This is a genomic window from Novipirellula caenicola, from assembly GCF_039545035.1.
GTDB lineage: Bacteria > Planctomycetota > Planctomycetia > Pirellulales > Pirellulaceae > Novipirellula > Novipirellula caenicola.
Window position 1 is genome coordinate 1 of record NZ_BAABRO010000019.1, and the last position, 57671, is coordinate 57671.

The 57671-nt window shown below is 55.8% G+C and carries 39 protein-coding genes (1 of these 39 running past the window's edge); 16 read left to right on the plus strand and 23 right to left on the minus strand.

Annotation, left to right across the window (positions count from 1 at the left end; all coding sequences use genetic code 11):
* Positions 1–270: 270 nt before the first annotated feature.
* Entirely contained in the window at positions 271–1437 is a 1167-nt protein-coding gene (locus ABEA92_RS25760; protein ID WP_345687708.1) for a sialidase family protein, read from the minus strand.
* A gap of 222 nt (positions 1438–1659) precedes the next feature.
* Here ABEA92_RS25760 and ABEA92_RS25765 point away from each other — a divergent pair, with 222 nt between their 5' ends.
* From ABEA92_RS25765 to ABEA92_RS25775, 3 genes are all read left to right on the plus strand, one after another.
* Complete coding sequence (locus ABEA92_RS25765; protein ID WP_345687709.1) at positions 1660–2646, plus strand: nitrilase family protein; 987 nt, start codon at positions 1660–1662, stop codon at positions 2644–2646.
* Between the two features lie 527 nt (positions 2647–3173).
* Positions 3174–4166: a hypothetical protein gene (locus ABEA92_RS25770; RefSeq protein ID WP_345687711.1), complete on the plus strand. Its 993-nt coding sequence runs from the start codon at positions 3174–3176 to the stop codon at positions 4164–4166.
* Between the two features lie 188 nt (positions 4167–4354).
* On the plus strand, positions 4355–5368 hold the full coding sequence (locus ABEA92_RS25775; protein WP_345687713.1) for a hypothetical protein: 1014 nt from the start codon (positions 4355–4357) through the stop codon (positions 5366–5368).
* A 405-nt stretch (positions 5369–5773) separates the two neighbouring features.
* Here ABEA92_RS25775 and hrpA read toward each other — a convergent pair whose 3' ends face one another.
* The 8 genes from hrpA to ABEA92_RS25815 all read right to left on the minus strand — a co-directional run bounded on the left by hrpA (position 5774) and on the right by ABEA92_RS25815 (position 20843).
* Positions 5774–9868, minus strand: a complete 4095-nt coding sequence (gene hrpA, locus ABEA92_RS25780) for an ATP-dependent RNA helicase HrpA (RefSeq protein ID WP_345687715.1) — start codon at positions 9866–9868, stop codon at positions 5774–5776.
* 129 nt (positions 9869–9997) lie between these two features.
* The gene (locus tag ABEA92_RS25785) at positions 9998–13354 is read right to left on the minus strand and encodes an efflux RND transporter permease subunit (RefSeq protein ID WP_345687717.1); all 3357 of its coding nucleotides are present in this window, start codon (positions 13352–13354) and stop codon (positions 9998–10000) included.
* Positions 13354–15123: an efflux RND transporter periplasmic adaptor subunit gene (locus tag ABEA92_RS25790; RefSeq protein ID WP_345687719.1), complete on the minus strand. Its 1770-nt coding sequence runs from the start codon at positions 15121–15123 to the stop codon at positions 13354–13356. The genes ABEA92_RS25785 and ABEA92_RS25790 overlap by 1 nt, the downstream gene beginning before the upstream one ends.
* Entirely contained in the window at positions 15113–15772 is a 660-nt protein-coding gene (locus tag ABEA92_RS25795; protein WP_345687721.1) for a TetR/AcrR family transcriptional regulator, read from the minus strand. The genes ABEA92_RS25790 and ABEA92_RS25795 overlap by 11 nt, the downstream gene beginning before the upstream one ends.
* Before the next feature lie 361 nt (positions 15773–16133).
* Positions 16134–17945 carry an SLC13 family permease gene (locus ABEA92_RS25800; protein WP_345687723.1) on the minus strand — a complete coding sequence of 604 codons (1812 nt, stop codon included), beginning with the start codon at positions 17943–17945 and terminating at the stop codon, positions 16134–16136.
* Positions 17946–17954: 9 nt separating this feature from the next.
* On the minus strand, positions 17955–19640 hold the full coding sequence (locus ABEA92_RS25805; protein WP_345687725.1) for a sodium:solute symporter family protein: 1686 nt from the start codon (positions 19638–19640) through the stop codon (positions 17955–17957).
* Positions 19637–19870, minus strand: coding sequence for a DUF3311 domain-containing protein (locus ABEA92_RS25810; protein WP_345687727.1), 234 nt, complete (start codon positions 19868–19870; stop codon positions 19637–19639). The genes ABEA92_RS25805 and ABEA92_RS25810 overlap by 4 nt, the downstream gene beginning before the upstream one ends.
* A 112-nt stretch (positions 19871–19982) precedes the next feature.
* Complete coding sequence (locus ABEA92_RS25815; RefSeq protein ID WP_345687729.1) at positions 19983–20843, minus strand: hypothetical protein; 861 nt, start codon at positions 20841–20843, stop codon at positions 19983–19985.
* A gap of 241 nt (positions 20844–21084) precedes the next feature.
* Between ABEA92_RS25815 and ABEA92_RS25820 the strand changes: the two genes are divergently transcribed.
* The gene (locus ABEA92_RS25820) at positions 21085–22608 is read left to right on the plus strand and encodes a sulfatase family protein (RefSeq protein ID WP_345687731.1); all 1524 of its coding nucleotides are present in this window, start codon (positions 21085–21087) and stop codon (positions 22606–22608) included.
* A gap of 637 nt (positions 22609–23245) precedes the next feature.
* On the opposite strand, the gene gyrA is transcribed toward ABEA92_RS25820, so the two are convergent.
* The 3 genes from gyrA to ABEA92_RS25835 form a co-directional block, all read right to left on the minus strand.
* Positions 23246–25942, minus strand: coding sequence for a DNA gyrase subunit A (gene gyrA, locus ABEA92_RS25825; protein ID WP_425572498.1), 2697 nt, complete (start codon positions 25940–25942; stop codon positions 23246–23248).
* A 566-nt stretch (positions 25943–26508) separates the two neighbouring features.
* Positions 26509–26967 (minus strand): hypothetical protein, encoded by a 459-nt coding sequence (locus tag ABEA92_RS25830; protein WP_345687735.1) that lies wholly within the window; start codon positions 26965–26967, stop codon positions 26509–26511.
* Positions 26968–27084: 117 nt separating this feature from the next.
* Positions 27085–27516, minus strand: a complete 432-nt coding sequence (locus ABEA92_RS25835; protein ID WP_345687737.1) for an acyl-CoA thioesterase — start codon at positions 27514–27516, stop codon at positions 27085–27087.
* A 279-nt stretch (positions 27517–27795) separates the two neighbouring features.
* On the opposite strand from ABEA92_RS25835, the gene msrA reads away from it, so the two are divergent.
* Both msrA and ABEA92_RS25845 read left to right on the plus strand, forming a co-directional pair.
* Complete coding sequence (gene msrA / locus ABEA92_RS25840; protein WP_345687739.1) at positions 27796–28491, plus strand: peptide-methionine (S)-S-oxide reductase MsrA; 696 nt, start codon at positions 27796–27798, stop codon at positions 28489–28491.
* Positions 28492–28513: 22 nt separating this feature from the next.
* Positions 28514–29083 (plus strand): hypothetical protein, encoded by a 570-nt coding sequence (locus tag ABEA92_RS25845; RefSeq protein WP_345687741.1) that lies wholly within the window; start codon positions 28514–28516, stop codon positions 29081–29083.
* 162 nt (positions 29084–29245) lie between these two features.
* On the opposite strand, the gene ABEA92_RS25850 is transcribed toward ABEA92_RS25845, so the two are convergent.
* The 3 genes from ABEA92_RS25850 to ABEA92_RS25860 form a co-directional block, all read right to left on the minus strand.
* On the minus strand, positions 29246–31987 hold the full coding sequence (locus tag ABEA92_RS25850; protein ID WP_345687743.1) for an MMPL family transporter: 2742 nt from the start codon (positions 31985–31987) through the stop codon (positions 29246–29248).
* A gap of 280 nt (positions 31988–32267) precedes the next feature.
* Entirely contained in the window at positions 32268–34937 is a 2670-nt protein-coding gene (locus tag ABEA92_RS25855) for a secretin N-terminal domain-containing protein (RefSeq protein WP_345687883.1), read from the minus strand.
* A gap of 356 nt (positions 34938–35293) precedes the next feature.
* A complete protein-coding gene (locus ABEA92_RS25860; protein WP_345687745.1) occupies positions 35294–36340 on the minus strand; it encodes a cytochrome c family protein in 1047 nt (348 codons plus the stop codon).
* Positions 36341–36706: 366 nt separating this feature from the next.
* On the opposite strand from ABEA92_RS25860, the gene ABEA92_RS25865 reads away from it, so the two are divergent.
* Entirely contained in the window at positions 36707–37768 is a 1062-nt protein-coding gene (locus ABEA92_RS25865; protein ID WP_345687747.1) for a hypothetical protein, read from the plus strand.
* Positions 37769–38047: 279 nt separating this feature from the next.
* Here ABEA92_RS25865 and ABEA92_RS25870 read toward each other — a convergent pair whose 3' ends face one another.
* The 3 genes from ABEA92_RS25870 to ABEA92_RS25880 all read right to left on the minus strand — a co-directional run bounded on the left by ABEA92_RS25870 (position 38048) and on the right by ABEA92_RS25880 (position 40609).
* Positions 38048–39106: a hypothetical protein gene (locus ABEA92_RS25870; RefSeq protein ID WP_345687749.1), complete on the minus strand. Its 1059-nt coding sequence runs from the start codon at positions 39104–39106 to the stop codon at positions 38048–38050.
* A 193-nt stretch (positions 39107–39299) separates the two neighbouring features.
* Positions 39300–40115: a biotin--[acetyl-CoA-carboxylase] ligase gene (locus ABEA92_RS25875; RefSeq protein ID WP_345687751.1), complete on the minus strand. Its 816-nt coding sequence runs from the start codon at positions 40113–40115 to the stop codon at positions 39300–39302.
* Positions 40112–40609, minus strand: a complete 498-nt coding sequence (locus ABEA92_RS25880) for a zinc ribbon domain-containing protein (protein ID WP_345687753.1) — start codon at positions 40607–40609, stop codon at positions 40112–40114. The genes ABEA92_RS25875 and ABEA92_RS25880 overlap by 4 nt, the downstream gene beginning before the upstream one ends.
* Between ABEA92_RS25880 and moaA the strand changes: the two genes are divergently transcribed.
* The 3 genes from moaA (at position 40591) to ABEA92_RS25895 (ending at position 43881) form a co-directional block, all read left to right on the plus strand.
* The gene (gene moaA / locus ABEA92_RS25885; protein WP_345687755.1) at positions 40591–41634 is read left to right on the plus strand and encodes a GTP 3',8-cyclase MoaA; all 1044 of its coding nucleotides are present in this window, start codon (positions 40591–40593) and stop codon (positions 41632–41634) included. The genes ABEA92_RS25880 and moaA overlap by 19 nt on opposite strands.
* A gap of 201 nt (positions 41635–41835) precedes the next feature.
* Complete coding sequence (locus ABEA92_RS25890; RefSeq protein ID WP_345687757.1) at positions 41836–42651, plus strand: SDR family oxidoreductase; 816 nt, start codon at positions 41836–41838, stop codon at positions 42649–42651.
* Between the two features lie 153 nt (positions 42652–42804).
* Entirely contained in the window at positions 42805–43881 is a 1077-nt protein-coding gene (locus tag ABEA92_RS25895; protein WP_345687759.1) for a sugar kinase, read from the plus strand.
* A gap of 94 nt (positions 43882–43975) precedes the next feature.
* Here ABEA92_RS25895 and ABEA92_RS25900 read toward each other — a convergent pair whose 3' ends face one another.
* The gene (locus tag ABEA92_RS25900) at positions 43976–45766 is read right to left on the minus strand and encodes an AAA family ATPase (RefSeq protein WP_345687761.1); all 1791 of its coding nucleotides are present in this window, start codon (positions 45764–45766) and stop codon (positions 43976–43978) included.
* A gap of 224 nt (positions 45767–45990) precedes the next feature.
* Entirely contained in the window at positions 45991–47016 is a 1026-nt protein-coding gene (locus ABEA92_RS25905) for a glutamine synthetase beta-grasp domain-containing protein (protein WP_345687763.1), read from the minus strand.
* A gap of 756 nt (positions 47017–47772) precedes the next feature.
* Between ABEA92_RS25905 and ABEA92_RS25910 the strand changes: the two genes are divergently transcribed.
* From ABEA92_RS25910 to ABEA92_RS25930, 5 genes are all read left to right on the plus strand, one after another.
* Positions 47773–48321 (plus strand): cytochrome c oxidase assembly factor Coa1 family protein, encoded by a 549-nt coding sequence (locus tag ABEA92_RS25910; protein ID WP_345687765.1) that lies wholly within the window; start codon positions 47773–47775, stop codon positions 48319–48321.
* Positions 48322–48396: 75 nt separating this feature from the next.
* Positions 48397–48828: a peptidylprolyl isomerase gene (locus ABEA92_RS25915; RefSeq protein ID WP_345687767.1), complete on the plus strand. Its 432-nt coding sequence runs from the start codon at positions 48397–48399 to the stop codon at positions 48826–48828.
* A gap of 14 nt (positions 48829–48842) precedes the next feature.
* Positions 48843–49892, plus strand: a complete 1050-nt coding sequence (locus tag ABEA92_RS25920; RefSeq protein ID WP_345687769.1) for an SGNH/GDSL hydrolase family protein — start codon at positions 48843–48845, stop codon at positions 49890–49892.
* Between the two features lie 17 nt (positions 49893–49909).
* Positions 49910–51292: an MBOAT family O-acyltransferase gene (locus tag ABEA92_RS25925; protein WP_345687771.1), complete on the plus strand. Its 1383-nt coding sequence runs from the start codon at positions 49910–49912 to the stop codon at positions 51290–51292.
* Positions 51293–51310: 18 nt separating this feature from the next.
* Positions 51311–52648, plus strand: coding sequence for a hypothetical protein (locus ABEA92_RS25930; protein ID WP_345687773.1), 1338 nt, complete (start codon positions 51311–51313; stop codon positions 52646–52648).
* Positions 52649–52658: 10 nt separating this feature from the next.
* Here ABEA92_RS25930 and hrpB read toward each other — a convergent pair whose 3' ends face one another.
* The 3 genes from hrpB to ABEA92_RS25945 form a co-directional block, all read right to left on the minus strand.
* Positions 52659–55211 carry an ATP-dependent helicase HrpB gene (gene hrpB / locus ABEA92_RS25935; protein WP_345687775.1) on the minus strand — a complete coding sequence of 851 codons (2553 nt, stop codon included), beginning with the start codon at positions 55209–55211 and terminating at the stop codon, positions 52659–52661.
* 39 nt (positions 55212–55250) lie between these two features.
* Positions 55251–55772 (minus strand): DinB family protein, encoded by a 522-nt coding sequence (locus ABEA92_RS25940; protein ID WP_345687778.1) that lies wholly within the window; start codon positions 55770–55772, stop codon positions 55251–55253.
* Positions 55773–55917: 145 nt separating this feature from the next.
* Complete coding sequence (locus tag ABEA92_RS25945) at positions 55918–56748, minus strand: sugar phosphate isomerase/epimerase family protein (RefSeq protein WP_425572499.1); 831 nt, start codon at positions 56746–56748, stop codon at positions 55918–55920.
* Positions 56749–57209: 461 nt separating this feature from the next.
* Here ABEA92_RS25945 and ABEA92_RS25950 point away from each other — a divergent pair, with 461 nt between their 5' ends.
* On the plus strand, positions 57210–57671 hold the beginning of the coding sequence (locus ABEA92_RS25950) for a hypothetical protein (protein ID WP_345687782.1). 1644 nt of this gene lie beyond the right edge of the window; 462 of the gene's 2106 nt are visible here — the first part of the coding sequence; its start codon is at positions 57210–57212; its stop codon lies beyond the right edge, outside the window.

Genomic DNA, 57671 nt, shown 5'->3' on the forward strand with positions numbered 1-57671 from the left:
TACACAGAACGACGCTGACACAGGAGCCCCCCTGCGTCCTTCAGTACTGCGCATCGGGGGCTTCCATCGAATCAAAATTTAACTTTTTGATAAGCGGCTATTGCCGAATTCTAACACGGTCGCTCCCAGCTGCGCTCGGGAGAGGTGACTCGTATCGGTCACCTCTTGCCGAATACAGAAAACCAGAGGCTTTGCCCCACGCTAGATTCTGTCGTGCCTTCGGCTCTTCAAACGAACGCAACTTCAAAACTAACGTGCGAGCTACGAAGCTCACTGACCCTTGGTCAGCTCGTCCAACTCAATCCGAGTGACTTGCGATTCGGCGAGGCCGTTGTTTTTCTTGCGGTCGCCAGCGCAGTGGCCTAGTAGCATCGCGTCTGCGGTGAACTCGATCGCGGTGTAACAGTACCAGCCGTTGGGATTGTTAAATAGAGTGATCGATGGTCCCCATGTCTTGCCTTCGTCGTTGCTGACGGCGAGTGACAATGGAGTGCGTTTCCCTCGTAATTCTGCTGCAATGTTGGTGTGATCATTCCAGACGCAAACCAAGCTATCCGTTCCAGGAATTCGCTCGATCGTGGCGGGCGACGTGGGGGAATGCAGAGTAGAGGGCACCAGCGGCGACCAGGTTTCGCCGCCATCGGATGAATGACTGATGAGCTGGCTGCCAGCGTCTGAGCGTACGAACATCATCACGCGACCACCTCGAAGCTGGACCACGCCAGGCTCTTGCGTGAAATGCCGCTTGCCGCTGCTTGAATCGTGAGCTTGCAAGACGGTTTTACTCGGACGCCACGTACTGCCTGCGTCGTCGCTGAGGTGACACAGCACACGGCCAGCCCAATCAGGCTTGTCCCATTTTGGCGAATGGTGCAGCGCCACCGGCATCACCAACCGGCCACTCTGCAGCTGTATCACGCGATCGTTGTTCAATACATAGTAGCCAACCTCGGAATCGGGAATGATCGTCTGTGGCAGAGTCCACGTCGCGGCCTCATCGCTGCTAAATCGGACGACGGGGCGACAATCTGCAAGTGATTGCTTGCTCAGATAGAACATCGCAATGCGTCCGTCGGCCAGTCGCAGTAGCGATACCGACATGATGTTGAACCCCGCCTCGTTCTCCAAAATCCGCGTGTCCGTCGCGTCCCACGTTTTACCGCCGTCCGCTGAATACCGACCGGCAAGGTGGGCAGAGGCATGGTCGCCGCCACCGCCCGTGAAATGCGTATAGACAAATAGCATGCGGCCATCAGCGAGCTGGATGAAGTCACCTTCGCTGTTTCGCGGATTCTCGGAGGTCGGCGGCAGACGTAGCGTGACCTCCAGATCAATCGCCGCATCGTTTGCGAACGTTGGCAGGGCGAGCAGCACCCAAGCCCAAAGTGAGATAAGCAGAGGGGAAAGCGAAGAGACAGCCGGGTGGGAATATTGCATATTGGGAGACCTTGTTCAAAAAGAAACTTTGGTGAGATGGGGCAGGTGACGCAGGTCGCAGTCGTTGAGGCGGGGGCGGGACGGGGATCATCATACTGTTTTTCCCATCACATCGGGTAAAATGCCGAAAAACCGCTTCCCCCACTCCGCTGACGAGCCGAAACGTTGCTACGCTCCGGCTCCCATCCCCCCGCCCTTGTCTCCCATCCCCCCAACAATCAAATGCAAACATCGGATACGAAACCAGCAGCCTCTCGCACCATCCGTGTTGCCTCGGTTCAGTTCGAAGCATCACCCGCGGACAAGGAGGCGAACTTTGCAAAGATCGAAGCGTTCGCTGGCCAAGCCGCCAACCAAGATGTGCGACTGGTGGTGTTTCCGGAATGCTGTGTCACCGGGTATTGGTTCATTCGCAATCTGTCGCTTGAGCAACTTGGCCAACTTGCAGAATCGATCCCGGATGGCCCCAGCACTCAACGATTGATCAGGTTGGCACGACAATACGGAATCAGCATCGGTGCGGGGCTCGTCGAAGTCAGCGAGCGTGGCGAGTTCTACAATAGCTATGTCGTCGCCTTGCCCGATGGAACGGTCCACTGCCACCGCAAACTGCAGGCGTTCGAGCACACCGCGATCCGCAGCGGCACGGAGTACACGGTGTTCGATCTGCCCGATGGCTTTCGTGTCGGCGTCCTGATTTGCTACGACTGCAACTTGATCGAAAACGTACGCATCACCGCTCTTCGTGGTGCAGAAATCTTGTTGGCTCCGCATCAAACCGGAGCAGTACGCAGCAAGAACCCGAACTTGATGGGGATCATTGACCGGCAACTGTGGGACAACCGGCACGCGGACCCTGAGACGATCGAAAAAGAATTTCGAAGCGATAAAGGACGAGGCTGGCTAATGCGTTGGTTGCCAAGCCGGGCTCACGACAACGGCATTTTCTTGATCTTCAGTAATGGTGTGGGAGTCGATGATGACGAGATCCGCACCGGCAACGCAATGATCCTGGATCCTTACGGCCGTGTGATCACGGAAACTTGGAAAGCAGACGACGCGATGGTGATCGCCGACCTGGACGCTGGTCTGATGACCGATGCCACCGGCCGCAGCTGGATCCGCGCTCGCCGCCCCGAACTCTATACGCCGCTAACGGTGCCAACGGGGATGGAACGGGATACGCGGGAGATGAAGTTTGAGGAGTGAAGGGGAAGTGAGGAGTGAGGAGAGGGGAGAGGGGGAGACACGGAGACATGGAGACATGGAGACATGGAGACATGGAGACATGGAGCGGGATAAGGGGGTGGCGATAGATTTGCCACGGCGTTGGGGCGCGATTGTGATTCGATTGAGGCGGCAGAAAGGCCCCTGCTTAGCTCCACCTTGGCTTGCTCGAGCGACAGCAGCCATCTCACCTGAGTCCGCTACTCTCTCTTCGGTGTCAGGGGAAATTGGGTGCCGGAAATTAGGTGCCTGGCACCGATCGCTCCCCTTTTCGGCGAACATGCACGAGACAACGGGCAATTCCCCTCCCTTGTCTTCCATGCTGAGCTCCAGAAATTCACCACGCAAATTTCTCCGATGCACTGTATAGAATTCCGTTGCATTGAACTTTGATGATGATAGGTTCATCGGTGCCAGGTACAGCATAAATTTTTTTCGGGTGCAGCAATCGAGGATCAGCCATGTTTGATCGAAGGACCGTCACACTTGCACTTCCTATCATCTTAGCGATGACCATCACACCAAGTTCTTCGATTGCTGAAGCCGCTTCGGATGCGCCGGATTCGATTGAGATTGAAGTTTTCGGGCAACGCGACGATCGAGTCCCAATCGTCGACCTGGGCGAATACCGTCCCGAACAGACAATTAGTTTCAAAGTGACCGTGCACAACCGGACGCCTGATGCTTTAGGTTTTGATGGGCTGGATATGACTTGCGGATGCACGAAAGTGACCCCCGTGCGGGGCCGTATCCCAGAAGGCGGCAGTCAAGACTTTCAGGTGTCCATTTCGACCAAGCGTCAGCCAACCTCACAAAATCAACAAGTGGCATTCCGAGGCTTGCTGGACGGCAAGTCTCAGTTTTTCGTGAAGCTGAAAATTGCGTACGGTGGATTTGTGAGCTTCCGCCCAAGGATAGTGCATGTAGCACACTCAAAGGGGGAACAGCACTCGATACCGATTACGGCAGGCAAGCGTGCTTCTTCTGATAGCGTCGACATCCGGTTTAGCGAACCATTAAAAGGCTTAAAAGGAGCGTTGAATCTCGAAACAGGAATGATCACCCTCTCAATACCCGATGACTTCGATCTATCAAAATCAAAAACGGGTCTGATAACCGTTGAATCGATGGAGACAGGGTACGAGGACAGCATTCCCGTTATTGTCACTGCAGCTAAATCGTTTGACGTCTACCCAAGACTGGTTCGCTTTCATCCGATCGACGAAAGTGACCGGGTTACTGCGAGCGTCATGCTAAGACTAAACAAAGATAGCCGCACTAAAGTTAGCGACCGAGTAAAAAACTCATTAGATATCCGTGCTGGCGAAATGCAACTGGACACTGAAATCGCGACGGTCGCCCCCAATATTTTTCGACTGGAAATGTTTTGCGGGAAAGACGAGATTGCCACCAAATCCAGCGTCGAACTATCTTTCCTTGACCCTGTGTCTGGAAAACGAGTTTCGGAATCCATGCGGATCTTCATGCCTAGCCGTCATTAACGCTTTAAGGAATGAATCATGTTAGTAAACCATTCGACTGGCTGTGCAAAATGGCATGACGTGCATTGTTCATTGGAACGAGGCTGCACTGGTTACACCGAATGTCCGCCGAGCGAGACAAGTGGCGATAACACGGCCCCCTTTGACTGGGGTGTCAAAAAGGAGGCGTATTCCGCAGATGGAGCCCCATGCCCGGAACTCACACCACCACCGTTGTAAAAAAAGATGGAGTCCTTCACTACACCACGCCTGACGACGGCTTTTTAATGAATAAAGCAGCCTATTTCACGACCATCCTTCTGCTTCTTTCTGGGATTGGGTTTGGCCAGAATCCTACCGAGCGTGAAGATGCGTTGAGCTATGTTTCGGGTCATCTAGCGACGTGGAATTCAATTCCAAGATACGATGTGCGAATTCGTCTGACGGAAACAGAAAGCACGTTCTCTGGAAAGAATTGCTTGCTTGCAACCACCAACCTGAGAATCCAGATGGACCGGGACAAGGAACGCTGCTTGTACGCCTATCATCGAGTGAAGGTTCCGTTTGAATTGGCGTTGGCCAATCAAACGGAACGAAAAGACCTCGACGTCGTTGTCTGCGAGGTGAATGCGAACGGTTGTCGATTTAAGCGGATAGGTGACCGATCAGCCAGCTTTCAAGCAACTTCATTCGATCAGGCGTTAACAAAATCCCCGATTCCAAATCTTGCTCTGGTCGGGTTGGAGCAATTTCCGACGGCATTTGAGGGAACCGAACGCTCGGTTGCTGAGTTGACCACTGCCATCGGATCGGGCTCTTATCTGTCGATTGATGAGAGTGATAAAATACTCACAATCACGGCAATATACAAAATCAAATCAAAGGGACGACGACGTCTGCGATTTGACAAAAAGCTTTTAGTTCCTGTTGGATTTAAAAGCGAGGTGGATCACGGTTACGGAGATGAAGGATTCGTCGACCATACAGATCAAGATGTCATCTATTCGCACTTCGAGGGCATGCCGCGGCCCGAAATGGTCACAACGAACTCGGCAAGAGTTCGTCAAATTGATGGGCAACTTCAAGCCACGAAGGGAAGAATTGACGCCGAGTTCCAATGGCTTGGAATTGACGCAGCAAACGATGCATTTCCTAAAGCCATGCAGGACTTATCCAAAATGACCGAATTGGAAGAATTTGTCGGTCTATCCGATTCCAATTGAAACAGCAGGGTGCCCGGTACGAACGGTACGGCCGGAAACGTTGGTGTACAGGCTTTTGCTGCCCCTTCGGCACTCTTAAAAACGACTCGAGGCCAGACATCGATAATTGTTTGCGTATTGCCAGTTTCATTCGCACCTGAGAGTTTGTCGCATCTAGCACCTCCGAGTCTCGGAGAGACGTCGGCTACGTGCCACGTACGTCGGTCTTTCCAAGACCGACATCCAGATCGCTCAGCGATGCGATACGGATGAAGTCCCTTGCAACGCAAGTCTTGACGGACTGTTGATTTAGTCGTACGACGGACTTCCTAGTCCGTCCAATACACCATTGACGGACTAGGAAGTCCATCATACACCCTTGCCGCAGGAAACTTCACGAAATCAACAAGCCGCCCGCGACTTTCGCTACGGTTTGGCGATGGCTTTTTCGCAGCGTTGGGGCGAGATTTTGATTGCGGTGCCGAGCGGCTGAGCAAACAGGCTGACTCGCAATTCTTCGATCATCCAGCGGACTTCGGTTGCCGATTGATCACGCGGATTTCGCTCGCTCTCTGGCAGCGTCGCCATCCACCGCTGACGCAGATTCTCGACCGTTTCGGTTCCCTCGCGATCACGTGGCGCCGAGCCGCTGGTCAATTTATCCAATCGATAGGCAATTGCGTTGAAGTACCGCGGATAGTGCTTGAGCCATTCCCAGGGGGTGGCGGCAAGAAATTGATCGTGAATCAACCAATCCATCTGCTGCCGGACATCCCGCATCGCTTGATCGAAACGGATTCCCGTGGTCGATTCGATCTGACGTCGTGCAGCAAAATAGGCGTCCGCCATTGCCGACAACCACGTGGCAACCTCTTGCGTCGCTTCGGCGATCCGTCGTGCTCGTTCGCCACGTCGCTGATCGAATGCCGCTTTGTTGCGAACGACCGGTTCGTTTTCGACGAAGGCAATGCGGGCTAACAGGTCGATCAACTGTGATTCGACTGAGGCGGCCGACACGACTCCGCTCAGCTTTACCTTCGCTTGCTCGAGTGACGGCAGCCATCGCACCTGAGTCCGCAACTCTTTCTTCTCCGTCAATGCAAACAGTCGCGTCAATCCTTGACGCGACATCGCTTCGGCGGTCGCTAAATCCGAGACGAGTCGGATCGCCACTCCATCGCCCTTGTCAAAGAACGCCGGGTATTGTGCGACTTTCACTCCGCCTCGCGTCCTCACCACCTCTTTGGGCAACGATTCGATACCAAAGGTGGTCATCGACTCACGAGCCCACGACTCATCGGAATCATCTGCTTCAGCGGCCTCGGGTTGGTCCTTCGCCGAGCCTAATTTTTCTTTTAGCGGTTGAACTTCACGGCCGCTGGCGATCGTTTTGCCATCGTCATCGACCACGGTGACCAGGAACTGCAGATAGTCATCCAGTTTTTCAGACTGAAAATCATCCGCCGTCACTGGCATTTCAGCATGCCGCGAAAACGCGGCACACACCGACGGCATGAATGGCACTTGGCCGTATTCGGGAGCCAGTTCTTGGGCGACTTTCGCGGCAACGTCAGCCGCAGGCACAAGGTTTCGCCGGATACGCTTGGGCAGCGATTTGATCATCGCGACCAGCTTGGTCTGCAGCAATCCAGGAACCAGCCACCCCAGTCGCTCGTCACTGACTTGCGGCAACGCGGCTTGATGAATTTTCAACTGGATGCCGTCCTCGACGCCGCCCGGTTCAAAACGATACTGCAACGGCAACCGCGAACTGCCGATTTGCAGTTCGTCCGGAAACGCTTCTTTGGTGATCGCTTCGCTGGCGGCTTCGATCAAATCGCCAGGCTGCATGTACGGCGTCGCGTTTTCTTCGAGTGTTGGCGGCGATTGCAACCACGCGGACAAGTCGGCGGCATCGCGAAGCTGCTTGGTCCACGCGGGGGCTTCGACCGAGCGATCGAATTTCTCTAAGCGGCCACGATCACACACATCCTCGGGCAGGTGCGTTTGATAGAAACGTTCCACCGAATAGGGATCGACAACCAAATCGCGGCGGCGTGTCTTGGCCGCCAACGATGCGATCGATTCTTGCAATTTTTGGTTGAACCGTACAAACCGAGCGGTTGTCTTCATCTGCTGCTCGACCAAGCCGTGCTCGATCAATAAATCGCGAGCGGTCGAAGGATCAATCGGAGGCAACGGAACCCGGCGGCGGACCACCACGGGCAATCCAAACAACGATTGGCGTTCATAACAAAACGCACCACTCGACTTGGAACTCCAGTGCGGCTCGCTATACGAATGCTTGATCAGATGGGCGCCGATGGTTTCGACCCATTCGGGCTTGATGCGAGCCACGGTGCGTGCGTACTGCTTGGCGGTTTCAACAAGCTCGGCAGCAACGATCCACTTCGGCTTGCTTGCCGCCACACCGCTGCCGGGCCACAGATACAAACTTAATCCACCGGCACCGGTGTACTCGCTCTTTTCTTTGATCATTGCGACACTCGACAACAGCCCGGTCAAAAGGGCTTGGTGTAGCGAGTCGTCCAGGTTGGCGTCGAGCAAGCGTTCGGGATCATCGGCAAAGCGAATCGCACCGATCTTTTTGCGGGCTCCTTTGCGTTCGCCCAGCGACGTTGCGACCATTTCTTTGAGCTGACGATAGACATCGGACCATTCACGCATGCGATTGGGCGACAGAAATTGCTGACGCAGCACCCGCGTCAACTTGCTGCGTGAATGCTTTTCACGAGCTTCTTCGTAGTGCCGCCATAATTTCAAGTACGACAAGAAATCGCTGTTGGGATCCTTGAACATCGCGTGCGCTTCGTCGGCCGCCTGCTGTTTTTCTTGCGGTCGATCTCGGGGATCTTGGATTTCGAGCGCCGCGGCAATCGGCAGAATCTCGGGCAACACCCCGAACTCGTCTGCCGCCAAAATCATGCGTCCCACACGCGGATCGACGGGCAACCGGCCGAGCTTCTTGCCGATTTCGGTCAATTCATGCTTGTCATCGATCGCGCGTAGTTCCATCAAGGTCCGAATCCCTTCGCGGATCGACTCAGGACGTGGCGGATCGAGTAGCGGAAACTCTTCCAATCGTCCCAGCCGCAGCGTTTTGGTTTGCAAGATGACCGAGGCCAAATTGGTACGCCGAATTTCGGGCGTCGTGAACGCGTCACGCGACTCGTAATCCTCGAGCGAATACAAACGAACACAGACCCCAGGTCCGATACGACCACAACGACCGGCGCGTTGATTGGCACTCGCTTGGCTGACCGGTTCAATCGGCAATCGTTGCAGTTTGCTGCGCGGACTGTAGCGGCTGATCCGCGCGGTCCCGGTATCGATCACCGAGTGAATCCCCGGGACCGTCAGCGAGCTTTCGGCCACATTGGTAGCGAAGATGATCCGCCGTTTGCCTGCGTCGGGATGAAAGATTCGCTGTTGTTCCTTTTGCGGCAGCCGGGCGTACAGCGGCAACAGGTCCACTCGACTGGGCATCCCTAACCGCTTGTAGTGGCCAGCGACCCGGTGGGTGACTTCACGAATATCTCGTTCGGTGGGCAAGAAGACCAACGTGTCACCGGCACTGCCGCCTCGCGACAACGATTCGATCCCCGCGATCACATGACGCGCCAGGTCGTAGCCGCGATCTTCGTCATCGACGACCTCTTCCCAAGGCAGATAGCGGAGCTCGACCGGATAGCCGCGGCCTTCGACATTGATGATCGGAGCGGGGCCGGATTCATCCGCAAAGTGTTCGGCAAACCGCTCGGCGTCGATGGTTGCCGAGGTGATGATGATCTTCAGATCGGGTCGCTTCGATTGCAGCCGTCGCAGGTAACCCAACAAAAAATCGATGTTCAGCGATCGCTCGTGCGCCTCGTCGATAATGATCGCATCGTAGGCATCGAGGAAGCGATCGGATTGTGTTTCCGCGAGCAGAATCCCGTCGGTCATCAGTTTGATCAACGTCTCGGGACCGGTTTGATCGCCGAAACGAACGTGGTAGCCGACGGTTTTGCCGAGCGTGGTATCGAGTTCCTCAGCCAATCGGGTGGCGATGCTGCGGGCGGCCAAGCGACGCGGCTGGGTGTGCCCGATCATCGCCTCGCGGCCAAGGCCGGCTTCCAGACAAATTTTGGGCAGCTGGGTACTTTTGCCGCTGCCGGTTTCACCACAGACCACGATGACTTGGCGATCGCGGATCAATTGGATCAACTCGTCGCGATGCGACGTGATTGGCAGCTCGTCGGAGTACTCGATCCTTGGCGTCGCGGCCCGGCGTGCATCACACTGCTGGACCGATTCGGCCAACCGTTTTGCGTACGCTTCGGGGCTGAGTCGTTTTTTATCACGGCGCAAGCGAAAACGATCGATCCGCATCGCGGCATCAAGCGACGGAGTCGTCTGACGGTTGGATTCCGCAGGCTCTTCCGACGCTCGCGAATCGCTAGCGGGGGTGGATGGAATCGGTTCGAATGTCAGTTTCGGACTGCTTGGTTTTGCATTCATCGATACCATCTTACTGAGAACGCGAAATGTGTCGATCCGAACCAATTGCGGGCAAAACAACCTTCCCGTTTATTTGACCGCGTTGCCCACGCGGTTTGCCGCGAGATGGAAAAACACTCGATGCCAAAGTCAGCTCATTTCGTCCGTCGGAATCGCAATCGGCTTGACACCAAAAGTCTCGACCAGGATCGCGTAGAACGCTGGGACCACGATCAGCGTCAGGAATGTCGTCAAAAGCAATCCGACAATCATGCACCATGCGAGCCCTTCCCACAGCGCTCCGCCACTGAGTCCCAGCGGGATCAAACCGCCCACGGTGGTCGCGGTTGTCAAGAAGATCGGCAGCATCCGCTGCTTTCCAGCCTCGATCAAACACTGCCGAAACTCAGCGACGCTGAGACCGACGATCGGACCGTCGACCGTTCCCGCACTCGCTTTTTCGCTCACCCGTTGGGTGATCAAGATGTCAGCGAATTCGACGAAGATGATCGCGGTATTCAGAACGATCCCAAACAACGCCAAGATTCCAAGCTGGGGCATGAAGCCGAGTGATTCGTCAAACAAAAACAATCCCAACCACGCTCCCGCCAAGGCCAACGGCAGCGTCGACAAAATGATCAGCGGCTTGGACCAACCGTTGTACTGGAAAATCAAACACAACACGATCAGCACAAACGAGATCGCAAAGGACATCATCATTTGCCCGCCCGCTTCTTGGCTCTCCTCAAACGCTCCGCCAGGTTCGATCCAATAACCGACCGGCAAACTCGCTTGCAGCGTCTTCATCGAATCACTTTTTAGCAACCGCGAAACGACGTCGTTACCGGTCACCCCCGGTTCCATCCGCGAACTGACCTCGATCGTTCGATTCATGTTTCGGCGGGCGATCTTGGCCAAGACAAACGTGGTTTCCAGGTTGGCGATCGACGTCAACGGCACCTTGCCAAGATCCCCTTCGACGAACGATTCTTGCAGCCCACGAATCGATTCACGTTGGTTGGGTTTCAGCCGGAAATAAACGGGAACTTCGTGATCGCCTTCGCGAAATGTGGTCAATTGCAGCCCCGAGTAGTACGAATTCAACGTCCGTGCGACCTGCGAGTTTGTCACTCCGGCGAGCACCGCGCGATCTTGGTCCACGTTGACGCGGACCTGGTAACCGTCGACGCCCCACGAATCGTTGACGTCCCATGTTTCGGGCTGGGCTTCAACCAGTTCCTTCAAACGATTGGCGGCGGAACGAAGAACCGTGGGATCGGCGAATCCGTTCCCGGCAATCCGAAACACCAACGGATCCGCCGGCGGGCCCAATGCCAATTGCACCGGAACGACACGTGCGCCGACGATCGGATCGATCCCCAGCTCGGCATCGCCACGTTCGGCGATCTCACGCACGCGTTGGGCATAATCGGGCGTCACCGAGGCATCCGTCGTGCGAACCAAAATCTCAGCATACGACCGCGTCTTCGGCTCGGGGCTCCAACCAAGATGCCAACGCGATCCGCCACCGCCGACCATCGTGCGAAAGGCACGCAGTCGAGCGGGATGTTCATCGCTGGCGGCCCCCAATGTTTGAATAATCGTCTCGACTTGCCGGGCCACTGCATCGGTTTGTTTGATCGTGGCCGTTTCGGGCAAGATGATTTTCACGGCGAACTGAGTGCCATCGGCCTCGGGAAAAAACTCGGAACTAACGGGCAACGTCATGATCCCAACGATCAACAGCAATGTGGCTAACGCCGTCCCCCATTTCGCTCGCACCGCCAACCCTCCGATTCCCGCATAGATGCGGTAAGCCCAATTCTCCGAGACGGTCTTGGACGCAGTGTTATCGGTGGAACGCGCGTTATCCGATTTTCCTGATCGGGGGCGAATGCGTGAGATCAAACGACCGCTTGCCGCAAACGCATTGACCACCGGTGAACCCGACTTATCCCCCCGAGGCGGACGGATAAACAGCCCGGCCAAGATCACACAAAACGTCATCGCCAACAACCAACTCAGTGCCAAGGTCGTGGAAACCGTGACCGGCAAACTGTAGACGTATTCTTTGCCGCCTCCTTCGAGCGAGAACAACATCGGTATAAACGCCGCCATCGTCGTCAACGTCCCGACCAACATCGGAATCGCCAACGTATTGGCTCCGTCAATCGCTGCTGGAAATGGCCTCATTCCCGCGATCTGATTCGTGCGAGCTTGATCACAAACCTGGACCGCATTGTCGACCAACAAACCGAGTGAGATGATCAACGCAGCAAGCGAGATTTGCTCTAACTGGACTCCAAATGGAGCGATCACTCCGACCGCGATCACCACCACGAAGGGGATGTTGGCGGCCATCACAAACGAAGTGCGAAAACCAACAACCAAATAAACCACGGCCACGACGATCAAAACGGCCTCGATCACATTGATGATCACATCGCGAATTTTCTTCGCCACGCTTTCAGATTGATCCGAGACCGGGGTGACCGCGATATCAGGCGGCAGTCGCTGCTCTGCATCTGCCAGCATTCGCACCCGAGCCTTGGCTGCGTTACAAACGTCGATAATATTCGATCCCGACTTCATCGTGATCCCCAACATCACTGCGGGAGTCACCTCGGACGCATCACCAAAACGACAAAGGTAATCAGCGGGATCCTCGAGACCTCGTGTTACCGTCAACCCAAGCTCGGCAAGCGGGACACTGTTGTCGCCACCATTGGTGCGAACGGTGCTGGCGATCTGTTGGATCTCTTGCACCGCATTGAATTGGCCGCCCGTCTTGACGGCGTAGTGGCCCGATTCGGTATCCAGTTCGCCGCCGGCTTCGATGATGTTTCGTTCGCTGGCCAACGTTTCAAGCTGTGCCGTGGTCAAACCAAGCTGCGACCAATTGGCGAGATCGGTTTCGATATAGATCGCTTCCTCTTGCTCGCCAAACATCTCGACTTTGGCGACCCCTGGTAACAATCGCACCGCGTCTTGGACCTCTTCGGCATAGATCTCTAATTGACGAGGCGAATAGAGATCCTGCGGGCGAACGTGATCACGCTCATGCGAGGGCGTTTGATGCACCGCCAATAACAACACCGCAGTATCGCCAAATTCATCGTTCACCACGGGCGTGATATCAGGTTCAGGCATCGGCACGGTTTGCACACGTGCACGCACCTTGTCCCAGACATTCTGAATATCAGCGGGTGCGACATTGTCTTCCAATTCGACAAAGATCGTCGACTGCCCCGTCAATGTCGTCGACCGAGTAAAATCCACCTCCTCGATACTAATCAAACTTTGTTCGATCTTGTCCGTGATCAGTTCCTCGACCGTTTCCGCGGACGCGCCGGGCCACACGGTCGAAACGACACAGACGCGAATCGTAAACTCGGGATCTTCGCGGCGAGGAATGGTGACATAGGTCACCGCGCCACACACCATCGCAAGCATCACGACCGAGATCACGATGGGGCGATACTTGACCGCCAATGCAGGAAGCGACATTACAAAGACTCCGATTCATTGACATTCGCTTCGGACACGTGCGAACGGGCACCGCCGGTTGGGGTTTCCGCTAACGCGGACTGCACGATTCGCACCGCTTCCCCGTCACGCAAATAATGCACGCCGTTGACGATGACCTGCATCCCATCGGTCAACGCCGGTGACTGGATCTCGACTAACGAGCCCACATCCAAATTGCCGGCTTGCGTCAGCTGAACCGCTAACTTTTTCGCATGACCGTCCTGAGCGACAAACAAAAACGTTTCGCCCGATTCCTCGTAAATCGCCTCGATTGGCACGTAGAAACCCGAATCCACGTCATCATTGGACAGATCCACCATCACTAAATCTCCAGGACGCAACATCCATTGGGCCCCCGCGTCCAACACGACCGATTCGCCGTCCCAGCCGGATGCCGAGACCGAGTCGTCGACCAGTTCGCCGACATAGATCGTTTCCTGGGGAAGCGTTTGCCGACCGCCATCGTCGTCCACGAACGAAACCGAACGAAAAACCCAATTACCCAGAAACGGAATCCGCAAATCGTTTTCGATCAAACGTTGGCGTTTGACCTTTAAGATTTTTGGCAGGATGCCGTCGAGCGTTGCATTGGTGACTCGGTAAACGAACGCTCCCTCGTCATCGTGATGGATCGACTTCTCCTCCACCAGCGTCACCTCGGCGGGAGTCCCCATCATGCGATTAAGTTTTAGCGGCCAAATGTCTTCGGACCTGGCCACGCGGTCCTCGGAAATGGATTCCGGCAAAGTGTCGCGAAATTTTTCGTTCAACAACAACAGCGTCATCGTAAAGGTTCGCGTGGTTAGATCCGCACTTGGTGCGATGCTGTAAACAAACGCATTGACGTGTCGCATCGTGCCATCGGGCAACTCGAACGAAGCTGGCAAATTTCGCCGCTGGCGGATCTGGCGTGATTGTTGCGACGACAGCTCGACTTCGACTTTGATCGGGTTGGACATCTGCAATTTCAACACCGGTGAACCTGCGGTCACGACGCTGCCAGGCACCACCATCACCTCGGCGATTTGCCCTTGGTAGGACCCGTACAATGTGGTGTTTTTCAAGTCGCGTTCGGCGTCACGCAGCAGTTGTTTGGCGCGTCGCACCTCCGATTCGGCGGACTTCAATTCCGCGTGAGCCTGTTTCTCGCTCGCTTCGAGCGATCGCAACGCTGCCTTCCGCGTTTGCACCAAATTCTCGGCTTGGTCGTACTCTGAGTCCGACGCGGCCTGTTGAGCTTTCAGCTTTCTTAATCGATCGAATTCGACTTCGGCTAGTTTCAAATCCGCTTCTGCCGATTTGATTTCCACAGGCAATGCTTCGAGCACGCGAATCTCGATACTCTCTTTTTTACGTTCAGCCACTTCGACATCGGCCTCTGCCGATTCGACCGCGATGTCGTATTGAGCGGTTTCGATTTGCGCAAGCGGCGTCCCCGGCTGAATCAATTTGCCATCGGGATCCACGATCCGTCCGTCCACATCCAACCCCGGTTCAAGCACCCACTCGAGCCGCCCCGAAACCTCGAAACCAAGATCCTCGGTCTTCCAAGACTTGACGCTGCCGGACGCCATAAAGGACGACGGAGGCGCCGCATTGACCAACGTCATCACCGTCACCGGTTGAGCCGGCTTTTCGGCGAATTCAACTTGCGGTTTCTGACACCCCAGCACTAGCAGGCAACTGCAAGTCGACAGCAGCAGCCCCGCTCGGATGCGTCCCGCTGCCATCAATTCTTTACGATGCATCTTGGCTTCCTTTTTCAGTGGGCTGCAGCAATTTGACGAGTGTTCGTTGAAGTAACGCGTAGAAATCGATACGAAACTCGCGGTATTTCGCTTCTTGAAGGATCGCGGCGAGTTGCTCGGTCGGGTGCGCCATTGGCCACAGCCCCGCGACCACGGCATGGTACTGAAACAAAAAATCCTTGGCGGCAGTATGGGAAAGCTGCGGCAGCGATTGGTGAATCAACGTCACAAAGCGATCGGTCGGTGCCAAGAGAGACTCTTTGAATTCCGTGATCGCTTCGTCCGACAGATTGCGTTCGAGCACGAGCGACAAGACCACCTTCAAACGACACAATCGAGGATGCAACTTCAATTCGTCCACCAGCGCCGCGGCCACTCGCGTGGAGGTCGGTTTTCGCAACCGACCGACCCGCTGTTCGAGCCCCCCAAGCCAGGCCTGCAACTCATGTCCGTACAGCGACAGAAACACTTCTTCTTTGGTTTTGAAGTAGTGGTACAAACTCGCTTTGCCCACGCCCGCTCGCTCGGCAACATCCCGCATCGAGATATCCGCAAGTTCTTTTTCATCGAAAAGTGACGCAGCAGCATCCAATATCGCGCTCGTTCGCTCGGCTTTTTGCGACGGTTTCCTTGCTCGTTGCCAATTCATCCCCAACCTCGTTCGTTCTCTGCCGTTTGCAATCCACCCTTTCGCCGGCAATTCCGACCGTCGGTCGGCTATTTATCGACCACCGGTCGACAATAGTTTAGTCAGGTCTCAAGGATGCTGTCTAGAGCAGCGTCAAAACGCACGACGGAGGTGTGCTGTGGGCCGCAAGACACCGGGCAATGCGTGGGATCCTGCCGCTCACGCGTCACGGCTCACTAAATCAGCAGTCTCTCGGAGTGGGTGAAGAGGCAACCGAAAAGCCGCGAGACCAAAAACGACGACACGCCCAAAGAACCAGCAAACAGGGCTTCGCCCAACGCGATCCATACCGAAAAGAAGGGTGGCCAAACCCGCCACAAAACTAGGGCGTCGGCAGCGCGACCGGGACAAACGGCCAGACTTGAGGGATGATCAGCATCGAAACCACAAACACGATGATGCTTAGCGGAAAACCAAATCGCACGTAGTCGCTAAAGCGATAACCACCGACCCCATACACCATCGTGTTGGTTTGATAACCGATCGGCGTCAGAAAGCTTGCCGATGCCGCGATCATCACCGCGATCACAAACGGAGCCGGATCGACCCCCAATTTCCCAGCCGTGCTGACCGCGATCGTAAACATCAATACCGCGGCAGCGTTGTTGGTGATCAGTTCGGTACAGATCATGGTGGCGATAAAGATGGCGGCGAGCGAACCGAGGTTGCCCCCTGCGATGCTGAGCATCCCGTTGGCGATGGCGTCGGCCGCCTTACTCTGCTCGAGTGATTCCCCGATCCCGATCGCCGCTCCGATCACAATCAGCACCGACCAATCGATGCTGCGACGTGCTTCGGACGTGGTGCAGCAGCGGAACGCGATCATGGCGATTGCAGCGATCAGCGCCGACGTCATGATCGAAACGGGAGTCAACGTGGCGGCGACCACCATGGCTAGCATGACACCGATCGACAACCACGCCAGCTCGGGACGACGCACGGCTCCTTTTTCCACCGTGCTAACCAGATAGAAGTCATGCGACTCGCGACGGCGATGCAGGAACGAAGGCGACGCTTCCAACAACAACACATCGCCGACCTCTAATCGCACATCCCCGATTTTGCCGGTCAACCGTCGACCGCCACGAGCCACCGCGACCACCGCCGCGTTGTAGTGCGAGCGAAACTTGCCTTCGCGAATGGTCTTGCCCAACAGGGCACAGCGTGAACTGACGACCGCTTCGACCAGCGTCCGCTGCCACGTCGGCACTCGCAATTTACGCGCTTGGTCGTCGGGAATCGTCAAGCCGCGAATCTTTCGCATGTCGACAACGCTATCGAGGGCCCCAACCAAAATCAAAACGTCATCAGCGCGCAAGATCTCGTTCGGCTTGGCTGCGGCGATGATCCCGTCTTGCCGCTGAATCTCGGCAACGTACAGTCCTGGCAAATGCCGCAGCCCGGCCTCTTGCAGCGTTCGCCCCACCAGCGGTCCGGTGGGATCCACTTCCATTTCGACGGTGTATTGCCGCGGGTCATCTGAAACGCTGACGGCCGCTTGCCGCTCGGGCAGCAACCATCGAGAGCAGCCGATGATGTAGATCAGCCCCACGATGGCAGCAGGAACGCCCACCGCCGCAGGCTCGAAGAACGCCATTTGGGCGCCGTTGAGCTGCTCGTACTTGTCCTTGATGATCAGATTGGTGCTGGTCCCCATGATCGTGCACATGCCACCCAAAATCGCGGCGTACGACAACGGCAACAACAATCGGCTGCTACTGACCGAGACACGTTTGCTGAGGTCAGAAACGACCGGCATCAACGCGGCAACCAACGGAGTGTTATTCAAAAAACCACTCAGCGTCGCGACGGGAACAAGCAGTCGCACCTGCGCCCCGAACAGATTCCGGGCCTTGCTAAGCAGCCACCCGGTGGCAAGCTCGGTACCGCCAGTGAACTCGAGCCCCGCGACCACAGCAAACAGCAGCGCTACGGTGATCAAGCCTTTGTTTCCGAAGCCTGCGACTGCTTCTTCGGCGGTCGGCAGCAGCGGCGACCCACTGATCTCTTGGGCCAACATGATCAGCCCAAGAAACATCAAGGCGAGCAAATCGGTTGCCGCCACACGCATCGCGAGACACACCAGCAGCGAGCCAGCGACGATGACGGTCAACCACGCTTCCCAAGTCACCATAAATACGGACTACGCTCGCCCTGGAAAAAACTTCTGTAGCGTTGCCTCGGTCGGCGGTTTTGTCATCAGCGAGACAACAATCGTCGCCACCGCCGATGCGATGAACATCGTCGCCACAGGCATCGTGCGAATCACCTCGTCACCCCAAGGGATATCAACAGACCAGTTTTCGATCTTTGCGAAATCCGATTGGGCAAACAACACACACCATGTGACAAACGCGGTGACGACTCCTGCATAGGCACCCCATTTGGTCAGTCGAGGCCAATAAACCGCAAGCAAGGCGAGCGGGAAAAGGCTACTGAATCCACTGAAGCACCAAATGCCAAGCTGGAACACACGTGCTTGAGCTACGTCCGTCAAACTTAGAACATACGTGATCGCAACCACGGCCACGATAAAGCATCGCGAGATCAAGACAATTTGCCGATCGCTGAACCGGTCCTTGCCGGCATAGTGGACGACAATGTCGGTGGTGAACATCGTTCCGATGCAAAGGAATTGACTATCCAAGCTCGACATGATTGCCGCCAAAATCCCGGCTAACAAAAACCCGCCCAGCACGTCGCCTGAGAGCGATTTGACCATGAATCCTAATACCTTGTTGGGCTCTGCCGCGATCGGCGGCGGAATATTGATCAGCCCGCTGGTGGCCCAGACTCCGATCAACACACAGGGAATCCAGACGATCAAAATGAACACCGGGTGCACGACAACTGGCAACTTGAACGCGCGACCACTTTTGGCGGTCAACCAGTGCTGGAACAAGTGCGGGAACATGCCGACCGAAAAAGGAATCAGCATGTAGGTAAAAAACAGCCACGGATCCATCTTTTCGCGGGTGCGGAATTGAGCGGGAGCTTCGACCGACTCAATTTGATCCGACAGCGTCACTTCGGCACGAACACGTCTCGCCCGTGGTATCTCTTGGCTGACAATATGTAATGAGTCAAAAAGCCCGCTCGGAGGTTCAGTGCGGACCACCCGTTCACCGTTACGCGTTTCGTGAGCCCGCCCTTCGGCGACCGACTTTTCGGCGAGGTTCGTTGCGATCAAATAGAACGCGACAATACCGAGAATCATGAACACAATCGTTTGAAACGTGTTCGCCCATGCGGTGCCTCGCATGCCGCCAAAGAAAACGTAGATCAATACGACCACGCAAATCACCAGCTCGGTCAACCACGGAGGAATCCCGCCGTTTTCGGTTAAGCCCGGAAAATCGCCACGTGTGGCTCCTTCGATCGCCTTTCCTGCCGACACGACGCCGACCAATAGATAAGGAACCACCAAGGCAACCAGGATGGGGAACAACACCAAACCGATGTTGTTGCTTTCCAAACGGTCGCGAAAGAATCCGACCTGAGTGGTGTATCCATATTTCTTACCCCACGACCATAGCTTCACGCCTAAAACGAAAAAGCACAGCGAGTGGATGATGCCTGAGGACGAAGCCAACATGGCGTAGACTCCCACGCCTTCAGAAAACGCCTCGCCAGTAGAGCCGACCAGCGCAAAACCGGTCATCGTCGTTCCAAACAGCGACATCAGCAGCAGGAAGGGGCCAATCGAATGGCTCGCCAACATGTAATCTTTCGACGTTCCCTTGAATAAACGCGACGAAAACAGACCTAGGAACAGCAACATTCCCAGGTAAACACAGATAATCGTGACTTTGATCATTCCTGGACTCATACCGCACTCTCCTCGTTTTCGGTGGCTGCCATCGCGTCATCTTCGAGGTGCTGGGGCCACGCAAACGTTGCAGCGAGGAACCAAACCACGCTAGCGGCAATCGAAATCCCCGCGTGATAGGCAAGCGTGAACGGCAGGAAGCCGAAAACTAATCGGTCGTTGCCCCAATTCCAAACATCTTGATGGATCACCACCAAGAAGAGAACGAGACCCCAAATGAGATATTTCATGACACGCACTCTAGGTTGGATGGGCAACGAGTACAGAAGGAGGGTGAATTTGAGCTTCGCATTGTAGTCAAATTCCGAGCGGGAATAAGATGCCGTCGCGGAGCCCTATTTTTTATCCTGCAATGTTCGACCGCTGAGTTTTTCCGCCGACCGCTTCGATTGCACAGACCGCGAAACACCGTGGCCCCATAATCCACCTCCATGCGGGGTACACCTTTGGCAAAAGGTGGCCATTCTGCATCCGCTGACGCAGGACTGCGGGATTCAATCCGGTGAAAAAATTGCGATTGGCAACGGCTTGATGCACCAGCGATTGAAGCGAGTCGGCAGCGACTTGTTGCAACTCGGGCAACGTATCCGAAGAGACAAAATCGGTGATCAGCAGCATTTTCCCGCCATCATCGACCAGTGCATCCAATTGGGCCAAGTGACCATCGCGCACCGCTAATGCCAACTCGGCGGCCCGCGGATGGCTTGGCCCAACCGCAATGAACACGGAATCGATCAACTGAGACAATAGACAGGTCGAAACCACCACATCCCAGCAGCCAAGATCAATTTGGCGTGGTAAATCGCGGGCCTTTACCACCAATGAATCCAGCGTTTGCTGAGCCGACGAGGGTTCGGCGCGAAGCAAATCGAGATCCGAAAGGATGTACGACAAGTCGATGTGACCATGCGGCGTCACCCGGCGGGCAGCCGCGGCCGACAAACCGCCGACACACTGACGAATCGCGGCGTCGTCGAGATCCACCAACGCAATTTCGTCAAAATGGCTTGCCAACACCTCTAAGTCGACGTCGTTTCCGTTGCCGACCCCAAGCAAGCACAGTCGACGATGCGACCGGCTTGCGGTGTTTGCGATGATGCCCGTGACATGTTGTCGATGCGTTGAGAAAGCATCCCAGTCATCGCGGGTGCGTTGATTTCGTTCGAAATGAACGCGAGCGATTGGCGATTGCGAAGAAGTCATATCAGAAAAATGGGCCAGCCTGGGCAACCGCGTGAAACACTGTCATCGGCATCACGCGCCAAAACGACAACACGACGCCGTTTAGCGAAAGTATACTAGCCTTCATCGAGCCAATGGCCACCTTACTTGGCGGCCGTGCCACCTTGCTTGGCGGCGGTTCGGGGCGATTCTTCCCGAACGCCCATTTCCCTCCTGACACTCCTCGACAAATTCCCTCCCCAAAACGTTTGCCTTGACCGACATGAAACGCCTTGCCATTCCATTCGTTTGCTTCCTTTTCCTGTGGACATTCCTACCGGTTCCGCCTGCGTTGGCTCAGACGCAAACGGCACCCCCGAACATCGTTGTGATTTTCATTGACGACATGGGATACGCCGACATTCAACCGTTTGGCGATACCAAATACCCAACGCCGAACCTGGACCGGATGGCTGCCGAAGGCCGTCGCTTTACCGATTTTGTCGTGTCCTCTGCGGTTTGCTCTGCATCACGGTCGGCCCTGATGACGGGCTGCTACCACCGCCGCATTGGCATCTCAGGTGCACTTGGACCTAAATCTGAAATCGGCATCAGCGAAGCGGAAACCACGCTGGCCGAGGTCTGCAAGTCGAAGGGATATGCGACTGCGATCTTTGGAAAATGGCACCTTGGACATCACCCCAAGTTCCTGCCAACGGCGCACGGATTCGACCACTATTACGGCATCCCCTACAGCAATGACATGTGGCCGCTTCACCCTGATTTCCTTGCGAAACGCCGAAAGAATCCCGCCGCGAAATCACCGTGGCCCAAGCTGCCGATGATCTCGGCAACACGTGGCGAAGGCTACGAAATCGTGAATCCGGACATCCAGCCTGAGGACCAGGAACAGATGACCAAGCAATTCACGCAGCGAGCGGTCGACTTCATCCAAACCAACGCCAAGCAGCCATTTTTTCTGTATTTGCCGCATCCGATGGTTCATGTTCCGCTGTATGTGTCAGACGACTTCAAAGGAAAAAGCGGGCAGGGGATCTTCGGTGACGTGGTGATGGAAGTCGATTGGTCGGTGGGCCAAATCATGAACGCCATCGAATCGATCAATGCAGCCGAAAACACCCTCGTGATCTTCACCAGTGACAATGGCCCTTGGCTGTCCTACGGAACCCATGCAGGATCCGCAGGGCCGCTTCGCGAAGGCAAGGGAACGATGTTCGAAGGCGGTTATCGCGAACCGACGCTGATGTGGTGGAAAGGAAAAATCCCTGCGGGAACGACGTGTGACAAACTATGCAGCTCGATCGATGTGCTGCCCACCATTGCTAAATTGATCGGTGCCGAAGTGCCCAACGATGCATCGCAAACGATCGATGGCAAAGACATCCGGCCGCTGATGTTTGGCGAAGCCAATGCTTCGTCGCCTCACGATGCGTTCTACTGCTACTACAGTGGCGGCGAATTGCACGCGGTTCGCAACGAGCGATTCAAGCTGACGTTCCCTCACCGCTACCGCACGCTGGCGGGACGCGATGGTGGCGACGGCGGCACCCCGGCCGCGTACGAGATGACAACCATCGGATTGTCGCTGTTTGACCTGGACAACGATGTCGCCGAGACCACCGACGTGAAAGACAAGTTTCCCGAAGTCGTCAAGGAATTGCAGGCCGCTGCAGAGCGAGCCCGCGACGACTTGGGCGACAAGTTGACAAGCCGCAAAGGAAGCGGGCTGCGATCACACGGAAAACTCGATGCTGGCGACGAGCGATTGCCGCTCGATTGGAACTAGAGTACTGCCGGCACTCCCTGAAAAGCTCGCATCACTAGAGGTTGCAAAGCCTTTTAGTCGTTAAGCAGGTCGGCAGGTGTCTTTCGGTGCATTAGCCGTTTTGGCCAACGCGATGAAGCATTCCAGAGTCGTGTGTCGCCAGGTCACCACAACCGGAGCGTAAGTTTCGAAGTTGCGTGTTTGTATTTAGGGGCAAAGCCCCGGACGTTTACCTAGCCCAGCCCAACGGGCTGGGACCAAGAAAACCAATGAATTGTAGGGCCAACGGTCCGGCCGTTTACTCGGATCTACTGACGTCGGCTGGTAAATGGCCGGGCCTTTGGTCCGAAGAACGTCTAAACGCGCAACAACAGAAAGCGTAAGCGAGGGAATCTCGATATTTTCTCGGTCCCTCGCTGACGCGTCGGGTTGGGATAAATGCTTCGCAGCGTTGGCCGAATCAGCTAATAGGATTTCACCCAACTAACCCTGCACACCTGCTTAGAAGCCGGCAATTTAGCGAGACTCCCGCCGCCACTAGAGACACCGGAAGCGGTGCGTGTCTTGGTGGCACCGTACGGTTACCTCTCCCAAACACAGTTTGAGAGAGGCACCCCGTCTATGCCACCAACGCAGCCCGATTAGATGAATACCGGGCTTATGACTCGTCACCAGCGGGCTCACCCGAGTCGCTTGCATCGTCACTGGAATCCGATGGCGGCTGAACATCAGTCGCTTCGGATGCTGATGCGACCACGGTTCCGTCGACCACGCCTGCAACCTCGGCTTCAGAAGCTTGTTCTTCGGATTGCTCTTCAGGTGGAACACGCACGACCGCGACAAGACTATCGCCGCTGTCGACGTTCATGATTCGTACGCCTTGCGTATTTCGACCGATGACATTGATGTCGGCGGCCTTGATCCGCTGCAGCTTGCCTTTGGCCGTCATCATGAACAACTCATCTTCGTCCGTGACCCGAGCGATTCCGATGACCGGTCCATTCCGAGCACTGGTGCGGATGTCACGAAGCCCCTTGCCGCCACGTTTTTGCGTGCGGTACCGAGCCCCCGATGCGCTGCTCTCTTCTTCGCCGGCTTCGCTGTCGGCCGCTTCGCCATCGGAGCCAGCCTCGCCAGAATCGCCGCTGTCGGCGGGAGCATTGGGACCGAAGTACGTCCGTTTGCCGTAGCCGTTTTCACAAACGGTCAACAACGTCGCTTCGGGGTCGGCCACGACCATGCCAACGACGCTGTCGTCGCCCACCAGCTTGATTCCTTTGACGCCCGAGGTGTTTCGTCCCATCGGACGGGCATCGGATTCACGGAACCGGATCGCCATCCCGGAACTGGTGACCAGGATCACTTCGTCGCCAGGGCCGATCACGGCGGCACCGACAAGCTCATCGCCTTCGCGTAACTTGATTGCAATGATTCCGCCCTTCTTTGGACGACTGTACTGCTCGAGCGGCGTTTTCTTGACCAAGCCACTGCGAGTGGCCATCACCACGTAATAACCCGCTTGGTCGAAATCGCGAATCGCCAAACATTCGGCAATCTTCTCGTCTTCGCTCAGATTCAGCAGGTTGACGATCGCACGCCCCTTGCTGTCTCGCGCTAGCTGTGGCAAGTCGTAAACTTTTTGCCAGCGGACTTTGCCAAGCGTCGTCAGGAACAACAGGTAGGCATGCGTGCTGGCGACAAACAGATGCTCGATCGGATCCTCATCATCTGTCTTGGCCCCCTTCAACCCTTTGCCGCCCCGACGCTGAGTGTTGTAAACGCTGGTGGGGGTCCGCTTGATATAGCCGCGATGGCTAATCGAAACGACCATCGTTTCCTCGGTGATCAGATCCTCGAGGTCGATATTGCCGAGTTCTTCGTGGCTGATTTCGGTTCGACGCTTGTCACCAAATCGACGCTTCATCTCTTCGAGATCGTCTTTGATGATCCCGTTGATTCGCTCTTGGCTGCTAAGGATATCGAGGTAGTCGATAATCTCAGTCAACAACGCCGCGTGTTCGCCGGAAAGTTTCTCTTGTTCGAGATTGACCAATTGGCCAAGCGTCATTCGCAGAATCGCGTCGGTCTGCACACTCGTGAGCGTGTAGTTTTCTGCTTCGCCACGCTCGAGCACAAATTGAGCAAACCCACCATCACCGAGAGCTCGCTTTAGCATCGACGCCGGACACTCGATTTCCATCAAGCGTTTCTTGGCTTCAGCTTGGTTGGTACTGCTGCGGATCGTCTTGATGATCTTGTCGATGTCAGCGAGCGCCAACAACAAACCTTCGACGGTGTGTTTACGGCGACGTGCACGTGCCAACAAGAATTGCGTTCTGCGACGGATCACCGTCACACGATGTCGCAAGAATTCCTGCAGGATTTCCTTGATCGTTAGCTCACGCGGCTTACCATCAACCAACGCCAAGAAGATCAGCGAAAACGTGTCTTGCAGTGGCGAATACTGATACAGTTGATTCAAAACGACATCAGGATCGCCGTCGCGTTTCAGCTCGATGACCAAACGAACCGGCTCGTTCAAATCGCTCTCGTCGCGAATCCCCGAGATCCCTTTGATCTTGTCGCCGTTGACCAGTGCAGCAATCTTTTCGATGACGCGGTCACGGTATTGTTGGTACGGAATCTCCGAGACAACGATCCGCGTACGACTGCCCTTCATCTCTTCGATGCGGCATTTCGCTCGGACCACAATCGTACTGCGTCCGGTCTTGTACCCGCGACGGATCCCGGCGCGACCACAAATGATGCCTCCGGTCGGAAAGTCAGGACCGGGAATGATGTCACAAATCTCGTCGATCGTCGTTTCCGGATGATCAACCAAGCGGATCAACGCTTCACAAACCTCGGTCGGATTGTGCGGCGGAATGCTTGTGGCCATCCCAACGGCGATCCCGCCGCTGCCGTTGATCAGCAAGTTGGGGAAGCGGCTCGGAAGGACCGTGGGCTCAGTGCGAGCTTCGTCATAGGTCGGAATAAAGTCGACCGTGTCGAGCTTCAAATCGTCCAACATGGAAGCCGCTACCGCGCTCAAGCGAGCTTCGGTATATCGCATTGCCGCCGGCGGCAGGCCCGCGATACTGCCAAAGTTCCCCTGCTTGTCGATCAGCAGCGAACGCATATTCCATTCTTGAGCCATCCGCACCAACGTCGGATAGATCACACTTTCACCGTGCGGGTGATAGTTACCCGAGGTATCACCAGAGATCTTAGCGCATTTGACTCGTTTGCTGCCGGGGCCGAGGTTCAAGTCGTTCATTGCGACGAGAATCCGTCGCTGACTGGGTTTTAACCCGTCGCGAACATCGGGCAACGCGCGGCTGACAATCACGCTCATCGCGTACGTCAGATAGCTTTCACGCAGCTCGTCTTCGATCGGCAAGTCGATTAGGCGAAACGCGCCCGCACCGCCATCGATCCCGTCCTGAAAACCCTCAGGGCCATTGTTTTCGCCCTCGCCATCTTCTTTGTTAGTTTCGTCTTCTGCCAACGTCGTGTCCTAAGAGGAGTGCTGGGTGCGAAATGCTGTCTTTTTGGGAGCTAAATTGTTTCGTAAAACGGGGACCGCCCCTGCTTCCTTCGAAGGGCCAGTCCCCGTTTTAGAAAAGCTTGATTCGAACCCCGAATTCAGCCCCAAAGTGTACCCTTTTTTGCCTTGCGTCACAACGACCCAAGCGGCTGGAGGCGTTGTCGCAAATCCTTACATATCAGATACTTGCGACCGATTCATCGGAGGGGAGCGATTGCCAGCCGCGATTGCCACGTTCCACGCCGAATTCGTGAAGGCTCTGCCTCGACAGAATCTCGCTATTTCAACTTGGGCAAACTAGCAAAGCGGGCCGTGGATGATGCATGACAAACACCCCTGCAGAGGTGCACCCTGCGGATACACGTTTTTTTCGATTACGCGTCTCGTACTTGTCGGTGTGACGCTCCGTCACGGCGATTGAGCCAAGCCATCAACACGCCGCCGGCCATCGTCGAAAGCGATTCACCCAATGTCCACCACAGCGGCATGCCCGCCATCGCGTCGACCACGAACTGGGCCGCGCCGAATGCGATCGTGCCGGTGGCCAAGTAGCGAACCAATGGCCGATAACGCACTAGATCGCTGGCCAAAACCAACAACCCGATACCCACAAACCCGTACAAGATCGACAGATGACGAGCCAGATAAAACGTCAGCGGCGCTGCGGGAAACGAGTCAATCCCCAGCACTTCGGCAATCTCGATCATCCATTGCTCAGGCATGACCGCGGCCGGAAACGCCAACAATGTCACCATTCCGACGAACCGCAAGAACCATCGAAGCGGCACTAGGCGACGGTCCAGAGGAAGGGGATTCGAATCTTGTTCAGACATGTTCACCGGCACTCGGTTCAAGTTCTAGATGAGGTTCATGGTCCCGCGAATGCTTGCGAGCTAACAATTTGCCGCCTCTGCTGATTGCCCTCCAAAAGAAACATCTCAAGCGGTCGATCACGCCCAAGGCATCGGCGGGGTTTGCGAGATCTGCATTTTTTCTCGCACCTGATCGGGGATCGCTACCACCTTGTGAACTCGCAGATCGACATAGACCCAGCGAGTTTCTGCCCGTGCCAAGACGCAGCGATCTGCGGGGCGACAAATCAAATACTTTCGCGTCGACGCATACCGATCAATCTCGCTGATCCACGTCCGAATCACCAATTCGTCGCCAGCCAGTGCGGCCGCGCGATAGGTAATATCGTGTTTCCGCACCACCCAACCGAGCCCCTCAGCCGCAGCCGCTTTCGCATCCCAACCATTGGCGGCGGAATGTTTCGAGGCGGCCCAAAGCGTCCATTGGACATAACGCAAGTTGTGCACATGGTTCTGGGAATCGATTTCGTCGGGGAGCACAGCGTGAGCGACATCAAAATAACAGTGCATCGTTTGCGTTGAACCTTTTTCGTAATCATTTTTGCCTTGAACGATCAAGCCGCACGCTCAATCGCGTTGCCCCCCGTCGCCGGGATCCACGTTGGTGCGTGTCAAAAAGCTTATCGTTTCGAGAACTAGCGAGACGCAGAATTGCCGTGCCAAGGAATCGCCGTTTGCCTATGATAGTACGTGAGGCGAATTGGTCACGCCGTGGGCAGCCACTGAAACAACGCCCCCCTTCGACAATCGACCCCGAAAAGCCATCCCCCCCTTTAGCGAAACCGAACGATGAATCACCGTCCTTTACCCTCTAACGCTCTGTTCTCTGTTCCTGCGGCCGCCGCAACAGGGTTGCTGCTCTTCGCTTTGACCGTCAGCCAAGGGGTCACGCCGCCGAAAAGCGTTGCCGACGAGCCATCCGCCGACAAGGCGAGCGAGAGCGACAAACCGACAGAGGCCGTGGCGACACTTGCGGGCGGATGCTTTTGGTGCACCGAAGCGGTGTTCGAGCGAATCGACGGGGTCAACGATGTTGTGTCGGGCTACATCGGCGGCACCGACCCTAACCCCAACTATAAAAAAGTATGCACCGGGCAAACCGGGCACGCCGAAGCGGTCGAAGTTTACTATGACCCGAACAAACGCAGCTACGAAGAGATCCTGAAGATCTTTTTCAAGACCCATGATCCTACAAGCTTGAACAAACAGGGTTACGACGAGGGGACTCAGTACCGCAGCGCGATCTTCTATCACGACGAAGCCGAAAAGAAGGCCGCCGAAAAGTTCATCGAAAAACTAAACAAGTCAGGTGAATACAACCGCCCGATCGTAACCACCTTGGAAAAGGCCGAGAAATTCTTTCCCGCCGAGGAGTACCACCAAGACTACTATCGACGAAATCCGACTGCGGGATATTGCAAAGCAGTCGTTCGCAATAAAGTTCGCAAAACGAACCGTGAATTTGGCGACATGCTGAAAAAGTAACCTCGATACCCCGAGTTGAACCATGGCGTCCGCCCGACTTTCGTTGATGATCGCAATCGTCGCGTTTGCGATCTTGCGTCCGGGCGGGACCGCCACCGCACAAACGGTTCAACTGCCATCGATTGAAACCTTCTCTTACTCGGGCAGCGTCTTGGTCCCCGACCGTGGAACCACTTACCTCGGTGGCAATCGCTCGGCGTCTTTCGGATCCAATCGCAATGGACTGCACCACGGATTCGGCTCGTCACAGAGCATTTCCCAGGCCACTGCTTCGGCGACAATCATCGATTTGGCCGAGATGGATCGTCAAATTCTAGGCGGCACTCCCGAACAGTTTTTAACACGCGAACGCGAACGTGAGCGTTCTGCAGCGGCACCGCCGACGAATCGAGATCCGGATTATCACGGCAAAGCATTGGTGCGTCATGCACGCACGCAATACCGCCAAGGCAACATGTCGAGTGCGTTCGCCGCGTACCAGCAAGCGATCGCCGTGCTGTCGCCGCATTTAAAGAACTTGGCTACCGCCGAATTCAAACGCGTCTTCGGTACGGCCGCCGAGCAAACCCTGCATATGGCAACGCTTCGCTAAGCGATACTCAGTGAGATAATCTTTCTGTGAGATAACCTCTCGCAGCAAAACTCGCCAATGGCTTGCTGCATTTGGATCAAACCAGTAAATCGCCAAGCGTTTCGTCCAGCTGAGATGCATATTGAATTCCAGGCTGGCAGCCTGGACTACCTGGGCACGCCATCAAGGATTTGCTGCGGCACGCTTTCCGACGATTGCAATGAAGCTCGGTACCAGGATCGTCCGGACGTAGAACGTGTCGATCAGCACCCCCAAACCGAGCGCGAACCCGAGTTCGACAATGCCTCGCAGCGCCGCTCCCGTTTCACTTGGAAACCCAAAGAAGGTCGCGATCGGTGGAAACCATACCGACGCGGTCATGCTGAAAAACGTCGCTGCCATCACCAACCCACACGCGGTGATGATACCTCCGGTGCGAGAAACAGCGCGTCGCAGTGCGGCTAGCCACCCCAACCGCTGCTGTTCTTCTAACACTCGCGTCACCAGGTACACGTTATAGTCCTGCCCGACTGCGACCAAAATCACGAACAAGAACAACGGCAGCTTCCAATCCAACCCAACGTAATCCGTGCCATAGGCCGCACGGAAAAACAGAATCGTCAGCCCCAGCGTCGCGTAGTAGCTAATCAGCACCGTGACGATCAAATACAGCGACAATCCGATACGTCGCAGCACGACGACCAAGACCAAAAAGACCGCTACGACCACGGCAATCTTGATCCGCCGGTTATCTGAAAGCGTCACTTGGCGAAGATCGATAATTGACGGCGTGGTACCCGCCAGCAGGACTTTCGAGCCATGCCAAGTCGACTCGGGATCTTCGGCAAGCTGGTTGAGGAAGCGTTCTAGATTCAACACAAGCGATGCTGTTTCGGTTGAAAACGGGTCTCCTTCGATAATGATATCCAGCCGCACCAATCGATGTTTCAGCTTGGGAACCTCGCTGAAAAAGTAGCCTTGAGCAATCCGATGATTCTGCAGCGCGCGACGCCGCCACGCGTCTCCGCTGAGCAGCCCCATGTCACGATCGGGCGGGAAATCCCCCATCGGATCATCCGCGGTCCGTACCGTTGCCACCCCAGGCTGTGCGTACAATTTGGTGGCCAATTGTTTGACGTTCTTCTTGACCGCGTCATGCGGTAAATCATCGGGACGAACGATCAACACCGTGACGGGATTGATCTCGCCAATATTGAAATGTTTCGCCATCAGACGCAGCCCTTGGCGGCTGGCGGCCGAGTGGCTCAATTGGCTGCTCAAGTCATACGTCACCGAACGTTCGTTCAATAGCCCATAGATTCCGGGGACGATCAACAACACGCCTCCGAGCGACAATGCGGTGACCGGGTACCGCGTCAACACCAACGCAATCCATCCCCACAATCCGCCGTGTGCGGAACTGGATGCATGGCTCGAAGAAGGTCCAAGCAGCGATCGACGTGCTGGTTGGCGAATGTCAATTTTGGTGGGCCAGAACACTTTTGGCCCCAAGGCTCGCAACATCGCAGGGGTCAGCGTCGTGCAAACCAACAATCCGACCAACAAGCAGATGCCGATGATCGGCCCGGTGTAGTGAAACTTTCCGAATTGAGCAATCCACAGCGTCCCCAACCCCAATACGGTCGTCAGCGCGCTGCCGATCAGCGCCCCCATCACATTGGAAACCGCGTTGCGGCAGGCCACCGGCCACACCGTTTGACGAGCTTCTTCGCGAAGCCGGGCGATCAGAAACAAACAATAATCGGTGCCTGCACCGAACAAGATCACGACGACAAAAATTCGGCTGGTCGTGAACACCCGTAGATCCAACCCAGGCACCGTGCCGTCCATCGACCACTTGGTCAAAATCGACACCAAGCTCATCGACACCACCACTGCAAATCCGATCGAGATCATCGGGATCGCCACCAACATTGGCGCTCGATACACGACGGTCAAGATCAGCAAGATCATCGCGACGGTGATCCACTCGGTGTAACGAATCGCATCACGAGCAGCGGTCAAGGTTTCTCCGCCTACCGCAGCCGACCCGGTCACCAGAACCTGTAATCCTGGCTGCGTGTAATCCATGCTGTAGCGTTCCACCGATGCAATTAACTGCTGAACTGCCTCGAGCGTTTCAATGTTGCTGGTCGCCGCCAATTCACTAGAAAGCTGCAGCACGGCCAACCGCGCGCCCTCTTTTCTCAATCGCGGCCCGACAATCGAATCCTCCCACGCCAAAACATCCAACAAGGTGCTCCAGCCTCCAAGATCACGATCGGCGATCGGCGTGGCGAGCGAAGGAATGTTGGGCTGCAGGATCAATGCGGCTTCGTAGTCCGCTTCGACCGTTTCAATCGCGTCGCCCCACTGTTCCAACAGATGACCGCGATCCCAGTACGCTAACGCCATCCGCGGCTCGGTCAGCGTCGGCTCCGATTTGGGCAGCTCATCGGCGATTCGCTCGTAGAACCGCTCATCGATCTGAATCGAATTGGTGAACGCTTCGCGAGCAAGTTTGATCCAGTGGCCCGAGGCGGTATTCTCGACAGGCGGGCCGCCGGAATAACCTTCGGCGATCGCACGCTGCCAACTGACTTCGCCCAACCGGTGATACAGCCGCCGCAGCAGATCGAGCCCGACGATTTCATCGGACCGTTTTAGTGCGCCCTCGTCACGACCGATCACAAACACCATCTGGCTGCGGCTGCGAATGCCGGGAAAGGCTTCGTCGAGTAGCCGGCCGCCGGCGACGCTGGTCAGATCCGCGGGCAAGTATTCAAAATCACCGTCCTGAGCGATGTCCTTCCACGCCGGCGCGGCCAAGCGAAGCACCACCGCGGCAACAATCCACGCCACCATCACCCAGCCCCAACGCCGAGTGACGAATTGTGCCCAGCGATGCGAAACAGGACGGTGCATGTGCATCGTAAGTGGAAGAAGGAAGGTAATTTAGGAGGGAAGGGGCAGCTGTCAATCAAATTCGCTGTGCGACAATCCCGACGGCACCAAAGACATTAGCGAGAAAAATGTAAGGTGTCTGCCCCCGAACCGAACTCGCCCCCCACGCTAGGGCCCGAAAGTAATCAAGAGCAGCTTCACGCGTCCCAGCGGCGATTCGGTTGCCGACCGATCCACCGCACCGCAAACATCTTGGCGACTTGTGCGACGCGATCCGCCGATCATTCGCTTCCCTCAGGCGTCACTCATTCACGGCCGCACCGTTGGGTTGGCCGCGACGCTCTCGTTTTTCCTGCTGAACCCCGAAGGCACGCAGGGCATTTTGCACCGATTCGGTGCTAAGGTCGCCCGAAAGCTTGACCACTTGCACCTCGCCACTGGGTTTGGCCGCCTGGTCAAGTTTGTCAATCATTTCACAGACCAGATTCAGCAGCGGTTCCCCCTCGGCACTGACGATCAACGTGTTGCCGACCAAGTCGACTCCCATCGACAATTTGCCTTTGAACGAGAAATCGGCGCCACCCCCGTCTTGCCCGCCTTCGGTTTCGACGAGCCCACTGCCACCCCCGTCGAGACTCTTAGAGGCTTTCTGTTTGTCACCGTTCTCACCACCGCGGCCGCCTGGTTGGCCCTTGCCGCCTTGGAACGTTTTGTCATTGCTGCTGAGCAAATCGCGATAAGCTTCCTTGACCGTTTCGGCGATGCGGTCGGCCTTGCCGTATTTGATCGAGACCAATTTGGTGTAGCGGGATTTGCGTTTGTTCGCCGGTTCTTCGACATCCCACAATTCGATCAACTCTTCGATGGTGCGCAGTTGTTCCGCGGTGGCGCCGCTGACGACAAGCGTGTTGGTATCCACATCATCTACAAACTTTAACTTTGCACCTTTGCCAAGTCCGGTCGGTTCTTCTTTCTTGTCGCTATCGTCACCTCCCCAATACCAACGAAAGAACGAATCGCTTTCGTCTTCGGTGTCTTCATCGTCGGCGAAATAATCCTCCAGGTTCAATCGCATCCAATACGCACTGCTGTGTTTGATTTTGAACACTTGGTAGGGGCGTTTTGGAGGTGCAATTTGCAACATCAAGTTCTCGAGCTGATCGAGCGCCTTGGTATCGGGGCTCATCAACACGAGATTCCCTGACTTGTCGAATTCGATGCGAATCGGCTGCGGTGGTTTTCCGTTGCCGCTTTCCTTTTTCGCTTCGTCGGCATCAGGGAACATGCGATCAAATTCGGCTCGCGACCGCACCACTGGCGGATTGGATTCAGGACGTGTGGGCGCCTGCACCAAGGTCATCGAATCGGATGCAAATGGATTGCGATCGGCAGCCACGTTATCGGACTCTGCGTCGGTCTCTGGCTGTTCTTTTGTCGGATCGGACTGCTCGTCGCTTGACTCATCCGAGTCTTGCTCTTGCGAGTTTCTAAATTGGTCTTCGGTCGGCAGTTCCAGCGGATTTGGTGAAAGTTGGCTCCATTGTTTTTGCAAGCGGCGAAGGTACTCGAAGGTTTCGGGACTTGCCGACGCATCGATCACGCGAAGCATGCGGTCGCTACCACCGGGCGGCGGTAATTCGCCCAGCTTGATCAACAGCGACCGCACCTCTTCCATTTCAAGTTCATTGGCCCACAACAAGACTTGCCGGTAACGATTGTTGGCCGCGACACGGAATTCGTCTTTCGGTTTCTTGTCTTCTTCAGATTGGCCGAAGCCGTATCCGTAATAGGAATAACGGCTTCGGGAACGACTCGAATCGTCGTCCTTCTTTTTGCCCATCAAGAAAGTAATCGACTCGGCAACTTCGCCCGCATCGAGACGGCGTAGTTGTAGGACGTGAAAATTTCGGCCACTTCCGTCCAACCGCTCGATCAGTGATTGGATAATGAAACGATCGGCCGCCGATCCCGAAACGATCAGCGCTCCGTTTTCCTTATCCACCCGGATACGGGTCGCAGGCTCGAGCACATTCATTTCGCCAATGATCTCGACCAATTTTTCCGGATCAATCGACGCTAAACGGAACACTTCGACTCGTGACTGCACATCCGACAGTGACGCCAGCGAACTGCTTGGCACATCGATCCGTTTGATGAATTCGCCGGCGATGACAACTCGATCATTTGGTGCCCGAATGATCACCGAGTTTTGTCGTGTGTTGGCGACAATCGAAATCTCGACCTTCTTTTCCGGGGTCGGAGGTTTGCCGCCGTTTTGTTGACGCATTTGCTGCATCATCTGCATTTGCTGGGGTGACATCGGCGCTTCGCTTTTCTTTTCGACGCCGAGAAATTGCTCAAGCATCCGTTTCGCTTCTTCGGCGGGCAAGTATCGCAGCTTGAACTCTGGTGCGAGCGCTTCGCGACTTGCATTATTGGACTCTTCGCTAAGCAACCGAGCGACCTGTTGCACATTGATCGCGGCATCCATCACCTCGATCCGATTGGTCGTTGACAATGACGTGATGCGACCATTGGAACTAATCATCGGCTTCAACTCTTCGGCCAACTTTTCAGCCGACAACCACTGCACATCCAACGAGACACGGACAAAGGAGTGAGGCAGCAGATCTTGGAGTTCCTCGGTCGTAACGCGAGGCACGATGGCGGGATTGATCGTTTCGGTTTTGGCCACCGTCAACCCGCCGTCGAGTTCTAGGATCGCGTAACCACGCGCAAGTAGATAGCGATTGAAAAGATCGCGTGTCTCGGCGACGGTGTAGCGTCCCGGCGATGAAAGATTGACGCGGTCGCCGGGAAGTTCGAGCCAATCCAAGGGCTGGTTCGAAATTTCAGCGAGCCACTGAACCAGTTCGACCCACGGTTGATTGCGAAATTGAAAGGCGACGCGACCGTCTTCGCCGACCGTCGCCTTCAACTCATCGGGATTCGCCGCGATGACCATGGGCATTTTGCCATCGCTAGCGTCGGAGGGGTCTGCCTCGGGAACGGCTTGGGTTTCCGGCAACTGGTCGCGTCGAATCACCTTGGGCTTTGAATCCTTGGACTCTACAGACTTACCGTCTTTCTTTTCTTCCGTGGTTTCTGGGGGTTTCCCAGGAGTTGCCGGTCGCGCATCATCCGAAAACGCGTCTGCAGCGATAACGAGGTTCAACAGGCAGAGGATTGCCAGCAGAGGAAGGGATTGCGAAGGCACGGGGGAGAACACCTAAGGGGATTGTCATAGACCAAGAAGCCGCCATTATGGCTGACAGCCCGACCTGTGACAAATCAATTCTCCTAAGCCGCAATTTCAGCGCATCCCGCTCATTTCCATCGATTTGCAGCCGGAATGAAGGCATCCATGGGGGCTAATTCCACAGGATTGGCCTGGTCGGCAAAAGCAAAGCCGAGCCGAGCGATGCGGTCTGCGGCCCGTGTCAATTCATCCGAGTTGTTCAATTTTAACTTTACGCTGGCGAATTCGCTGAGGATTTCGTCCAAGACGGGCACGTTGACCTTGGCCGCTACGCTTTTCAGTCTGGCAGCGGCACGGGCCGTTCGCTTTGCCGCTGTGATGCCATAAGTTGCCTTTTCGGTCGCGACCGCGGTCGCTCGCAGTCCAGCTTCCAACTCGGCAATCATGCCAGCGACAAACATCACCCTCAATCGCTCGGGACTGCTGACATCGTTGGTCTTGCCGTCCGTACGGACAAAGTTGTGGCGAACGAGTCCTTGGCTCCAGGACACGAATTCAAAATCGAGGCTTCCGACCGAATGACCGCCGACGTTGACCAATTGCTCATCCGCGGCCGTGTGGCAACGCAAGCAACTTTGTGCGACTAAATAGACATTCTCGGGGTTACGCATTCCAGCATGGATGCTGTTGGCGATTCGCTCTTTGCGATGGGCTTCGGTTTCGGTCAACCGCGTGATCCCTTCACCACCATAATCCTGGTGAAAATCGATCCAATTCTTGGCGGGGCCGTGGCACGATTCGCAAGAGACTCCGGCGATCACATGAGTATGATTGGTGGCCGAGTCGGTTTGCTGGGTGTAGTGACACGCAACGCAGCGGCCTTCGTTTTTGATCGAGGTCAAACCGAGCTTGGCAGCGATCTGCTTGGCTTCGGGTCGACGGTGCAGTTCGTCAAAGGTTTTGGCGTGCGGTGTTGCTCGCCAGACTTCGATTTCAGCCGCGTGACATTTGACACATGCCTGATTGCCGACCACCAAATGAGGCGACGCTGGACTTGCGGGCTGGACCGCAGCTCCCGCGGATGCCGAAGGAGTGGTGGCAAAGGTGGTTGACGACATCAAAACACAAAGGGTCGTCAATACAATCCAGCGAACGAGCATCGTCAAAGTCTCCATCCTAAACAGAGGGGGGATCTGCCGCGTCCACTGAGACTTGTAAATGAGGACGAAGCAAGAACATTGTGCTACTGAAAAACTAGGTCGTTTTTCGCACCTAGGCTGCATAAGCACGCAAATTACTCGGTTTTCCGAACACAAGCAGATCCCCCATCGCAATTCACGCCACAACAAGCCTCGCTCACCAGGGACAGAGCTCTTTCAATAGGGACAGAGCTTGATTGCGGGGACAACGATAGCTCTTTCAATAGGGACAGAGCTTTATTGCGGGGACAACGATAGCATTTGCCGTGGGCGTCAAACGGGCGTTTGAACGAGTTTTTCAGAGCGTATGACATCACGTTGATCATTACACAATCATTAAACATGCTGGCAAGCTCTTCTGATTTTGAGGGATATGCGGGCGTTTTTGCTGAACACGCAAAGGTTCAATTGCCGATGAGCGACAACAGCGAGGTGGAGGGAGATACGCATATGGGCACAAAAGAACCCCAACAACGTCGACGCTATGTCGACATGTGGGCGTTGCCGGGAATACACCCGAGCAACGTCGAACTTTTGCAAAAGCTGAAAACCGCCGACACCAATCACTTCACCACGAACATGGACGTGGTCGGGACGGTGTCCGAGCAGGATCCTGAATCGGGTGACTGGGAAAAGTCACATATGCTGGGGCTGCGCACGGACGTGTGGAAAGCCGACAAAGCGGAGATGGAAGACGCATTGGATGTGCTGCAAAACCAACGACGCACTGAGCTGAAACGGCAGATCAAAAAATCGGGTCGACTGAGCCGCAAGCAGCAAAAGCAACTTGACGAACAGCTTGCCGAGGATTGCGTGATGCAGATGGATGCCGGCGCGATTGAAAAACGCCGGTTGGTTTTAAAACTTTTCAAGACATCGAACGAACGTACCAGTTGGTGTGGCACGATTGAGCAGATCACGACCAGCGAAATCCACAACTCGATCGGTACGGGCAAGAGCTTGCTATCGATGGTGGTCATGCTGCCACGCAGTGAGTGTGTTACCTATATCCAACAAAACCACCGCACGTTTCGCATTCCGTCATTGTTTACGTTTGCGTTTTACCATGACGGTCGCATGCAGCATGTTGTACTGAAACGCCGCTGGATTTCGGTTGGTGCAGATTATGAAATCGAAGTAGGCGGCAAATCGATTGGAGAAATCGATGGTCGTTTATTTTCATTTGGATCGGACAGCTACTTGGACTTGGACCCAAGTGAATTGAGCGAGAACCGCAAATTCGTCGATTTGATGACGCTATTCACCGCCAGCATTGGCTACCACAAAGCGATGCGAAAAAGCATCGATCGGCGGGTCAAGGCGACGCTCTGTGGTGACGCGCATTGCCATGTGATCGAAGACGAAGAGATCCGTCTGTTACATAACGGCCGAGCCGCCGCATAGCCACCCGCACACGCTCTCTTCACTCCGACAGGGACAGAGCCCTTGGTGTGGTCAGCACGTCTTAACAGGGACAGAGCATCATTCCGGGGTCTGAGTGGATGCCACTGAAGCACTAGATCGGAAAGGACCAGCCGACTTACGAACGCGAATCACTCGTGAAACGCCGCAATTGACAGAAACCTGCCGAAATTAGCAAGCTAATACACGACAACGTGCGCAGCTCTCTTATCGGCGACTCGTCGCCATGCCCCGCAGTCAAAAAGAAGGGACGCTCTCAAGCTAATCCACGCGAGCGAGCAGCTCTCTCGCTCGTCGCCGCAAATGATAGCGGCGGTGGGTGCGGAGGCTTCTCAGCGGATCAACACACTCGGGGCGTCCCGCGACCGTGCAAAACAACCGACCAAAGTCGCTGACCAGTTCACACCATGTCGTGCCGTCCAACCCCAATCGCTTGAGCACCGGCGGTGTGTCCACGGGCGTCCGGCCGCGTTTACCGGGGGCGATTTGGCGTGCCGTCCAGTCGAGCATTTCCAGGTAATCTTCGAGCGACATCGGCAGAAAACCTTTGTCGCTGCAGCGTTTTCCCGACTGGCTCACGCACGGACCAATCTGACCAGACCGCTCGTCAATCGTAACCGGAGCCAAGAAACTGTCTCGCCGTTTCGCCGCCGGAACGCAATTGCTGCGATTGGACGTGATGGACTCAATTCGCCGCTGCACCGAGGTGTGGTCGCTCTGCTCAAGCGTTTCGGCCATCGCAGCACGAATCGGATTCAAGTCAACGTAGGCCGTACACGCCAACAGCGAAGCCTCGTCAACAATCCGCGTGGCATGGAATCGGCCTTGAAAGAAATGACCCGATTCTTCGTCTTCGCGGTTCGCTCGCAGCGCGACACGTTGGCAGAGCAGTCGCATCCACCAGCTGACACTGCTAAGCCGTTTGCGAATTTCGGCACACTTAACGGGACATCCTGCGATCGAGCGGATCTCAGGCTCGGTAGGCGGAAGCGGAAGCCCATCGTCATCTCGTCGATGCGGACAAATCATCATCCACCGGCGTGCTACCTCGTTGTCGCTCCAGGTGGCAACGACATCTGGCCGCGTACGCAGAATCAAATGCATATGATTTGATAGCAAACTATACCCAAGGAGATCTACACTGAAATTTTGGGCGAAGTGCATCAAGTGCTGTTCGATCCACGTTTTGCGATGATCGAAATTTTTCCCGGTAAAGGGATCATCGCCCATCAAGAAGCATCGCCGTACGGTCCGACTACAGGTATGAGCGATGGCAACTTCGTCGGGATCGAAGACTTCCGAGCGTGCAAGGCGAACCATCACACACCTCCGTGTCAGTCAGGAGGAACCGAGCCAAGGGCCAATGATGAATCGTTCGCCTGACCTGATCAAAAGTCAACCCCCAACGATTGGGCTCTGTCCCCGAATGAGAGAAGAGACCTGCAACATGCTCTGTCCCTGGGGGAGGAGGGGGGGCTGCGGTACTGAGAAGATTGCTTCGCATTGGATGGGGTTAGCGGAGGCGGACTAGGCGGACTTCGCCACTGTCACAGCGACGAAGACCGTCGGCGGTCTGCACTAATAACGAACCATCCTCCGCGATGCCCTCAACCACGCCTTCGTTGGGGACACCACGGTCACGAAACGCGATCAAGTTGCCCGTCAATAAACAACGCGTACGAAATTCAGCCAAAACCTCCGCAGGCGAATCTTCGATCACTGTGACGATCTCGACCAATTCACGAACGATAGGATCAAGCAACTCAAACCGCGTCGCTCTGCGGCCGGTCGCCGAATACACCGACTGCGCTAACGCGGCCCCCTGAGCGTCGATTGCCGGCTGATCATTGATGTTCACCCCGATTCCAATCACGACGCGGTCAGCCGCCGCTTGGTTGGTTTCAATCAATACCCCTGCGACCTTACCACCAGCAAGGTACACGTCGTTGGGCCACTTCAAATTCGCTCGCACCGGAGCAAACAAGAACTCGATCGCGCGTGCGGTGGCCACCCCAGCGGCTAACGCCAATAGCCCGCGACGGTCGGCGGCGAGCACGTCGATTGCAACGGTCACCGAAAATGTCAACGCATCGTCACTGCTAAGCCACGTATTCCCCTGTCGTCCTCGCCCAGCGGTTTGACGATCGGCAATGTACAACCGCGGAAGTTGGTCGCGTGCCACGACGCCTTGCGTCAACTCTGCGAGTGCATCCGAATTGGTGGACGCCGTGCAGTGCCGATAGACCGCCGACGCGCAAACTCGATCACTCAAAAGCGACTCAACCACTCGTACCCCATTGGGGTCCACCTGTGCATCCACTTTGATCATCCGAGCACCCACAAACTCATCGACGCCAAGATCAACAGAATCACCACAATTTGCCACGTCTTCAATTTTGAGCTGACGACAGCATTTTCAGAAAACTCTTCGCGAACAAACTCGTCATAGTCAAAGTCATCGTCCGCATCGATTTCGTCCGATTCTGTTTTCCAGCCGTCATCGTCACTGCTGCCACAATGCCGACAAAACTTCGCGCGAGCAGGTAAGTCGGCACCGCAGTGGGGACAAGCAAAGGATGATTCATCGTTCACAATAGTGCTGCAACCATCGAGGAAAACAATCAAAGAATCCGCCGTTGCCTTAAAATCAGTCAGCAACCAAAGAGCCTTACCGGTGGCGTCGATCGTCGTGTAGATTAGTGAGTAACGGACTTTCCGATAACCCCGTAGTTTCTCGCAAATGACGCTGTCTGCCGCAGTTTCCGCTGTCTGCTGCGTATTTCCGCGGATTTCCGGCAAACACCATGAATCACGACTCGACATCCACCCCATTGCCTCCCTCTGATCCGTTGGTGGATTCGCTTGGACGCGTTCACACCAGCGTCCGGCTGAGCGTGACGGATCGATGCAATCTTCGCTGTACATATTGCATGCCCGAGATCGATGCGACGTTCATGCCCCGCGATCACCTGCTGACGTTCGAAGAACTGCACCGACTCACTGAACTCTTGGTCACCCGATGCGGCATCAACGATGTGCGATTGACCGGGGGCGAACCGCTGGTCCGCCGAGAACTGGACCGCTTTGTCGCTATGCTCAGCGGGATCGCCGGACTGTCCGATCTTTCGCTAACCACCAACGGCATCCTGCTACCAGCACAAGCGGAAAAACTAAAAGCCGCAGGGCTGAAACGACTGAATATCAGCATCGACACCCTGGATCGCGAGCAATTTAAAAAGCTGGCTCGCCGTGATTCGCTCGACGAAACCCTGGCGGGAATCGAGGCGGCGATTCAGTGCGGTTTCGAATCGATCAAATTAAACGCGATCGCGATCCAAGGGATCACCGAACACGAATTCGTCTCGCTGATTGAATTCGCCGCCGCCAAAGGAGTCATCATTCGCTTTATCGAGTTCATGCCGCTAGATTTCGATCGCGCGTGGCAACGAGACAGCGTGCTGAGCGGCGACCGCTTGCTAAGCCTCATCGAGCAGCATTTCGGGACGCTCACCGAACAACCACGCGAGACGCCCTCGCAACCCGCCGAGCGATTTCGTTTACCCGAGGGCGGAAAGTTCGCAGGGGCCGAAATTGGCATCATTCGCTCGGTGTCGCAGCCGTTTTGCCAAGCGTGCAACCGGCTGAGAATCACCGCCGATGGCTCGATCCGAAATTGCTTGTTCGCCCGTGACGAGTCGCCCCTTCGTGATTTGATCCGCAGCGGCGCCAGCGATGATGCATTGATCCAAGCCGTGCGGGACTGCGTGTGGCAAAAGAAACCGAGCCACGGGATCGATGGTGATGGTTTTTTGCCGCCCCCGCGAGCAATGTACTCGATCGGCGGGTAACGGTCCGCGTCGGCAGATCGCGTGCGAAGCCGTTTCCAATGCTGCTTGGCGCATCGCCCGAACAGCGATCCTGAATAAGAATCCCAAACCGAAAACATGGACAATGACTTACTCCACCACACGCCCTGCAAGTCGCTGACAAAATCTTAAAACCTTCTCTCACCTGTTCTGACACCGCTTGAGCAATTAAAGTATCCCCCCATGAACAAAGACATATTCAAACTTGATGATGATGTGGCCGCGGTGATTGGCGGCACGGGCGAACTTGGTGGCATGATGGCCGAGGGGCTCGGCGCCTATGGAGCCAAAGTAGCGGTGTTGGGGCGAAACCCCGACCGTGGTAACGCCCGGGCTCAAAAGATCATTGACGGCGGAGGCGAAGCGAAATTTTTTGCCGCCGATAGCCTTGATCCCGACGCCCTCGCCACGACTCGCGATGCGATCAAAGCGTGGGCCGGCTCACCAACTTCGGTGCTGGTCAACGCCGCAGGCGGAAACCGCCCAGATGCCACCATCCCACCGGGCGGCGATTTCTGCAAATTGCCTCAGGAAGCTTGGCGAGATGTGTTCGATTTGAACTTGGTCGGCGGCTCACTACTGCCAAGCCAAGTGTTCGCCCCGGACATGATCGAAGCGGGCGTCGGCAGCATCATCAACATCGCTTCGATGTCGGGAATGATCCCGCTTTCGCGAGTCGTCGCCTACTCGGCAGCCAAAGCAGCCGTCATCAACTTGACCCTCTGGTTGGCTCGCGAATGGGCAACCACCGGCGTGCGAGTCAACGCGATCAGCCCTGGCTTCTTTCCTGCCGAACAAAATCGCAAGCTTCTATTCAACGATGACGGAAGCTATACCGAGCGAGGCGGACAAATCATCGGACACACCCCGATGGCGCGTTTTGGCAAGGCCGAAGAATTGGCCGGCGCGGTCGTTTGGCTTGCCAGCCGCAAAGCGTCATCGTTCGTTACCGGACAAAATATCGCGATTGACGGCGGCTTTGCCTCTGTCACCATTTAGTGACACAGCCACCATCTAGTGGCATCACCATCGCCTAGCGATTCATTCCAGCACAAATAAACTCCACTGCAACCTTAGCAACCGCGTTCACAACGAACGCGGTCGGCATCCATGCCGGTTCCTTTTAACTCCCCCCTCAATGAGCCGCCAAAAATGATCGAACTTCGGAACGACGCCAAGTACTCTCTTGTCATCCCCACCAGCATGGGCGTTCGGCTAACGCCGGTTGACCACCAACCGTTTCACTGCAGCGACACCTTCAAGATGCAAGGCACCAGCGCGGAATCGAACGTGGGCAGCATCGCATCGTTTCTTGGAATGCCAGTAAAAATCTTGACGGCCTTTGTCAAAGACAGTCCGGTCGCAAGGTTCATCAAAGACGACTTGGCTCGTCGCCACATGGATTACGAAGGCCCTGAGTTCACTCAAGACACGCCGTGGGGAGTGCGACATCAAATCAACATGGCCGACAGCGGCTGGGGCTCGCGTGGACCTCGCGTCCAAAACGACCGCGCCGGCGAAGTTGGACGCAAGTTGAACGTCAAAGATTTTGACTTGCAGCGAATCTTCGGCGACGAAGGCGCTAAGATCGTCCACATGTCTGGCCTGATCGCGGCATTGTCCGAAGAGACCAGCGAATTCTGCCTAGAGATCGCTCGCGTCGCCAAGAAGAATGGTGCTCGCATCTCGTTCGACCTCAATCACCGAGCGTCGTTCTGGAAAGGTCGCGAGGAGCTTCTATCGAAGCAATTCAAAGAAATTGCCAGTTTGTCGGACATCCTGATCGGCAACGAAGAAGACTTCCAACTGTGCTTGGGCGTCGAAGGACCTGAGGCCGGCGGCAAAGGGATCACCGCTAAAATTGACGGCTTCAAAGGCATGATCAATCGCGTCAAGCAGGAATACCCCGACACGTCGCTGTTCGCCACAACGCTCCGAGAAGTGGAGAGTGCCAACTCGCACATGTGGGGCGCGATTGTTTCGCACGGCGAAGAATTCAGCGTCATCGAGCCTCGCCAAATCGGCGTGTTCGACCGCATCGGTGGCGGCGACGGATTTGTCGGCGGACTACTCTACGGCGTGCTCAAAGGCTGGGACGCAGAAAAGAGCTCGCAGTTTGGCTGGGCTACCGGTGCACTTACCGCCACGCTGAACACCGACTACGGACAACCAGCCGACGAAGACCAAGTCTGGAGCATCTGGAAAGGCAACGCTCGCGTCCAACGCTAAGCGTTACACAAAGCTTGGGTAGCCCCCGGATCAAGTCGACCTAACCGGCGCTGATCCGGGCGGAGGCTACCGGAAACCCGAATCGGCCTACCGCTTATTTGACGATCACATCCTTGGCACCGCCGCTCGCGGTGTCTCCGGCGGGCTTCGGCAATTCAAGCACTGGCTCGCCCCAATCGGCGTCGTACTTTTCTTTGCACGCTTCGCACTTGATCTCGGTCGCAAGCTGTTTGTCGTCAATCACGACCGCTTGATCGCAATGTTTACAGTGCACTCGCACGTTGCCCGGCTCGGCGACCAAAGCGGCAAGATGCTCTTGCGTGACATCCGCGACCTCGATGTCTTCGGGCTCGAGTGTCGTCAGCAACTTGCGATCAACCTCGGTCAACGCTGCCAAGCGATTTGCCAAGCGGCGAACGCTTCGCTCAAAACTGTTGCGAGCAGTGCGGCCATTTCCGAAATGACGATCGCGAGCGATGTATAGATAAGTAAATCCGCGAAGCAGTCGGCGACGCGATTCAGTCGGCAGCGTGTATTTCGATTTCTTCGCGATCAGCTCAAAGATCCGGCAAAGGGCTTCGGGCGGATAATCGTCAAAGTGCATCGTCGTTCCCACGCGCGAACTCAACCCGGGATTGCTGCGGATCATCTTCCGCATTTCGACCGGGTAACCGGCAAGGATCACGACCAATCGGTCCCGCTGATCCTCCATTCGCTTCAGCAGCGTCTGCACGGCTTCACGACCATATTGATCCTGGCCGTTTTCATCTATCAACGTGTAGGCTTCGTCGATAAACAGCACGCCGCCCAACGCTTCGTCAATTTTCGCATTGGTCTTTGGCCCGGTTTGCCCGGCGTATTCGGCGACCAATCCGCTACGATCGGTTTCGACGAGATGCCCCTTGCCCAAGATCCCAAGCGCCCCGTAGATATCCGCAACGATCCGTGCGACGGTCGTCTTGCCGGTCCCTGGGTTACCCACAAAAGCCATATGCAAACTAGGCCGCGTCATGGGCAGCCCCTCTTTTTCACGCTGCGATTCCATCTTTAGAAAGTTCGTCAGCGTTTGAATCTGATCCTTGATCGCATCGAGTCCGATCAATTGATCGAGCTTGGCTCGCGCTTCGGCCAACCGCTGCTCGGGAGTTCGCTCGTCGACCGGCTGTGTGGACTGGGCAGACGGCTTCACCACCGGCTTGGACGACGAACCACCTGGGCCCGCCGTGGGCGTGGGTATTTCCGCCGCAGCCACACTTGCCCCATCACGCAATCGAGCGGCTTCTTCGCGAAGCCAACGCAGTGCATCGCGAGCGTTATCGGTGTCCGCTTGGCTATTGTGCCCTTCGGACTCGGATTCGCCAACAACCTCTTTCATCTGTGCTCGCATCGCCGCGAGATTGGCGTTGTCCGAATCGCTGGTTTCTCCGTCGACCGACACTAACAAATTTGCCATTCGCATCACCAGCGTCTCGAGCTCACCCCAACGATCTCGCAGCGGCGTTAATTCGGCAAAAGGGCGGACCAAATCACGCCACTGAAAGTCCGCTGAAGCGGAGATCAGCCAATCAACCGCCTCGTGCAATTGGTGCCCCATCACGGACTTGCCCCAAAGATGCTCCAACAACACGCGACCGAGTTGACGCTGTTCGATCGTACGGCTGTCAGCGGTGGGCACGACGGCCGCAAAGACCTTCATCAGCAACCCTTGGTGCAAATCATCCATCTGCTGGGCAATCGCCGCCGCGTCTGCATTTTCGCCATCCAACCACGCATAGGACCCGCGAACCCGTTGCCCGCTTTCGACATACAAGGCCTTCGTTTCCTGAATCGCTTCGCGATAAAGCCGAATCGATTCGATGATTTGGTCATCCGAAAGTCGTGACATGGATCTAATCGCAGCGAGGAGAAAGGAGATTCGAAATGCACCGTCATCTTAGCGAAATTAAAGCATTGATGCAGACCGATTGACCGCGGCGGAAACCCAGCGACAAACACCACCGATATCAGCCGCAGCGGCACCCAAGAAAGGCGACCTTGAAAACAAAAAAAGCCCGCCTGCAAATCAATGCGGGCGGGCTTTCGTTTTTTAACTAACTCGGACGACTTTACTTACGCGCCGACAGGCAACTTGGCGCTCTTGACCGTCGTGATGATCGCGCTGGCAACCATGTATGGGTCAGCGTTGGATGCTGGACGGCGATCTTCGAGATAGCCCTTCCAGCCCTTTTGAACGGTCACGATTGGAATACGAATCGATGCACCACGGTCGGAAACACCGTAGCTGAACTTGTCGATCGATTGAGTTTCGTGAAGACCGGTCAAACGTTGATCGTTGTCCGCACCGTAAACGTCGATGTGGCTCTTGATACGCGGCTCGAACGCTTGGCAAACGGCGTCATAAACGTCTTTGCTGCCACAAGTACGCAGAAGGGTGTTACTGAAGTTGGCGTGCATTCCGCTGCCGTTCCAGTCGCCTTGAACCGGCTTGCAGTGCCAGTTGATGCTCATGTCGTATTTCTCAGCGGTACGCTCGAGCAAGTAACGAGCGACCCAAATCTGGTCGCCAGCCAATGCGGCGCCCTTTGCAAAGATTTGGAATTCCCATTGGCCCATCATCACTTCGGCGTTGATGCCTTCGACGTTCAAACCGGCAGCCAAGCACAACTCGAGGTGCTCTTCGACGATTTCGCGTCCGACAGCTTTGCCGTGACCAACGCTACAGTAGTAAGGGCCTTGAGGACCGGGGAAACCTTCGACAGGGAAGCCAACGGGCTTGTTCGTGTCAGGGTTCCAGATCGTGTACTCTTGCTCGAACCCGAACCAGAAATCGTCATCGTTGTCGTCAATCGTCGCGCGACCGTTGGTGCGGTGAGGGTTGCCTTCGTGATCAAGCACTTCGCACATGACCAAGAAACCGGTGCCCAAACGTGCTGGGTCGGGACAAACAAAAACGGGTTTCAGCAAACAATCGCTACTGCCGCCTGGCGCCTGCTCGGTAGAGGAACCGTCAAACGACCATTGCTCGGCGTCTTCGACTTTGCCGCTGAAGTTTTCAACAATTTTCGTCTTACTTCGCAGGCTCTGGGTAGGTTGGTAGCCATCGAGCCAGATGTACTCTAACTTGCATTTGGTCATGAAATCGATTCCCTCTAGTGAATCATCAGTACGAGTGATTTTCGAGCCTCGGAGCGAACATTTGCCCCGCCGGCTCAACTAAGTCCAAGCGGTTCTACCTACCACACCCAATCTTCCCATTTGCTGAGCGTCCTGCTTCGCAATGAAGGAATTGTGTCCCAACTCAACTCAACTCGTATTATGACAAGCGAGGCGTTGGCCCGGACCCAAATAGGATATCTGAAATTTTGCGAAGCGGAAGTCCTAGTGGATCCAGAGGGAGGCCATCGTGACCAAAGGTGGCAATTTGCTCCATAACGAGGCGTTTTCGCTGACGAAACCAACCCCGCAATCGAGCGGCTTTCAGCGATGCGGCGACAACACCAGGCGGGTGCAGCAAACCCTCCAAGCGGGTTTCCGCATTTTTGCTCGGCTGGCAGCCGTCGCGGCTGCGCCACTGCAATCACTTTGCTAGCGCTCGCGGCGCAAGCCGACTGGTTGCAGCGAATAGAACGTTCGAAATTTACCAGGCCGCTCGCGCCGCTGCGCTGAAAAAACCACTCGTTTTAGGGCAAAAGTAGATAACATTGCGACTGCGTCGCCTGTCGCCGGCCCCGCTTGTCACCACCACAACGACTATGCCCAAAAGCCGATTGCCGTTCTAATACAGACGAAGCCCAACCGTCATGGATGCGGATTCTCGTTCCCGTTTTCGAAGCGCTGAAACGATTCCTTATTGCGCTGAAAAAATGCCTCCGAAACTCTTGAGTGCCTTGAATGTCGATGCCCCCTAACGATCCGTTTGAGACCAACCCAAACAGCCGATTTGCGACCCCGCAGTCGACACCATCCGAGAGCAACACCTGGAAATGGGTGTTGGGAATCATCTTAGGTGTATGTGTTGTCGGTGGATTGGTGTGCTGTGGCGGCATCTATTTCATGTTCAACATGGGCAAGGGCATGATGGCCGACATGGTCAAACAGGAAATGAGCGCTAACCCCGTGATCCAAGAACACATCGGCGAAATCCAATCGATCGAGCTGAACTTGGCAGCGACCGGCGAAGCGGGGCAAGACAAGCCAGGCGTGCTGGCATTTGACTTGGTCGGCAGCAAAGGATCCGGCGTGCTCGAGATCAAGCAAGACCGCAACCAGAGCGGCGAAGCGATGACGATTCATTCAGCGGAACTGGTGATGCCCGATGGAACTCGCTACGAAGTCATGTCGGATTTGGATTCGTTTGAAGACCAAATTGACACCGGGATCGAAATCGATGCCGGTTCAGCCGAACTGGATCACTCCGAATCCGAAATCCTGCTCAAATAACTCCGCCCCATTTTTTTGTCTTCGTCATCTGAAACCGACGAAACCAAACTCCCCTCACTTTTACAAGATTGATTAATGAAAGTTGCAACGTTTGACACCACCAAAGGCAAAATCCGAATCGAACTTTTCGACGACAAGACCCCAAAAACGGTCGAAAATTTTGAAACGCTTTGCGAAAAGAAATTCTACGATGGGCTGAGCTTCCATCGCGTGATCCCCGATTTCATGATCCAAGGCGGCTGCCCGCTTGGTACCGGAACCGGCGGACCAGGCTACAAATTCGAAGATGAGTTTCATCCTGAATTGAAGCACGACGGCCCGGGCGTTCTTTCGATGGCCAACGCCGGTCCGAACACCAACGGATCCCAATTCTTCATCACGCACCTTGCGACTCCGCACTTGGACGGCAAACACAGCGTGTTTGGCAAGGTCATCGAAGGCCAAGACGTTGTCGATTCGATCGAACAAGGCGACAAGATGACGACCGTGCGAGTGACCGAAGAGTAATCCGACACGGACGCATGAACGCCCTTAACGCAAAAAGAATCGTTGCCAAATGGTTGCTCGGTGCACTGTTTGGCACGTTTCTTATCGCGTTGACTTCTCCGCTGTTTGTCCGCAGCTACGTCCCTTCCGAACTTGACCCGCTGCGTGGCGTCTTCGTTCTGGAATCCGGCCATTTCTATCGTTGGCGTAGCGAAGGTTACGCAACGACCGCGATTGGACCGCATGGCATGCCGGGGCGGGTCGGTCTTGACGAAGCAAAGCGAGCGGACGAAATTCGCGTCGCGATCTGGGGTGACTCACAAGCCGAAGGCGTGGGCGTTTCCGACCAACAGAAACTGCATCGGCAGATTGAACGCATCGGCGAACAATCTCAGCACACCATCGTTGCATTGCCATTGGCTCGCAGCGGCGACGATGCCGCCGATTGGTTGGCACAAATTCCGCGAGTCGAAGAAGCACTTGCGATCGATATGCACGTGATCCTCGTTGCGGAAATGGTCGATCTGGAGGCCGCGACTGACGCGATCACCCCGGCTCCGCCAATCGACGCTTCACAGTTGGCTGCCCAAAACCGGATCGCGTCCAACGTGCCTGCGTTTGTGATCCAGGCCGCACGCCGCGTGTTGCGAACCGCGGACGATACGCCGCGGACGCTGCGATTTTCGGTGGGGCCGCTTCCCAATCCTGCGGTGCCCCCAGCAACCTTGGACAAACCGGAAACCGATTGGGACGCGGTGATGCGTGCGATTCGTGCGGCAAGCGACCGGCCCATCCTGCTAGTGTATGCACCACGAATTCAGCGACAATCGTTGACGCGAATCGTGGTGGATAACGACCAACCGACCGGCAACGAACTGTCCGAAATCAAGCAGGCCGCCCAATCGGCTGGGCTCTTGCTACGTGAGGTGACCGAAAACTTTGTGGCGTCCGCCGAAAAGAATCATTGGCCACATGGGTTCCACAACGGCGTCATCATGCAAGGCCATCTGAACGAAACCGGTTACGCAATTGTTGCGTCAGAGATCGTTTCCGAGATCGAACGTTTTGATTTCCCCGTTCACTAAACCGCGGCGAAATTGAAATGCTTTTTACTCAAGCCGAGTTTCTGATTTTCTTTCTTGTCGTCCTCGCTACGGTTTGGATGACGGGCAATCGCGTTGTTCGAAATACGATCCTGCTGTGCGCCAGCTACTACTTCTATGCCTATTGGGACATCCGATTTTGCTTGTTGCTGTTGTTGTCGACGACTGTCGACTTTGTCGTCTCTCGTGCGATCCACAACAGCAATCACACGGCGACGCGTCGCGGCTGGCTGATCGTTAGTATTGCGGTCAACCTGGGTGTCTTGGCGTTCTTTAAGTACTTCAATTTCTTCATCGCTTCGGCGGCACCGATGGTCGAAGCGTTTGGCGGCAGCGCCAGCACGCTGAACATCATCCTGCCGGTCGGCATTTCGTTTTATACCTTTCAAACGCTTAGCTATACGATTGATGTTTATCGGCGAGTGTTGCGACCAACACACAGCCTGCTTGACTTTGCCCTGTACGTTGCATTCTTTCCGCAGCTGGTCGCGGGCCCGATCGTCCGTGCACGTGAATTGCTGCCGCAGCTTTCCACGACTCCAAATTGGTCCAATCGGCGATTTTATTATGGTTTTCAGCAACTTTTGCGAGGTGCGGTCAAAAAGGTTTTGATGGCCGACCGATTGGGCGAAATGGTGGATGTCGTCTTCGAAAACCCGGACTTTTACAGCAGCAGCACATTGTGGTTGGCCGTGATCGCCTATGCCGGCCAAATCTACCTGGATTTTTCCGGATACACCGACATGGCGATCGGATCGGCAAAGATGCTTGGTTATCGCTTTCCCAAGAATTTCAGGCACCCGTACCTCGCTACGTCCATGTCCGAATTTTGGCACCGTTGGCACATGACGCTCTCACGTTGGTTACGCGATTATCTGTACATCCCACTTGGTGGCAACCGAAACTCGACAATCGCAACGTATCGCAACTTGATGATCACGATGACTCTTGGCGGGCTGTGGCACGGTGCGGCTTGGACGTTTGTGTTGTGGGGCATGCTGCATGGTGCTGCGTTGTGTCTCGAGCGAGCGATCCGCAGCGTGACGTCACGGCGACTACCGAAGTTGCTTCACTGGGGATTGGTGATGATGGTGGTGTTGGTCGGTTGGGTGCTGTTCCGATCGACGGACATAGACGCCGCGGCAAGCATGCTGCGGCGATTGACGCTGCCATCACCGGGGATCGATTGGTACCCACCGCTGGTGATCGGCGTGCTTGCATGCATGGCGATCGAGCACGCGGTGTGGATGACACGTTGGCGACGAACGATGCGGTTGCCGCCGAATGCATGGTATTCGCCCATCGCAACCACCGTGATGCTTTGGGCTTTGTTAATCTATGCACCTGTCGGTTTTCAGCCGTTTGTCTATTTCCAATTCTGATCCGTACCCAACCTCACGATGAAGCCCGCTTTCGCCTACTGGATCTCGTTCGTCGTCGGCGGCGTGTTTATTGCATGGTTGAGCGGGCGACTAGAACCGCATTTCGTTTCGGATTCTACAAGCTACCTGGAGTATTCTTTTTCATCCTTGGATGAGATCGGTCGATCGATCCGCACGCCGGGCTATCCATTGTGGCTGATGGCATTTCGAGGCACGGTCGGATTGACCTGGGTGCCACTAGCCCAAGTGATCGTCCATGCGACCGCCGCATTTTGGTTGGCCACTGAACTGAGACGACAAGGAATGATGCATCGCCATTGCATCGTCGCCGGGATTGCGATCGCGGTGGGGTGCACCGCAATGGACAACATCAACATCATTTCGACCGACGCGATCGCAGCGTCGGTCGGCGTGATGGCCGCCACCGCGCTACTACGACTGAGCAGCGCGGCGGATTCGTGGCGATGGGCGGCCGCCACAGCGGTTTTGTCGGTAGTTGCGATCATGCTGCGTCCGGCTTACCTATTCCTGATTCCATGGTTGGCGGTCGCGGGCAGTTTGCTAGGCCGAGTCCATGGGCAGCGGTGGAAGACGTCGATTGGCAATAGCGTGCTCGTTTCGATCGCGACGCTGCTGCCAATTTTGGCGTGGATGGGACTTCGCATGATTGCCGTCAACGACTTTGGAATCCTGCCGTTTGGCCACCAAAATCTCGGCGGCGTTTTGGTCCAATTGGTCTCTGACGAAGAGCTCACCCAGTTGCCTGGGGATGCGGCGGCGATGGGAGAAGCCATCGTGTTCGAGAAACAAAGGCTGGCGGCGACCGGGCACTCGTTCGCCGCAGGCGATGCCGGAGCGACGATGACGATCGATGCCCGCTGGGACGAGATGACCTATTTCGTTGTCGTGCCTGCAGCAAAATCACTCGCCGGCGACGATCCCGTGGCGCAGCATAACGCGATCAAAGTGATGAACCAAGCAATCATTGCTCAGTACCCGCTGCGATATGCGACCTGGATTGCCAAAAATGGTCGCCGAGGTGCATGGGCGATCGCGGCAGACATGGTCATGCACCCGACATTTTTGACCGCTATCCTTGGCTTGGCCGCGTGGTTGATCTATGCGGCGACAAGCGGAATCCCATGTAGCGGTGTTCTCGACAATGGATTGGCCATGCGATCGCTGACCATCATCACGCTGACCTACTTGGCCGCAAAACTTGGCTTTGTGATCTTGACCAGCCCGGGGATTGGCCGATTCAGTGACGCTGCTGCGATCTTTTTGCCGGCGTGGTTAGCGGTGGCGGCACTGCAATGCATTTCGCCATTGCCCGAATGCAAAACCAGAGAGCCCTAACGGTTCGCGTTTAATCGCGAGGCTTCAGCCCGTTGTGAGTCGCCTTTGCGGTCAGAGCGTCTTCGGGCCAATAGTGCTTGGGATAGCGACGGCGAAGTTCTTTGCGGACTACCGGATAGGTTGTCCTCCAAAAACTATTCAAGTCATCGGTGATCTGTTGCGGCCGACGATTTGGACCGAGCAAATGCAACTGCAGCGGCACCTTGCCGCCCGCGATCCGAGGCGTGTCGGTCCAGCCGAACAATTCTTGCAGCTTGACATGAATTGCCGGAGGCTTTCCTTGGACGTATTCAACGCGAACGGTATTGCCGCTGGGGACGGTGATTCGCTCGGGCGCATGCCGATCAATCTGCTGCAGCTGGGCGTAATCGAAGATTCCTTTGAAATGATCCAACCATGCTGCTCGGCGAAGCTGTGCCATCGACGTCACCGATTGACACAGTTGCTGCAAGACGGTCTGTACCGCGGCGTCATCAAGCTTGGGGATGTCTAGATCGGGCAGGTGTGAATGCAGAAAGCGGACACGTCGTAAAAAAGTCAACGCGGCCTCGTTTTTGTCGCTTAGCAACGATTCAACATCGTCTCGAACCACATCGGCCAAAACCGTTGCCACATAGGGACTCGGCTGACACTCAATCGGTGATTCGCTGAGCACCAGATCATGAAAATATTGCCGCCGTCGTGCGATCACGACTTGTTTCGCGAGATCATAAAATGGTTCATCAACCGTACGAAGCTGCGACGGGTCAAGCCAATCGAGTTCGATCGGCACTGCGATTCGAACCAAGGCTTCGTTTCCACGATCGTCGACATCAATACAGACAAAATACCTTGCCGGCGATCCTGATTCGTCGGTCATCGACGGATGAGCCAATTGGACACCGCGGCCGCCCACCATCAGCCCACGGTCGCTGTCGTGGCTGCGTCGCCGTGCAACGCGATCGGGGTACGCCGCAAGTAGACATTGCTGCAACGCGTGATGATTCACTGCGTTTGATTGCAACGGTTCTGCTGCCCCCATGATTCGACAAAACTGTTTAGCGACTCGATGAATTTGTTTTGCTGCCCCACGATCGATTTCGACACGAGCATCGCCCTCGAGAAAACGTTTCAATTTGTCGAGCTGATCAAACAGACTCAGTGACTGCGAGCGAAACGGACCGCGTTCACTCAACAGCGCCGCCACAAAAGCAGCATCCGACACCACCGCGAAGTCATCGGCGGCAACGAGGAACCGGGCGATGCGAGGGTGAAGCGGCAATCGCAACATGCGCCGCCCTACGGCCAACAACGCACCAGCGTCATCGATTGCACCGAGCGCAACCAACAACCGTTTGGCTCGGTCCACCGTTTCCAGCGACGGGGGCGTTAGCCAGGGAAAATCGATTGCATCGCGTTCTCCCCAACCGGCCAACATCAAGGCGGTGGAACTAAAGTCAGCCCGCTCGATTTCAGGCGACTCGTGTAGCCGGCGTGAGCGGTGGGCCGCCAGCGGCCAGAGCCGGAAACAGACGCCCGCTTCGGTTCGCCCAGCCCGCCCCGCACGTTGTTCGGCCGACGCCTGAGAAATGGGTTCCAAACGAAGCACCGGAAGCCCCACGGCAGGATTGAACCGCATCACGCGGGCAAGCCCGCTGTCGATCACGGCGGTCACCCCGGGAATCGTGACCGAGGTTTCGGCGACATTGGTGGCAAGAATGATTTTGCGACGTTTCGAGGCGGCAAGCACGGCGTCTTGATCGCCCGTACTCATCTCGCCATACAGATCATGCAAAATGCAATCCTCTGCAATCCCGCTGGCCGCGATCATCCGGTGCGTCCGCCGGATCTCCCCCACGCCTGGTAAAAAGATCAGCACATGCCCTGCGGTTCGAGCGAGCGCATCGGGCAACGTTTCAAGGATCTGCGAATCGAGCGGCTGTTTGGACAGATGAGGTGAATGGACGATGTCCACCGGAAAGGCCCGGCCTTCGCTGTGGACCGAAACGGCATCGCCAAGAAAATCGACAATCGGTTCGGTCGCCAACGTGGCCGACATAACGATCAATTTCAATTCGGGACGAAGCGTCGTGCGAATCCGCTGCAGCATCCCCAAGGCCGAATCGATCTCGAGGCTGCGTTCGTGGAACTCGTCCAAAATCACGCCGCCCACATTCTCCAGCAGCGGATCGTCGCTAAGCCGGCGAAGCAGCATGCCGGTCGTCATTACGACCAATCGCGTTTGTTTGGACGTGCATCGATCAAAGCGAACGTGATAGCCGATACGGCTGCCTAATTCACTGCCATCCAGTTTAGCCAACCGAGCCGCGGCCCCGCGGGCTGCCAAACGACGCGGTTGAATCAAGAGGATCTCGCCATCGTCGACAACATTCCGCTGCAACAATGCGAGCGGAACCAGCGTCGTCTTGCCAGCTCCCGGTGGCGCCTTCAGTACCACCGGTCGCGACTCGGCAGCGGCGTTCAGAATCGCGTCCAAGCATTCCGCAACCGGCAAACCGAAGCTTTCCGCATCGTTTGCCAGCGGATTACGTGACACAGGGTCGCCGGGAACCGAATCGCTCACGTACAAATTTCTCGCGTAAGTGGCACTATCGACTTGTCGTTACGCCGGCCCCAAACCACACGCTCGCCGCCACGCACTGATTTGTCCGACGTGCAGCGTGATGTGCCCGCCGACGTAGAAGTTCAACATGGCACCGGTCGTTGGCAGACGCTCTCGCATTGCTTCATTGGGGTTCACCTCTAGAAACACAGCGTCATCGGCCTTTTCCAGTGCTGCCAACGCCGCTTCATAGCCAGTGTTGAACGCGTTTAGGATTTCGTCCATCGGTGGATAGATGTTGCCCTCGGGATCATCGACGCACTTGGCCGACTTCGAGAAGACTTTGACAAATTCCTCGCTCGGCAGGTATGCCGATGCATCGCCTCCCAACGCCTTGATCACCTCGGACGCGTACAGACTCAGGTGCCCAAACACAAACGCAGGATGGTTTGACTCAATTACAGTGTCGCCACACTTGGCAAAGCGAGCAAATTGTTCGGGGGTAACGTCTTTGAGCATTCGTTGGGCGTTGGCGAGTCCAATCCGGCTGGACGCGGCGATCATGGGACCGATGTTGGGCACGGTGGTAAATCCTTGTTTGAATCGAGTGATGAATCCGTCAGACGGCATATCGTAGGTGGCAGTGCCAAGGATCGTCTAGACACCGGGATTCCCGATCGATTTCGATTCACCACCCCCCCCCTCGGCAGCCACCTGCAAACATCCATTACGCTTCGACAATCGCATCCGCCACGACTCGCTTGGATTTTTCCAATCCCTCGCGAGCGACTTCCAGCGCGTCGCGTTTCCAATATTCGGGATTGAACAACTCGAGTGAAAAGGTGCCGCGAAATCCGTTGCCTAACAATTGACGAATCGTTGGCACGAGCGGGCAGACACCATCACCAGGAAAAACGCGGTCTTTGTCACTAATGTCGCGTTGCGACGGTTCGCCTGGATAATCGTTGATGTGAAAGCAGTGCATCCGCGAGGCTTCGATCATCCCGAGGCCGGCAAAATCGCTGCCGCCTTTGTAGATGTGATAGAAATCGGGCAGTACACATGCCTTGGGATGCTCTGCCGCTGTCGCGACGTAAGCCAATTCACCGAGTTTGCTGAGCGTGGGTGAAAATCCCCAAAGTTCCAATTGCGGCGTCACGCCAATTTCGTCGCCAAGCTGCAAAAGTGCACGATAACGCTCGGCGATCACCGGCAGCGGGGGCGAAATCGCGTCCTTTTGATGCGCGCCGATCGGCGGCGCCGCAATCATCGCCCCCCCGATCGACCGGACCAACTCCATGTCACGACGAGCCACTTCGAGACCGGCTTTTCGCTGTTCGGCGTCGTCGCTGATCCAATTTGCAAAACCGATGGCACTGTCGACCGTCATTCCTGCGTCTTCAATCTGCTTTCGCAGATCCGCAACGCTCCCCCCATTCTTGACATAGGCTTCGAGATCCCGAATCCACGGCTCAACGCCATCGTAGCCCGCTTTGGCCGCTACTTCGATCTGCTGTGTGATCGTCAGATTCTGCCCTCGCAGCGTACTCATGTTCAGAGCAAAACGGACGGGCGATTTTTTTTCGTGCGTCGATCCCACTTCGGTTGCCGAAGCAGTTTCAAGATTACCGGTCACGGCCAAACCAACGGCAGAGGCGGTAACAAGTCCCATAAATTCGCGACGGTCAGTCATGGCAGCAATAAACTCGCAGGAGGGAAAATGATCGGAAGTCCAAGGAGGCAGGAGCCATCGTTTTACTCGATTAGCGTAATCAAAACAGCATGGTGTTGCTGGCAATGAAAATCGCAAGGACAAAGAGAACTGCATTTCTCAATCACGACGTGCGGCGAGGATCGCGATTGCTTTAGCGTTTCCGAAACACTTCGTCGGCTGTGGTAATGATTCGAAAAACCCCGACGAATTTGGTTGCAGCAAAGAAAAAAACTCGCACAATGAAAGAGGTGTGAACCACACCTCTTTTCTTATTTGATGCTTTTCTAAGTTGCATTTGCGAGTTAATGCCAAGCGATTCACCCGAATCGAAATCGCAGCCGCATCCACTGGATGCCAGTCGAACTCGACTTACGCAATCGAGTGCCGCCGCTGAGTTACAAGACGTTGGCGATCACGCTCCGCACCTGCGAATCGATTCAGAACGAGAGTCGCTCGAGCTTGAATTGTTCCGGGTTCGGCGAGAAGCCGATGCGGCGCGTCACGAGGCGCAAGCGGCACGTTGCGATGCCGAAGCCGCCGCTATCGAACTAAAACTTCGCGGCATGGATACGTCACAACCTCAGTCGTCGAGCGGGACGCCGGCTCGCGGCTCGGTGTCGATTCCCGATGCCGTGCCCCTTTCCAACGTGGCTGGTATTTCGGATGCAGCGTCGGTCTCTCACGCTCGGGCCGACCTCCTTGCTCGGGCCGACTCTCACGCTCGAGCCGACTCTCACATTCGGCCTGCCCCCCAGACGGAACCTTCC

Excerpts from the sequence above, each read along its gene's own strand:
- ABEA92_RS25760 (WP_345687708.1), bottom strand. The coding sequence starts at position 1,437 with ATGCAATATTCCCACCCGGCTGTCTCTTCGCTTTCCCCTCTGCTTATC.
- ABEA92_RS25765 (WP_345687709.1), top strand. The coding sequence starts at position 1,660 with ATGCAAACATCGGATACGAAACCAGCAGCCTCTCGCACCATCCGTGTT.
- ABEA92_RS25770 (WP_345687711.1), top strand. The coding sequence starts at position 3,174 with ATGACCATCACACCAAGTTCTTCGATTGCTGAAGCCGCTTCGGATGCG.
- ABEA92_RS25775 (WP_345687713.1), top strand. The coding sequence starts at position 4,355 with ATGCCCGGAACTCACACCACCACCGTTGTAAAAAAAGATGGAGTCCTT.
- hrpA (WP_345687715.1), bottom strand. The coding sequence starts at position 9,868 with ATGAATGCAAAACCAAGCAGTCCGAAACTGACATTCGAACCGATTCCA.
- ABEA92_RS25785 (WP_345687717.1), bottom strand. The coding sequence starts at position 13,354 with ATGTCGCTTCCTGCATTGGCGGTCAAGTATCGCCCCATCGTGATCTCG.
- ABEA92_RS25790 (WP_345687719.1), bottom strand. The coding sequence starts at position 15,123 with ATGCATCGTAAAGAATTGATGGCAGCGGGACGCATCCGAGCGGGGCTG.
- ABEA92_RS25795 (WP_345687721.1), bottom strand. The coding sequence starts at position 15,772 with ATGAATTGGCAACGAGCAAGGAAACCGTCGCAAAAAGCCGAGCGAACG.
- ABEA92_RS25800 (WP_345687723.1), bottom strand. The coding sequence starts at position 17,945 with ATGGTGACTTGGGAAGCGTGGTTGACCGTCATCGTCGCTGGCTCGCTG.
- ABEA92_RS25805 (WP_345687725.1), bottom strand. The coding sequence starts at position 19,640 with ATGAGTCCAGGAATGATCAAAGTCACGATTATCTGTGTTTACCTGGGA.
- ABEA92_RS25810 (WP_345687727.1), bottom strand. The coding sequence starts at position 19,870 with ATGAAATATCTCATTTGGGGTCTCGTTCTCTTCTTGGTGGTGATCCAT.
- ABEA92_RS25815 (WP_345687729.1), bottom strand. The coding sequence starts at position 20,843 with ATGACTTCTTCGCAATCGCCAATCGCTCGCGTTCATTTCGAACGAAAT.
- ABEA92_RS25820 (WP_345687731.1), top strand. The coding sequence starts at position 21,085 with ATGAAACGCCTTGCCATTCCATTCGTTTGCTTCCTTTTCCTGTGGACA.
- gyrA (WP_425572498.1), bottom strand. The coding sequence starts at position 25,942 with ATGAGCGTGATTGTCAGCCGCGCGTTGCCCGATGTTCGCGACGGGTTA.
- ABEA92_RS25830 (WP_345687735.1), bottom strand. The coding sequence starts at position 26,967 with ATGTCTGAACAAGATTCGAATCCCCTTCCTCTGGACCGTCGCCTAGTG.
- ABEA92_RS25835 (WP_345687737.1), bottom strand. The coding sequence starts at position 27,516 with ATGCACTGTTATTTTGATGTCGCTCACGCTGTGCTCCCCGACGAAATC.
- msrA (WP_345687739.1), top strand. The coding sequence starts at position 27,796 with ATGAATCACCGTCCTTTACCCTCTAACGCTCTGTTCTCTGTTCCTGCG.
- ABEA92_RS25845 (WP_345687741.1), top strand. The coding sequence starts at position 28,514 with ATGGCGTCCGCCCGACTTTCGTTGATGATCGCAATCGTCGCGTTTGCG.
- ABEA92_RS25850 (WP_345687743.1), bottom strand. The coding sequence starts at position 31,987 with ATGCACCGTCCTGTTTCGCATCGCTGGGCACAATTCGTCACTCGGCGT.
- ABEA92_RS25855 (WP_345687883.1), bottom strand. The coding sequence starts at position 34,937 with ATGCCCATGGTCATCGCGGCGAATCCCGATGAGTTGAAGGCGACGGTC.
- ABEA92_RS25860 (WP_345687745.1), bottom strand. The coding sequence starts at position 36,340 with ATGGAGACTTTGACGATGCTCGTTCGCTGGATTGTATTGACGACCCTT.
- ABEA92_RS25865 (WP_345687747.1), top strand. The coding sequence starts at position 36,707 with ATGCTGGCAAGCTCTTCTGATTTTGAGGGATATGCGGGCGTTTTTGCT.
- ABEA92_RS25870 (WP_345687749.1), bottom strand. The coding sequence starts at position 39,106 with ATGGTTCGCCTTGCACGCTCGGAAGTCTTCGATCCCGACGAAGTTGCC.
- ABEA92_RS25875 (WP_345687751.1), bottom strand. The coding sequence starts at position 40,115 with ATGATCAAAGTGGATGCACAGGTGGACCCCAATGGGGTACGAGTGGTT.
- moaA (WP_345687755.1), top strand. The coding sequence starts at position 40,591 with ATGAATCACGACTCGACATCCACCCCATTGCCTCCCTCTGATCCGTTG.
- ABEA92_RS25880 (WP_345687753.1), bottom strand. The coding sequence starts at position 40,609 with ATGTCGAGTCGTGATTCATGGTGTTTGCCGGAAATCCGCGGAAATACG.
- ABEA92_RS25890 (WP_345687757.1), top strand. The coding sequence starts at position 41,836 with ATGAACAAAGACATATTCAAACTTGATGATGATGTGGCCGCGGTGATT.
- ABEA92_RS25895 (WP_345687759.1), top strand. The coding sequence starts at position 42,805 with ATGATCGAACTTCGGAACGACGCCAAGTACTCTCTTGTCATCCCCACC.
- ABEA92_RS25900 (WP_345687761.1), bottom strand. The coding sequence starts at position 45,766 with ATGTCACGACTTTCGGATGACCAAATCATCGAATCGATTCGGCTTTAT.
- ABEA92_RS25905 (WP_345687763.1), bottom strand. The coding sequence starts at position 47,016 with ATGACCAAATGCAAGTTAGAGTACATCTGGCTCGATGGCTACCAACCT.
- ABEA92_RS25910 (WP_345687765.1), top strand. The coding sequence starts at position 47,773 with ATGTCGATGCCCCCTAACGATCCGTTTGAGACCAACCCAAACAGCCGA.
- ABEA92_RS25915 (WP_345687767.1), top strand. The coding sequence starts at position 48,397 with ATGAAAGTTGCAACGTTTGACACCACCAAAGGCAAAATCCGAATCGAA.
- ABEA92_RS25920 (WP_345687769.1), top strand. The coding sequence starts at position 48,843 with ATGAACGCCCTTAACGCAAAAAGAATCGTTGCCAAATGGTTGCTCGGT.
- ABEA92_RS25925 (WP_345687771.1), top strand. The coding sequence starts at position 49,910 with ATGCTTTTTACTCAAGCCGAGTTTCTGATTTTCTTTCTTGTCGTCCTC.
- ABEA92_RS25930 (WP_345687773.1), top strand. The coding sequence starts at position 51,311 with ATGAAGCCCGCTTTCGCCTACTGGATCTCGTTCGTCGTCGGCGGCGTG.